Source organism: Bradyrhizobium forestalis (assembly GCF_002795245.1).
GTDB lineage: Bacteria > Pseudomonadota > Alphaproteobacteria > Rhizobiales > Xanthobacteraceae > Bradyrhizobium > Bradyrhizobium forestalis.
The window spans coordinates 1-57,671 of sequence record NZ_PGVG01000017.1 but is presented as its reverse complement, the minus strand read 5'-3'; the positions used below and the strand labels follow the sequence as shown (position 1 = coordinate 57,671).

Here is a 57,671-nt window from a genome sequence, read left to right as displayed (position 1 = left end):
TCGTTCCGTTCGGTTTCGGGGCCGTCTTCACCAACATCACGCGCAAGCAGTTCGACCAGACCAATCTCAAGGAGGTGCTGGCCGAGCATCTCTGTCTGTTCAAGGATGAAATGACGGAGGGCGCCGATCCCGAGGAATTCCGGACCGGATTGTGGCGCATGGTTCATCCGCGTCTCGGAGAGCCGCTGTCCATGCCGCAGTTCGACCGCCTGAGGGCGCTGCTCTTTCCGGAAATCCGCATACGACAGATTGCCCTGCCTCTGGACGAGCCGCCCCGGGCCGATCCTTCGGACCGGACGCTTGCGGTCATGGACCTGCATCAGGAGCAGTTCGCGCGCAGTCTGGGCGAGGGGCATCGAATCATTCGCGGCGTCGCCGGATCGGGCAAGACCCTGATCCTGGCCTTTCGCGCCGAGTATCTGGCACGTGCGGCGGCAAAGCCGGTGCTCATCCTGTGTTACGCCAACGGCATCGCCGGGCGGCTCGAGGATGCCATGCAGAGCAGGGGCGTGGAGGACCGCGTTCAGGTTCTCACCTTTCATTCCTGGTGTTACCGGATGCTGCGGACTTACGGAATTCCCGCCCCATCCGAGCGAGATTATCCAGACTACGCAGAGCGCCTGGCTGCGAGCGTTTCAGAGGTCGTGAAGGCGGTCGATCAAGGCCATATCCCGGCGGAGCAATACGACGCCGTCCTGATCGACGAGGCACACGACTTCGAGCCGCAATGGCTCGCGCTTGCGGCCAAGATGGTGAACCCGCGCACGAAGGCGCTGATGGTCGTCTACGACGATATCCAGGCCATCTATAAGGGGCGCGAGCGCCCGGTGTGGAGTCAACTCGGCATTGAAGCCAAGGGCAGAACGACCGTGTTGAAGGTCAACTATCGCAACACCGCCCAAATCGTTGCCTTCGCGAGACGCTTCGCCGCAGACGTCATTGGCGCTCCCGGCATCACGGCCGACGATGAGCACGCCATCCTGTTGCCCGAAGATGCGGGTCGGCAGGGACTGGAGCCGGCCGTGCGCCGGTGCGTGAGCATCGACGCAGAAGCTCACTGCGTCGCCGAGTGGTTTCTCGACCGGAAAAAAGCCGGATACGACTGGTCGCAGATGGCGTGTCTCTACCCCGAGCACTGGATCGGCGGGCGGGTCGCGCAGATCCTCGCCAGGCATGACGTGCCGGTCGACATCGCCAAAGACAATCGCAACAGAGTTTCGATCAAGCGGGTGGCCGTGCGGTTCTTGAGCATGCACAGTGCGAAAGGGCTGGAGTTTCCCTGCGTCGCCATTGCCGGCTTGGGCTCGCTCGGCCGCCACGGCGAGACGGTCGAGGAATGTGTCCGGCTGACCTATGTCGGGGTGACCCGGGCCACTCACGAGGCGCTCCTGACCTACTCGAGCGAGTCGGCATTGGTGCAGCGTTTGATCGCGTAGCATGACGCGGCGCAAGCCGCTTTCTTACGCCGTCGTGCCGTCGATCGCGCGGCGGATCGCCCGCTGCACGTCCGCATTCGACAGAAACAGGTCGTGGTTGATGATGCCCCAGCCCTCCTGGGAGGCATCGACCACGCGCACGCCGAGCTGTGCGATGACAGCCTTCTCGGCGGCGCCGACCCTGGTCATCCCGCCTGCGATCTGCCCCGACAGCGCGAGCGCGCGGTCGTTCGTCGCAGCGATCACGGTGATCTTGCCGGCCAGCGGGCCGATGCGCTGGACCGCCGAGGAAAACACGTCCATGTCAATGTCGGGCGCGGCAAACACCACCGCGCCGATCTTGCTCGTCACCGTGTCGCCGTAGCGCGCATAGAGCTGACGCAGGCTTTCGAGCGTCAGCATGGTTCCCATGCTGTGCGCAACGATGTGCACGCGGCCGCCGCCCGGTGCCGACACGAGCGCAGAGAGCACGCGCTCGAAATTGTCGCGAGACCACATCGCGCTGTCACGGTCATAGGCATAGTCGAACAGTCCGGCCTTGGAGGGCCAGGAGAACACCATGGTCCGGCCGCGGAACTTGATCCCATCGGAGAGATGGGCGGCATCCAGCACCGCCGTCTCGAATGTCTGCTTGAAGCCGTGCACATAGATCAGCACGTCTCCTCCGCCGGCCTGCGCAGCGAGATCGCCAGCATCGGCCGCCACCGGTTCGACCCGGTCAAGACGCCAATCGCCCAGTCCGACCGAGGCGAGAGAAAGACGGCTCTCGTCCGGGGCCACCAGCTTGGCCCGCGCGACCGTCATGCTCGTCGCGCGCTCCGGCCCAAACCAGGGCTTGGTGCGACCGCCGCCCACGGGCTTGCGCGTGGTGGTGACAAGCAATGTGGGGTCAACGGAGAGGGACGAGGCGTCGTAGCGCGCTCCGGTCGCACCCAAGCCGGCGCATCCGCCGAGCGCGAGGGCACTCCCTGCCGACACAAATCCGCCCAGGAGCGCACGGCGCGAAACGGAATGACTGGAGTCGCGTTGCAGAAGACGTCGGACGATCACACGGAACCCTTGGGAACTTTGCCCACCGTAAGCCTCCCCGCCCAGCTTCCTGAATGACAATGGGGGCGAGAAGACGGCGGAGGCAGCTTTGCGGTCGGTTCCAGGGTCATGGCGTCCGAACGAGCGCCGCATCAGCCCTTGATTTCGATCGAATTTAGCGCGCACCACTCGCGCAAGGCCTGCTCCGTCGCCTCATTCTCGAAGGCATGCCAGCGCTCGATCGCACCTCGTCGGGCAAGCAGGGCCTTGAACTTCCGATAGCCGCCGCGCTTGCTGAAGAAATACCGGACGTCATCGAAATCATCAGGCAGGAACTCGCGGGAAAAAGCGAGCACCAGCGGCTTGCCCAGGTCGAGCTCACGCTTGTCGGGAAGTGCGAGATATTTCTCCTCGTCGTCGATGTCGTCCGGCAACTCGTCGTTGAACTCAGCTACGTCCATAAAATCGGTTTGGTAGTAGATCTTCCCGGTTTGCCTGCAGACGAAGGCGCAGAATTCCCCCATGTCGCCGTTGGTATTGGCGAACTCGAAGGCTGTGATGATGTCTTCGAACTTTGCGGGCATTGGGTTTGGTCGCTCTATCATCGCGACTGCATCGCTCTCACACCGCCTCGTAGGACATGATCTTCTTGATCTGAGGTGCGAGTACGTCTTCGGCCGTTTCGAGGTCGAAGCGGGTCTGGATATTCATCCAGAACGCAGCGCCGGTCTTGAAGAATTTGCCGAGTCGCAGCGCAGTGTCGGCCGTGACGGGCTTTTCCTCACGCGCGATGCGCTCGATCCGGGTGCGTGGAACGTTCAGGGCGGCCGCGACCGCGTAGGGCGTCAGCTTGAGAGGAACGAGAAATTCTTCCCGCAGGATTTCGCCGGGATGAATCGGCGGAAGTTTCTTTGCCATTTGCGAACTCCTTTTGACCGGTCATGGGGCCGGGTCTGACTAGTGATAGTCCACGATCTCGACGTCTTCGGGGCCCGCATTGGTCCATCTGAACACGATTCGCCATTGATCGTTGATGCGGATCGAGTGCTTGCCCGCCAAAATCTCCTTTGAGAGCTTCAAGGCGGTTGCCGGGAGGTGATTTCAGCGCTTCGAGAAAGTCAGCGGCGTCCACCATGATGAGCTTTCGGCGTGCGACCTTTGCAATGTCCGCCGGAAAACCCTTCGGAATCGTGCGGCCCTGAAGGATCGGATCGGCAAACTTCCCCTTGAAGCTCTGGATCATGACCATACGTATCTTGTCGAGATACGTATTTCAAGGCTTTCGTATCTCGTTGAGATACCAAGGGCGTTGCCGCGCTCCGCCGAGGCTGGAAGGCCGGCCCTCAGGCGAACACCCTGTCAAGTCGCTATCTCGAAAATATTCCACTTTACCGAAATTCGGATTTGTCGTATGTGTCGCCCATCCCAGCCCACCAAAGGGGCGGTCGTACGTCGTTTCGAGCGCGGGCTGGGAGTTGCGGTGGACGCGGGCGGCGTTAAGGCGGAGCTTGCGCGTGCGGGGCGAGATGAACCTCGTGAGCATGGTGCGGGCCGCGGAGACGAACGGCGCCCATGTCCGGCGAAGCCTCTTGGCGAAGCCGGATGGCCTGCGTACGGCGAAACCGTGTGGTCCTGGCCGTCGTTGCTACGGTCAAGCCTTGGCGAAGGCGTCACTCGCGTCAACCGGCGCGGTGCCGTGCATTTCGCTGGGGTGACGGAGGCCAGAAGGAATTCGGCTCCGGGGAGAGCGCGGCATAGGCCGTCAAACCATCGCGCAGGGAAGGCCGGGTTTCGGCTGCCCTGTGTCTCCCCTGTGCATTGCGTGTGCATTCGTTCAGCGCGGGGGTCTTATGGGTGCCAGCTGGCGCCCGGTCTTCCTTGCGCCCTTTCTTTGGAAGGGGGGCGAAGCGGAGCATAGCTCGGGCAAATTCTGCCGCGAGGATGCGAGCGCGTGTCTGCGATCCCCCAAATGGCCTTCCGCTGAAGCATGATGCGTCGGCTTCCCTGGAGGTGGTCGTTGCTCCCGGAATCTGCCTTGATGCGATCTCAACTTGGTGGGGTGAAGATATGAGCGGTTTGGTGATCAGCGGCGGCCGGGTGGTGGATCCCGCGAGCGGGATGGACGCCGTTGGTGATGTGGCGGTGGTGGATGGCAAGATCGCCGCTGTCGGCACGGGCCTCGGCGGCGCCGAGCGGGTGATCGACGCCACAGGCCTCGTGGTGGCGCCCGGCTTCATCGACCTGCACGCGCATGGCCAATCGATCCCGGCCGACCGCATGCAGGCCTTCGACGGCGTCACGACGACGCTCGATCTCGAGGCCGGCGTGCTGCCGGTCGCATCCTGGTATGAGCGCCAGGCGCGGAAAGGCCGCGTGCTGAACTACGGCGCCGCCACCAACTGGGCCTTTGCCCGCATTGGCGCGATGACGGGCTCCAATGCCGAGAGCTCGCTCGAGGCGTTCGGCAACGCCATGCGCGACCGCCGCTGGATGGACAATGTCGCAACCGATGCGGAGGTATCAGGCATCCTCGAGCGTGTCGCCCGCGGCCTCGACGAAGGCGGCATCGGCATCGGCATCCTCAACGCCTACGCGCCGGGCGCCGGCGTGCAGGAGCTGACCGCCGTCTGCCAGCTCGCGGCGGCAAAGGACGTGCCGACCTTCACCCACGTCGCCTTCATGTCGCGGATCGACCCCGAAAGCGCGGCGGAAGCCTATATCCGCCTGATCGGCTATGCCGGCGCCACCGGCGCGCACATGCACATCTGCCATTTCAATTCGTCGAGCAAGACCGACGTCGAGCGCTGCCGCGTGCTGATCGAGAAGGCGCAGGCGCAGGGCCTGCCGATCACAGTCGAGGCTTACCCTTACGGCACCGGCTCGACCGTGCTCGCCGCCGCCTTCTTCAGCGATCCCGAGTTCGTCGAGCGCAACGGCACCGGCTATGATTCCGTGCAGCGCGTGACCGACGGCTACCGCTTCCACGACCGCGAGGAGCTGCTCAGGGCTCAGGCCGAAGAGCCGTCCTCGCTGGTGCTCTGGCATATCCTCGACACCGAGAACAATGCGCATCACCGCGATCTGCTCGACATGTCGGTGCTGTATCCCGGCGGCGCGATTGCCTCCGACGCGATGCCGTGGACGACGTCGGACGGCAAGACCTACACAGGCGATGCCTGGCCGCTGCCCGATGATGCCACCTCGCATCCGCGCTCGGCCGGCTGCTTCACGAAATTCATCCGCGAATGGGTGCGCGAGCGCAAGGCCGTGTCGCTGCTGGAAGGCGTGCGCAAATGCGCGCTGATCCCGGCGGAGATCCTCTCGCAGAGCACGCCCGCAATGCGGGCCAAGGGCAGGCTTGCGAAGGACGCGGATGCCGATATCGTCGTGTTCGATTACGAGAAGCTCAGCGACCGCGCGACCTTTACCGCGATGAATCGCCCATCGGAAGGCGTGCGGCACCTTGTCGTCAGCGGCCAGCCGCTGATCAGCGACGGCATTCTCGATGTGACGGCGCGGCCGGGAAGACCCGTGCGGCGCCCTGTCGTGGAGAGCTGAGCCATGCCGGTCCCGGTTCTCCTGGTGACGGGTTTCCTCGGGGCGGGCAAGACCACGGTCGTGAACCATCTGCTGGCGCATGCGGAGGGGCGGCGGATCGCTGCCGTGGTCAACGATTTCGGCGCCATCAACATCGATGCGGAGCTGATCGCGGGTGCGAGCGACGGCGTGGTCAGCCTTGCCAATGGCTGCATCTGCTGCTCGCTCGAAGGCGATCTGCTGCGCACGCTCTCGACGCTGCTGCGGCGTGATCCCAAGCCGGAGTACATCGTCATCGAGACCAGCGGCGTCGCCGATCCCGCCGACATCGTCCGCAATTTGATGGACCCCGTGATCCTGCGCGAGGCGCCGCTGGAGACCGTGCTCTGCGTGATGGATGCAACAGTGCCGCCCGCCGCCCTCGACGACGCGCTTCAGCGGTCGCAGTTGCGCGTCGCCGATATCGTCGCACTCAGCAAGCTGGATCTGGCTGACGAGGGCGCAGGCGTCCGGATGCGCGCGGCCATCCGCGCGCTGCGCGTTCCTGCGGTGGTGGTCGAGGCGAACCACGGCGAGATTCCGTCTGCGTTGCTGTTTCCCGCGACCGCCGACCGCGCGCCCGCCTTGCGTGAGCCGGGGCCGAAACGGCCATCAGAGGAGCGCTTCGAGACGCTGAGCTGGAGCTCGGATAAGCCGGTCTCGCTGCCCCGCTTGCAGCAGGCCATCAACCGACTGGCGCCGAAGCTCGCGCGCGCCAAAGGTCTGTTCGAGAGCATCGAGCAGCCCGGCCGCATGATGGTGTTTCAGTTCGCCGCCGGCCGCGCGACGCTAGTGCCGGGTGACACCCCGGCGCCGGGCGTGCCGCGATCACGCATCGTCTTCATCGCCGAACTCGGCGTTCTCTCGAAGGCGGAGCTCGACGGCATCATGGAGGCGTGCATTGCAGCGGCGTGAAGCCCGCGTGGCGTCTCAATCCTCCACGGGCAGTCCATCCCCATGGACATACCATTCCGCGCGCGATGTCCACTGCACGTGCCGGTCGGGTGTCGCATCCAGCTTCTCGTCGAATGCGCCGGCATGGATGATCGCTTCGCGTCCGCTGCGTGTGAGGTGCGGCATCGGGCTGCCGCAGATCTTGCAGAACGCGGTGGCAAAGCTTCGCGCATTGGGCAGATCGAAGCGTACGACGGACGTCTCTCCACGCAGCCATCGCAATGCTTGCGCCTTCACGATGACCTCGCAGGAATGCGCCGTCCCGGTCGCCTTGCGGCAGCGCGAGCAATGGCAGTTGAGGAAACGGTCGAATGGTCCCTCGGCCTCGAAGGCGATCTCGCCGCACAGGCAGCTGCCGCGGAATGCGGCCATGTCACTCCCCCTCCGGCTCGGCCGGGCTTTCGGCCGTCTCGTCCGCATGGATCGGGGGAGCACCGTGCGCGCCGCGCAGTCGAATCATCGTATCGATCACGTCGACGTCGATCTTCAGCATGTCGAGGTCGCGCGTCATCTCGCGCACCTCCTGGCCCTTGCGCGCCAGCTCCTCCGACACGTCGACCGCCATCCTGCGCTCGGTTACGCCGCCGGACGTGTTGACGAACAGCTTGGCGCGCATCCATTCCAGGCGCGCCCGCAGGGTGTCGCGCTCGAACTTCTTCTCGGTATAGCGGCGCCGTGCTTCCGCATAGGCGCCGACCAGCGCGGTCTCCGGCAGGCTCCACAATTGCTCGACCGACATCGTCATGCCGTTCAGGTCCCGGGTTCGGCTCGGCGGAAGCTTCCGCATCGGCCTATCAGACCCTTCCGGCTGGCAATTCTCAAGAGGGGACCGGCAGGTCCGGCAAACTCACGCGAATTGCGCGACGCCGTTCCCGACCGACCAGTTCTCCCTGGGCGCATCGAGCACGTTGACGAACACATCCTCGGGCCTGAGGCCCGGGTTTTGGCCGAGCAGCTCCGCGATCCGCCGGTACAGCGCCTTCTTCTGCTCAGGGGTGCGCGAGGCGAACACGGTGATCTGGATCAACACGGCATCCTCGCTCCGGTCGACGCCGTAGGCGTTGCCGCAGCGGAAGTTCGCGGGTGCAAGCTCGCTGATGGTCATGAACTCGTCGCCTTCAGGCACGTTCAGCGCCTCCCGCATGGCGCGGTAGAGGCCATCGAGAATCGCCTGGCGGTAGGCTTCCGGCTTTCCGGCGCGCATCGAGATATGAAGGAGAGGCATGAGCTGATCCCTTGGCATGGGGGCGCGATTAGCCGAGGCGTCACCCGCGCCGGCCGTTCGGCCCATTGACGAAACGGGCTATCAATCCCAAATGTTTTTGACGTAGCGTCAAGAAAACACATTCTTGACGTCGTGTCAAATACCCTTGGAGGGAGCAGAAATTGAGGCCGCGCGAGTTCGACCATGACGACGTCCTGCGCGTCGCGTTCGACCAGTTCTGGCGCAAGGGCGTGCGCGGCACCTCGCTGTCGGACATCGCGCGCGATGCCGGCGTCCAGCGCGGCAGCCTCTACAACGCCTTCGGCAGCAAGGAGGCGCTGTTCCTGCAAGCCTATGAGCGCTATGCGGCCGACTATCTCCTCGTCCTGCAAAAGGCGCTCGGTGCGGGCTCCTTGCGAAAACGCTTGAGCGCGTTCTTCGACCTGACCATCACCAATTTCCGTTCCGGCTCACCGCCCCGTGGCTGTCCGACCACGCGCGGGTTGATGGAGCTCGGCCCCGCGGAAGGCGACGGGTTGGACGAAGAAGCACGCCAGGCGTTCGCGAGCCTCATCTCGCGCATCACCGCGCTGGTTCAGGACACGTTGTCGGCAGGCGCGGAGCGCGGCGAGTTCAGCGGTAGCCCTGCGGCCGCAGCGCTGCACATCATCCCGGTGACACGCGGCCTCGCCGTGCTCGAACGGGCCTTCGGCGACGAGGCCCAGCTGCGCAAGATCGCAAGCCACACGATCGATCTCGTGCTCGGCAAGGGGACCCGATAGTTCTCAGCAGAACGCAAGCGCGTTGACGGCCCGCGTTGCCGCATCCTCCTGGTCGGAGCCGACGAACTGGCAAACGATGGACCCGAGCTCATCCGGCTGCTTGCGGCGTGCGACCGCCAGCAGGCGCATCAATTCGGCCTCGTCCTTGGAAAGGCGCCTGCAGGACGGCGGCATGAAGCACAGCTCGCAAGGCCGGCCGCAGCGCAGGATCCTGACAAGGGCCGCGGCCCGCGCCACCAGCAGCGGACTGTCGGCGATGCCGGGCGCCTCGTCGGCAAAGCGATAGGCCGCTTCCCAACAATCGGAGGCGCCGGTCGCATAGGCCGCTCCGATGAAGCGGAACAGCGACAGCGCGACGCGGCAGAAATCATCGTAGCTCTCGACGCTTCGTGGCGCCGCAAGCGCGGCCTGGCGCGGACAGAGCTGCGACTGGCCGGCGTCCGTGACTGCCACAGAATCGCATGCATCCTGCATCATGAATGTTCTCTTCAATGCAGCGTGGGGCTTCCGACCCGCCAGCTCTGCATCGCCATCATCCGGTCATGGTCGAAAGACCGCGCGTGCCGGTCGGGCAGGATCAGACCGGCCATGCGGAAGATCGTTGCAAGCCCCTGGACCGGCGCGAGCGCCCAATCGGCGCCGACCGGCGGCAGCCAGCGCTCGAACTGTTCGCGGGCGACATCGACGCGGTCCTGTTGTGCCGCGGCGATGGCGCGCAGAATTCCGTGCTCGCTGTCCGATATGCGTGGACAAGTCGGGCAGTGCACTTCGATGGCGGTATGGGCCGTGCAGGCGAAGATCTCGATGATGGATTCCAGCGAGGGCACGGCGTCGCCCACGCGGAAATGGTCGTACACTTGCTTGATATCGGCCGCGGTGGGTACGGCGCCTCCGCTGCGTGCCTTCGCCCTGAATCCCCAGATGAAGAGCCGCTCCGCCGCGCTCAGCGCAGGGAGGTCGAGGTGCCCGGTATGTGTCGAGTGATGCATTGAGCCTCTGACCTTTGGCTGCGCTCACGCCAGAGCTGGCGCGGATGATCTGCGCCGATCGTTCTGCCAGAGACCTCGCCAAGTCAACGCTCGGAGAGGCGATGTCGAGGTGTTCTAGATTGGAAGAATTCGTATCTCGGATGCAGTCAGTCTCGCTCTCCTCGACGCCGTACGCCGCGGAATTGCAGCAGGAGCTGAAGAAGGCCGACGACGACAAGCGCAAGGCAATGGCCGATGCCGCCGGCCCCGGGATGCCGCAGGGCTATCGCATATGACTCGTGGCGGCAGCCTGCGCGCACGCCTCGTCCTTCGAGACGGCGCTTACGCGCCTCCTCGGGATGAGGCTAATCGGCCTCAGTACCCGTTGAAACTGCTGCCGCACACTCCGCCCTCATCCTGAGGAGCCCGCCTAAAGCGGGCGTCTCGAAGGATGGCAGCAGAGAAAAGCTCTCAAATGCGATAGCCCTGCGGCATCCCGGGGGCGGACGGCTAGGCGTCACAGGTCGAGAGGGCTGGGCCTGTTCGGATGTCTCATGGCGCGCATAAGGGGCTTGCGTCGGAAGCAGCGGATTGTATCGTGCCGGACGATACTTCTGCTGGTTGTGTCGAATGATTGCTTGAGCTTGGCTGGAACGTGGCCTCCCAGGCCCTCGGTGACCGCCTGACCCGCGGCGCATTTGGGTCGATTTTGCCTTGCGGGACAGAGCCCAGCCAGCTCCTTATTGCGGAGTACGACGATGCCGAATGGCCCTGTCCCTGCTGTCATCGCGCTCGCCGGACGGCGGATCGATGCGCCCGATACCTACCCGCCCCGCTTCCCGCGCGATGCCATCACCAGCGTGCATCGGCGGATCGCTGCGCTGCTCAGGGATGAAAACGCGGTGGCGCTGGTCTGCTCGGCCGCCTGTGGCGCCGATCTCGTCGCTCTCGATGAGGCGGAGCAGTTCGGCCTGCGGGTCCGGATCATCTTGCCGTTTGCGGTGCAAAGCTTCCTCGAGTCCTCCGTCAATGACCGTCCAGGAAAGTGGCAGCCGATCTTCGATCGCATGATCGAAGCAGCCCAAAGGCGCGGCGATCTGATCGTGCTGGCTGGAAAGCCGGAGGACGGTGATGCTGCCTACGCAGCCGCAAACGCGGCGATCATCGAGCAGGCGGAAGCGCTGGCGAAGGATGCCGGGGCGCATCGGCGGGTCTCCGCGATCGTGTGGGACGGGACGGCCAGGGAAGGCAACGATTTAACCGCCCGGTTTCGGCAATCGGCGATCCAGGCGGGCTTCGAGGATCGTGTCGTTCTGACCTGTCCGGTTATCGACGAGGCCAAGGATTATCTCAGAGGAAGCAACCTCTCACCCGACCAGGTCCTGGCTCTGGTCAATCGGCTGAAGGAGGAGGACAGGTTCGGTTGGGCGCGCCAAGTCATCGGCAAGGTCCGGAAGACCCAGATCGACAGGGCCGAGCTCCGCGACAAATTTGCGCGGCAGCATGCGTTGTGCACCTATAAGGATTCCGACATGCCGGTCCTGGTGGCCCTCGACAGGGCCATGGAGATCCTCGGCGGGCATTTTGACCTCTCCACCACCCGGGATCAGGAGGTGCTTGGACTGGCCGGCGCGATTTTCAAGCGACGCTGGCAGGCGACCGGTCAGAAGGATCAGCTCGAGCGCTCATACCGCTTCTACCGGCGGGGCTTTGAGGTCGGACCCGAGATCGACAAGGGCTACACCGCGATCAACGCCGCATTCGTTCTGGACCAGCTGGCTGAGATCGAAGCGGCCAACGAGGCGCCATCGGTTGATGAGCGGCGAGCCGAGGCTCAGAAGATACGTGAGGCGATCGAGGCGCAGCTGGTGCCGATGCGGTCCAACAATCCTGACCTCGACAGGGAATGGTGGTATCTCGTCACGGTCGCCGAAGCGCTGTTCGGACTGCGAAAATATGACGACGCCAAGACCTGGCTGACGAGAGCAAAGAGCGTCCGCGGCACGCCGGATTGGGAATTTCGCAGCACGGCCACCCAACTCGCGACGCTTGCTCAGCTACAGCAAAAGGGTACGCCATCTCCTGACTCACCCGAGGTCCTGAAGGCATCCGCGGTCCTCGACGATTTCCTTGAATTGAAGGTGGCGAGCAAAAGCAATGCTGCCAAATCGCCGGCAGCGCGCGAGAGCGCCTTCATCGGCAAGGTCGGTCTGGCACTGTCCGGCGGCGGCTTTAGGGCATCGTTGTTCCACATTGGTGTGCTTGCAAGGATGGCCGAACTCGACGTGCTGCGCCGGGTTGAGGTGCTGTCTTGCGTCTCCGGCGGTTCGATCATTGGTGCCCATTATTACCTCGCGCTGCGCGAGATGATGATGACCACGAAGCTGGATGAGCTGGAGCCGGAGAAGATTCGCGAGAAATACGTCGAGCTCGTGAGGCAGGTCGCGACCGACTTTCTCGCAGGTGTGCAGACGAACATCCGGATGCGCGTATTTGCAAATCCGGCCGCGTTGCTGCGCTCCATTTTCAGCCGTGCCTATACGCGAACGGTTCGGTTGGGTGAGCTGTTCGAGAGCCAGCTCTTCGACAAGATCGGCGTCAAGACGGAGCAGCCCGGCACCCCCCTGCTCCTGAAAGAGCTGAGAATTATCCCCGCCGACGCCGAGGAGGGCTTCGATCCGAAGATCCACAATTGGCGCCGCGCCGCCAAGGTGCCGATGCTGATCCTCAACGCCACGACCTTGAACACCGGGCATGCCTGGCAATACACGGTGAGCTATATGGGCGAGTCTCCGTGGGCCATCGATCCCAACGCCGACGGCACCAACCGGCTGCGCAGGATGTACCACAACGAGGCGCCGCCGGCGCACCGGAATACGCCGCTGTCGCAGGCGGTGGTTGCATCCGCCTGCGTGCCGGGCCTGTTCGAGCCCATCAGGCTCGATGGCCTTTACCGGCTCGAGCAGCGCGGCAAGAAGGCGGAGCCACTCGTCCTGCGCCAGGTCGACGGCGGCGTACACGACAATCAGGGCATCGCGGGCCTGTTCGAGCAAGGCTGCAGCGTCGTTCTCGTGAGCGATGCTTCGGGACAAACAGACGTTGCGATTGATCCCGGTGGCGGAACCGTTGCGCCGCTCATGCGCAGCAATTCCGTGCTCATGGAGCGCGTTCGGCAGGAGCAATACACGCGCCTCGATACGCTGGAGAAGCGCGGCCTGCTCAAGGGGGCGATGTTCATCCACCTGAAGAAGGATCTCGACGTCGTGCCGCTCGACTGGATCGGATGCGAGGAACCGCACGAGCCGAGGGCCACCATAGGCGAGCCGCGCACCAGCTACAATATCCGCAAGGAGGTCCAGCAGCTCCTCGCCGGGATCCGCACCGACCTCGACAGCTTTTCCGACGTCGAGGCCTTTGCCCTGATGACCAGCGGCTATCGCATGACCGATCACTATCTTTCCAAGGTGCAGGTTCTGCCGCAGGCCACGCAGGCTCCGGGACATTGGAATTTCCTGGCCATCGAATCCATCATGAACGACGCGAGGACGTCCGATCCGAACTACCAGCGTCTGCTCGGCCTGCTTGGCAGCGGAGGTAAGCTCATGTTCCGGGTCTGGTCGCAGTCCCGCGTACTTCTCCTGTCGACTGGGCTGCTTGCGATGTTTGGGGTTGTCGCGGCGGGCATCTGGCTGTTCGGGCTGTTCACATCAGGCGCAAATGAGACGCCACTCACGATCGATCGTCGGACAATTCTCGGTGCCGTCATTGCGGTTGTGGTCATGGCGGTTTTGTTGGCCGTTCCGATCATTCGCGAACACGTAACCAGGATCGCGGTCGGTGTCTTGACGCTCGTGTTGTGCGTCCCGGCACGGCTCCATCTCTGGCTCGTCGACGGCTTTTTTCTGAAGCTGGGACGGCTAAGCCGGCTTGGTTTGAAAGCCGACGACACGCGATGAGGCTGTGAAGAGCCGAAGGAGCTGAGCCTCTCTGAAGCTGCCTCATCGTGCGCATCAAGGGGCTTGCACTAAAGGCGATGGATTGTATCATCGGAACGAATATTCCATTGGTTGCATCCGACTATTCTCTGATTTCGGCTTCCCCGCAAATCGACCGGGCGCGGACTATCGCCAAGGCAGCGTACCCTGCCGGCCGAACCTGTTTGAAATCATAACGATTAGTCGGAGCGTTTGTGGTCGTCGACAGGGACGAAGCAGATGTCTTACGTGTTCATTAGTCACGCGAGCCCCGACAAACCTCGAATAAAGCCTATCATCGTCGCCTTGCGTAAGGCTGGCCTGCAAGTGTGGCTCGACAATCCGGTCGCCGCGGGTTTTTCCGCCTCCGAGGTGGAGTCATTCCACCGGATCCGTGCCGGAGGGCGATGGGAAGATGAGATCGACGAAGCAAAGAAGCAGGCAGCGTGCATTCTGGTGTGCTGGTCGAGCCATGCGGTAACCGATGGCGTTGTCAGCGGCAAGGAGCGCATCACGTGGCTGGAGGAGGCCGGCTACGCGCGGGCAGAACAGAAACTGCTCGCTTGCACGATCGATGAGGTCAGTCCGACGGCTCTTCCCGGAACCCACTCGGCGCAGCAGATGCCGTGTCTCGACCCGGCCATGGGCGCCGAGCGTTGGAATGCGGCGATGACCACGGTCATCGCCGACATCGGAGCGATGATCGCGCGATACGAAGGCGAACGCGAGGCGGCCGCCAGCATTTCGATGTATATCGAAGGCCTGGAGTCCTTCTGCGGAAAGTCGACTTACACACTTGGCGACAGCTTGTCCTCCGATGCCAAACAACTTTATGTCGACATCGATGCGGGCCAGACGACCATTCAGGCGATGTCGTTGCGGGCGCGCGGCGACAAGTCGAGCGACTCGCCGCCAGTTGCGCTGGCGCGCGAGCTGCTAGCGGACGTCATCGACAAGGATGGTGCCGCTGTTCTATGTGGCGGAGCCGGGACGGGGAAGTCGACCCTCATTCGAAGGTTTGCTCTTCTGGCGTGGAGCGATCCGGCCGCAGTTGGGCTCTCGTGTCAACGCTTGCCGTTTCTGGTTCGATTGCGACACATCGCCGTGGCGAGTGGGGAAACGTTCGAGCAGAAGATAAGGAATGCGTTCATTTCGGCGCGTGACTTTACCCTTCTCAAGCCGATGCCTGACGACTTTCTCACGTCTTGGCCAAAAGCCGCGAAGGTCTCGGCGCTCCTTTTGTTTGATGGCCTCGATGAAGTTCCGAGTGCCGACCGAAGGCGGGTTCTGACGTTCCTGGAGCAACTCAGAAAGCAATTTCCCGCAGCTTCCATGGTCATTACGACAAGAGATGCGGATCTCTTGCGGAATACGATCTTCGCATCGGCGGACGCCTGCTCCTGTCTGACTCTTTATCAGCTCAGCCCGTCTCAGGCGGCCGACATCGCGAGGGCGCTGCTTAGCGAAGCGGAGCTTCAGCGATTTTTCCAGGAGCGCGATCGTGGGCGTTCGTTTGCTTTCGATACGGCGCTCGGGGTTCGGATGGCGGCGGCCATCATACGGCGGGATCGCAAGTTGCCGGATACGCGTGGAGAGCTCTATGAGCTCCTGATCCGCCAATCCTTCGGCGACGCCACTGAGGGGCCGATCGAGATTCCGGACGTGCTCGTCAACGACGAGGGCATCTTGCGTGTGCTTGGATCGATTGCCGCATCGCAATTCGATGTATCCATCCATTCGGCGCCAATTGTTTCAGAGGCCGTCGCCGACGCCCTCCAGGAATTGCGCAGCGACATGCCGCCGCCGCTGGCCCGTGGCGCCGCGAACGAGGTCTTGGGTTGGCTGAGAACGCGGGGCGGCGTCATGACGTCCGTCGAGCCGGTCGCGTGGTCTCACGAAACCTGCCGGGAGTTTCTCGCCGCGCGCTGGATCACGCAGCGCTTCAAGCCGGAGGATTCAGTGATCCTGGACCTGACCGCCAGGGCATGCCACGAGCCTCGGTTGCGCAGCGTCGTCCTGTTCGCCTTTTCGATCTGGGCGTCGTCCCCTCCTTATCGTGATGACCAGCAGCGATGCGATCTGGCCGAAACGCTTTCGTCGTTCTTTTGCAAGTCGCCGGAACCCACGGAGAAGCCGTCGCTGCTGCAGAGATTGTTTCGTATGAGGTCGGCGACCGAACGATCTCCAGAGCCGGCCATCAGCGCGGCGGCCACGCTGCTTCTGGCGGAGATCTTCGCCGAGCTGCGGCCCGGGTCAACTCAGGCGGTCAAATCGATCATCGACCGGCTGTCGCGGCTGCATAGCGACTTCATCGGCTATTTCGACGAGCCTCGCGGGCGCTGCGCGGGTGATGAAGGCGTGGTCCGCTGCTTGCGTCGCTGGGCCGACCATCCCCCGCTGATGGAAGCGTTGCAGCCCATTGCAGATCGATACGAGCGACTGTTTCGTCAGTTCGACTTGCCGAAATCGGGGGTCGTGCACTTCTTGCTCCTGGCAGGTCGCAGTAGCGTCGTTCTGGATCAGTTCATTGAGCCAGGGCGACTCCTGCCGCCCGCTGACCTCGCGGACGGCTTGCGCGGTTGCGTCGCCGCGGAGGGGCCGCACGGTCCGACCGCCCTAAAGCTCGCGCGCCGGCTGTTGTCAGGACAACATTCGCCACTGGAGCCGCTGCGCGCGAGGCCGGGCGCCAGATTCGTGTTCGGTTCGGAAGCGAAGTTTGAGAAAGATCATAGATGGATCGCGCCGGAGGGAAGAGGTGCGGAAGCGGATGACCGTTACAATGCGGCGCTCCAGGCGGTGACGACGTTGCTGGACGCTGGGTTCGAGGAGGAGGTCGCCGCCAGATTGGCCAGCGACGAGGTATCCGAGGATTTCTTTTCAGCCTGCATAGGCGGCAAGAAGACCAGGGGACTCGCCTTGCGGTACGCCGCAGACCCCTCGCTATCTGTCGGAAAGCGGGCCTTCGCGATCAGCGTGCTGCTGGCAGCGAAGATCGCGCCCCCGTTGAATACGGATGAAATTATCGAAGTGCTGGGGGATGCCGAGCGGGATCCGGCCCACACAAAATGGGCCAGCCGTGTGAAGTCGGCGTTCTGTGAAGAGAATCGCCTGTTCGATGACATGCATGCCTCTTGTACCCTGCTCGCCGCAGCCGAGCCAGCAAACGCGGGCGCTTGGTTTGATCTCGGTTGGTGTTCCCTTCAGCGGGATGTCTACGAGGAGTCTCTGGTCGCGTTGGAGAGGGCAGCGGCTGAAGGGCAAGACCCGCGCCAGGTCCACTATTTCAGGGGGCTGGCCCTCTATCATCTTGACCGTCCGGCAGAAGCAACCCTGGCGTTCGACGAAGCTGCGCTTGCCGGCAATGACGAATTGAGAATGTGGGAAGCGCGATTGAAAGCGAAGCACCTTGCGTCGTGGTATGCTGCGGTCGCGGCGGATGTAGACGTTCTGTACGAGAACGAAAGCCAGGACGAACTGTTCGTTCGTCATTGGCGGGCCATCAGCTATTGCATTGCTGGCAGGTATGCTGAAGCATTGCAGCTGTTCACTGTCTTGCGGGCGGAGCCGTACGAGCCGTTTCAAGCCGATTTCTACCACGTCATAGCGCTGATCGGAGCTGGTGACTATGAGAAGGCGGGGACGTTGATCGACAGCTCGGAGCGCTGGTCGGATCAGTGGAAGGATGTCCTTCGCTTCACGCTCGCCGCAGCAAGAGGTGATGCGAACGCAAGCCTCGTGAAATCCACTGATCTGCACATCGCGGAAACGTCGTCGAACGACGAGCTCGAGGCCGGGTTTTGGCTATGCGCCGCACTTGATGATGTCGAGGGCGCAAGCCGGTGCGTAGACCTGGCCGCGGCTCGTGGGGACGCTCGCATGCTCTCCACCATCCTGGCCGATCGTTCGACGATCTTTTCGGTCTTGACCAAGCCTTGGTGCGGGGATGTCGTTGAGCGAGCGCTGAAGGGGTTGAGCTATCCGGCGGAGCCATTGTCCGGCGCAGAAATCATCGCGCTGCGTACCGAAGTAAGCAAGTTCAAGAAGGTTCAACTGCTGAGCCCGGAGATCAAGGAGTTGCTTCATCTCCTGGAGAAATCAAAGGTCGATCAGGAGCAGGCGATGGAAGCACTGGTCCGCGGAGGCCTGGATCAGACTCGTCAACTACTGACGACAGGTACTTGTGACAATGCGACAATCGGGTCGTTGTGGCGGAATCTAGGGCAGCGGGAATTCTTGAGACTGATCCATTGTCTGGCCGTCGTGGTGACGCATTCCGATGCTTCCAAGAGACCGATCACGATGTCGGTAAGGAAGACGCTATTCCAACAGGGCATGATGTGTCGCCTCCGCTCCATAGAAACCCACGAAGAGGAACACAGCCTTGCCGAAGAGTTGATGGCCCAGCATGGAAAGGAGACGCCCACCGTTGTGATGATCCGATTAGGCAAAACGGATCACATGTTTGCCCTCTGCAACTTCAAATTCTCGAGTCAGGACCCATTTGATTTGAAGTACAGCGGACCCCTTCCGCTCTATATCTCCTATGGGGGAGGGTCACCTCTGCGCGAGCAAATACTCGATCCGTTCAAGGTCCAGGTGATGGTGTGCAACGACCTCGAGTTCATCAAGGCGATGAAGGAGGGGGTAAGGCCAGCGCTGCCTCTCGAATACCGCTATGTCGATCGGCTGCCAGAATTCTTCGGGCGCGAGGTCCAATATGGTTGAGCAGTTCGCGACCTCTTGAAGCACGCGCGTGCCTCGCCCAAGGCGTCCGGGGCGACCGCCGCTCGCGAGGCCGCCCGCGCAAGGATATTCCGGCTTACGGGAGCGGGTCTCGACGCAGGTCTGACTGGTCTTGACGACCGCTGCGAAAGTGAGGATGCAGGATGCTCGAACCTGATCCCGCGACTTGCACGCGGGCGTGGAGGCGGCCTGCATGTCGTTCAAGAAACTCCTGATTGCCAATCGCGGCGAGATCGCCATCCGCATCGCGCGCGCGGCGGCCGACGCCGGCAGCGCGACCGTTGCGATCCATCCCGCCGACGATGCGCTGTCGCTGCACGTGCGCGTTGCCGATGAAGCGGTCGAAATCCCCGGCCGTGGCGCCCGGGCTTATCTCGATATCGATGCGGTGGTGAACGCGGCGAAGGCGGCCGGCTGCGATGCCGTGCATCCCGGCTACGGCTTCCTCAGCGAGAACGCAGCGTTCGCGAAGGCCTGCGCTGACGGCGGCATCGTCTTCGTCGGGCCGAAGGCGACAGCGCTCGAACTGTTCGGCGACAAGGTCGCGGCCCGGCAACTGGCAAAGCGCTGCGGCGTGCCGATCATTGCCGGCACCAGCGGGCCGTCGAGCCTCGCGGAGATCACGGCGTTCTTCGCCTCGCTCGGCAGCAACGCGGCGATCGTGATCAAGGCGATGGCCGGCGGCGGCGGTCGCGGCATGCGCGTGGTCGAGAACGCGTCCGATCTCGCCGAGGCCTATGCGCGCTGCCAGTCGGAAGCCAAAGCCGCGTTCGGCTTCGACGGCGTCTATGCCGAGCGACTGATCCGGCAGGCGCGTCACATCGAGGTCCAGATCATCGGCGACCGCCATGGCGCGATCTCCCATCTCTGGGAGCGCGAATGCACCATCCAGCGCCGCCATCAGAAGCTGATCGAGGTGGCGCCGAGCCCCTCGCTGAGCGATCCCTTGCGCGGCCGCATCATTGAGGCGGCGAAGCAATTGGCGAGTGCGGCGTCTTACGACAATCTCGGCACGTTCGAGTTCCTGGTCGACGGCACTGCCGAGGACAGCTTTGCCTTCATTGAGGCCAATCCGCGGCTCCAGGTCGAGCACACCGTCACGGAAGAGGTGCTCGGCGTCGACCTCGTCCGCGCCCAGCTCGCGGTCGCTGCAGGCAGCACGCTGGCCTCGCTGGGTCTTGCGCAGGGTTCGATCCCGAAGCCGCGCGGCCATGCCATGCAGCTTCGCGTCAACATGGAGACGCTGGATGAGACGGGCGCGACCCATCCGACCGGCGGCGTGCTTGCCGTGTTCGAGCCGCCGTCGGGTCCAGGCGTCCGCGTCGATAGTTTTGGTTACGCCGGCTACAAGACCAGTGCGGCCTTCGATTCGCTGCTGGCCAAGGTGATCGTGCACACGCCGGGCGAAGCCTGGCACGACGTCGTCGCAAAAGCCTCGCGCGCCTTGCGCGAGTTCCGGATCGACGGCGTCGTCACCAACACCGCCTTCCTGCAGGCGGTGCTGGCGCATCCCGATTTCAGGACCAACCGCATCGCGACCGATTTCATCGACCGCAATATCGCAAAGCTCGTCGAGGCCGCCGATGGCGCGGCCAGGCCGCTCTACTTTGCCGCGACCGAGCACTCCGGTCACGGCGCGGAAGCGCATGCCGCGCAGATCGTGCCCGAAGGCGCGGTGATGGTCGCGGCGCCCCTGCAAGGGACCATCGTCACCATTCAGGTGAAGGAGGGCGAGATCGTGCGCCCGGGCCAGCAGCTCGCCGTGATCGAATCCATGAAGATGGAGCATCTGGTCATGGCCGAGCAGGGCGGCCGCGTCATGATGCTCGTCGCCGGCGACGGCGTCACGTTGATGCATGGCGAGCCGATCCTATATCTCGAGCCGCTCGACGTCGCCGCTGATAGCACGGCGGCGGAAGCCGATGTCGATCTCGACCACATTCGCTCTGATCTCGCCGAGCTGATCGCGCGCCAGGCCAATACGCTCGATGAGAATCGCCCGGCCTCGGTCGAGCGCCGGCGCAACACCAACCAGCGCACCGCGCGCGAGAATATCGCCCAGCTCGTCGACCAAGGCTCGTTCATGGAGTACGGCAGCCTTGCGATCGCGGCGCAGCGCCGCCGGCGCAAGCTCGACGACCTCATCAAGAATACACCGGCCGACGGTCTGGTCATGGGCGTCGCCACGGTGAATGCCGGGAAGTTCGGCCCCGAGGGCGGCCGCTGCATCGTCGTGGCCTATGACTACACCGTGCTCGCGGGCACGCAGGGCCACATGAATCACAAGAAGATCGACCGCATGCTGACGCTCGCGGAAGACTGGCGCGTGCCGCTGGTGTTCTATGCGGAGGGCGGCGGCGGCCGGCCCGGCGACACCGACCGGCTCGGCATGACCGGGCTCGACGGCCCGTCCTTCGTGCAGTTCGCAAGGCTCTCCGGCCTGGTGCCTGTCATCGGCGTCGTTTCCGGCTATTGCTTTGCGGGCAATGCCGCGATGCTCGGCTGTTGCGACGTCATCATCGCCACCAAGAACGCCTCGATCGGCATGGGCGGTCCCGCCATGATCGAGGGCGGCGGGCTCGGTGTCTACCACCCGGCCGAGGTCGGCCCTGTTACGTTCCAGGCGCCAAACGGCGTCATTGACATCCTGGTCGAGGACGAGGAGGAGGCGACGCGCGTCGCGCAGAAATACCTGTCTTATTTCCAAGGCGCGGTGACCGAGTGGGAAGCCGCCGACCAGCGCCTGCTCCGCCGCGCGATCCCCGAGAACCGCCTGCGCGTCTACGACATCCGTAGCGTGATTGACCTCGTCGCCGACAAGGACAGCGTGCTGGAGCTTCGACGCGACTACGGCGTCGGCATGATCACCGCGCTGATCCGCATCGAAGGCAAGCCGTTCGGCCTGATCGCCAACAATCCGCGCCATCTCGGCGGCGCCATCGATGCCGATGCCGGCGACAAGGCCGCGCGCTTCCTCCAGCTCTGCGACGCCTTCGATCTGCCGATCGTCTCGCTTTGCGACACGCCCGGCTTCATGGTCGGCCCGGAAGCTGAGAAGACCGCGATCGTGCGCCACGTCTCGCGCATGTTCGTGACAGGCGCGAGCCTCACCGTGCCGCTGTTCGGCATTGTGCTGCGCAAGGGCTATGGCTTGGGGGCGCAGTCGATGATCGGCGGCGGCTTCCACGCCTCGTTCTTCACCGCGGCCTGGCCGACGGGCGAGTTCGGCGGCATGGGCCTGGAGGGCTATGTCCGCCTCGGCTTCCGCAAGGAGATGGAGGCGATCACCGATCCCGAGGAGCGCGAGACCTACTACCGCAACAAGGTCGCCGAACTCTATGCCAACGGCAAGGCGGTCTCGATCGCATCGGTGTTCGAGATCGACAACGTCATCGACCCCGCCGAGACGCGGCGCTGGATCATGGCGGGTCTGCGGTCCGTGCCGAAGCCGCCCGCGAGGACGGCGAAGAAGCGGCCGTGTATCGACACGTGGTGAGGGCGGTGCAGCAAATCTAACTCCTTCCGTCATTCCGGGGCGATGCGAAGCATCGAACCCGGAATCTCGAGATTCTCAGGTGCGCAATTCCGCACCATAGTTCGGCTCTTCGAGCCGCCCCGGAATGACGACGGGGGGAGGTGTGCCACTCGGCTTTCCCGGTTCCCGATTGACATCCCCGCCTGCGGTGCCAGACTTTGCACAATAATACAGGGTGGAGACGTCCGCGATGGCCAGCCTTTCGGCCTCGAACCATGTCGCCCGTGTCTTGTCCGTCGCCAACCAGGTTGCAGACCGCTTGGCCGACGTCGATGCCTCTTCGCGGATCGCCAATTCCTGGCGGCGGTGCCTCGTCAATCACAAGCTCGATCCCGCCCGCCAGGGCCCGCCGCAGACCCTGACCGAAGCCGAAATCCGGCATGCCGCCGAACCGATGGAGGAGACGATCAGGCTCGCAATGCCCGAGCTCGACGATCTCGCCCGTGTGCTGCGCGACGCCGGCTATTGCGTCAATCTCGCGGATGCGAAGGCGACCATGCTGTTCAGCCGCCTGCCGGGCGAAGCCGACGCAAGGATGTTCCTGGACTGGAAGATCTACACCGGCTCGAACTTCGCCGAGACATTCGAGGGCACCAACGGGCTCGGCACCGCGCTGGCCGAGGAGAAGCCGATCCTGGTGCATCGCGACGAGCATTTTCGGGCGCAGTGGCACATGTTCTCCTGCGCCGTGGCGCCGCTGTTCGACCAGGCCGGGCGGCTCGCCGGTGCCATCAACATCACCTCCTGCCGCGAGGATCTCGAGCGCGCGGCGCATCAGCTTGCGCTCGCTGTGACGATGGAGGCGACGCGGCGGATGGAGGGCGCGATCTTCCGCGGCCATTTCCGCAACGCCTGGATCGCCACCGTGCCCGGGGACGGCGGCAGTGGCCTCATCGCCTATGACGACGATCGCCGCGTCGTCGGCGCCTGCCGGTCTGCCCGCGCACTGCTGGGCCTCACCGACGGCCTGATCGCATCTGGCATCGACCTGTCGCGCTACGTCAAGTTCGATCATCATGCCGCGCGTGGTACGGACGAGGTCGTCGAGCTGCGCCGTGCCGACGGCAGCGCTTTGGGCCATGGTCATGTCGCGCCGCCGCTGCGCGCGAGGGGACGCCCGCTTGCGCCGCGCCGCGATACCTCTGTCGATCGCTTCGACGCGCTGCATCGGCTCGCCGGCCGCGATCCCGGCCTGATCAAGAGCGTGAAGCGGCTCCGAAGCATCGGCGATCACAATCTGCCGGTGCTGCTGCATGGCGAGACCGGCGTCGGAAAGGACGTGTTCGCGCGCGCCATTCATGCGGCGAGCAACCGCGCGCGCAACAATTATGTTGCGCTGAATTGCGCGGCCATGCCCGAGAGTCTGATCGACGCCGAGCTGTTCGGCTACGAGGCTGGTGCCTTCACCGGTGCGCGGCGCGAGGGCTCGAAGGGCCTGATCGTGCAGGCCGACGGCGGCACGCTGTTCCTCGACGAGATCGGCGATATGCCGATTGGCTTGCAGACGCGCCTGTTGCGCGTCTTGGAAAACCGCGAGGTCTGGCCGCTCGGCGCGCTCAAGCCTGTCGCCGTCGACCTCCGCCTGATCAGCGCCACGCATCGCGATCTCGGCCGCATGGCGGAGCAGGGCGCCTTCCGCGCCGACCTCTATTTCCGCCTGCGCGGCATCGAGGTGCACCTGCCGGCCTTGCGCGAGCGCGCCGACCGCGGCGACATCATCCGCCAGATCGCGCGCGAGGAGGCGCCGAATTGTCGCCTGTCCGACGAGGCCTGTTCGCAGCTCGCGGCCTATCCGTTCCCCGGCAACATGCGCCAGCTCCGCCACGTGCTGCGGCTCGCCGGCTGCACGGCGGAAGACGGTGTCATCACCGACACAGACCTCGATCTGCCGCCATTCGGCGGAAGGGCCGCGGAGCCCGATCTCGAAGCGGCGGAGCGCGGGACGATCGTTGAGGCCCTGCGCAAGCATGGTGGCCGCGTCACCGAGGCAGCGCGCGCGCTGAAACTCAGCCGGGCCACGCTCTATCGCAAGATCAAGCAATTCAAGATCTCGTTCTAGCGAGCTCGCGGGCCTCTGCTGGAACCCGGACGCTGCCCGGCTCCTGATCGACTCTCGCAGATCGATTCCAGGGCGGCAATTGCGCCGCCGCGAACATACATTTCCGGCGGAGCAAGAGGAGCACACGCGATGGAGGAGATCGAAGTCTTCCTGGCTGTCGTCGAGGCCGGCAGCCAGACCGCCGCCGCTCGGCAACTAGGGCGGTCGCTGCAATCGGTGAACCGCGCGCTGGCCGCGTTGGAACAGAGCGTTGGTGTGGAACTGGTGCGGCGGACCACGCGGCAGTCAGTGGCGACCGAAGCGGGACTGGCGTTCTATCGCCGTGTCAAACCGGCCTTTGCGGAAATCACCGAAGCTCGGCTCGAGGCTGCAAACCGGCGCATCGAGCCGTCGGGACTGCTCAAGGTCGCAGCACCGGTCCTGTTCGGATCGACTCATGTGGTGCCCGTGATCGCCGAGTTCATGGCGCGTTTCCCGCAGATCGAAGTCGACGTCAACATGTCCGACCGGCCGGTCGATGTCGTCGGCGATGGCTTTGATCTCGCCGTGCGGATCAGGGAATTGCCGGACTCGTCGCTAAAGACCCGGCGGTTGGGCGAGCTGCGCACGGTTGTCTACGGCGCGCCCGACTATTTCGCCCGTCATGGCCACCCGCATCATCCGAGCGATCTCGCCGGGCATCAATGCATCCTGCGCAGGACCGGTCGCGGCGAAGTGGACACATGGCGCTTTCAGATCGACGGCGGTGCGGCGACCGTGCGGGTGAACGGCCGCTTTCACACCGACAACATGACGGCTGCGCATGCCGCCGCTCGTCACGGCCTCGGTGTCGGATACGGGCCGTTCTGGCAAATCCGCGATCTCGTCGATCAGGGCGCGCTCGAAATCGTGCTGGAGGCGTACGAGGCACCGCGAACGCCCGTGCGCGCCGTGTTTCCGCCAAGTGCGACACCGCCGGCCAAGACGCACCTGTTCGTTGACCTGCTGGCGGAGAGGTTGAAGCACGAGCGGCTTTGAGCTGACACGAGGGAACGCATTCTCTCGATTAGCGGGAATGTCTATCCCGCGATGCGCCGGTTGTCCTGGCGAGCAGTCGATCGCAACTTGAAGCGCAGGGGCCCATCCGCCCGGCGAGGCGTAGAGGACTGCAGCATGACTCCCAATCGACGGACACTCTTGCACGCGGGCGTCGGCGTCACGGCGACGCTGGCTTCGGCCACCCTGGCCGCACAATCGCCGGGCTCGCGCGACCCGCGACCGCCCAAGGCGTCGCTTGCGGCCGACGCGGAATCCCGCGCGGCTGCGGCGCAGGATTTTGGCCACATCATGCAGAGGCAGCCACGGGCCGTCTGCAAGCCCAGGTCGAGCGCCGAGATCGCCGATATCCTGCGCTGGGCAAGGGAACAGGGCATGAAGGTTGCAGCGCGCGGACAGGGACATGCCACCTACGGCCGGGCGATGGCCGAAGACGGCATCGTCGTGGACCTCGCCGCGCTCGCATCGATCCACCGGATCGAACCCGACCGTGTCGTGGTGGATGCCGGCGCGACCTGGCACGCGGTGCTGGAGGCAACGCTGGCCAAAGGGCTCGTGCCACCGGTGCTGACCAACTACCTCGGCCTGTCCGTTGGCGGCACGCTTACGGTCGGTGGAGTTGGCGGGGCGTCGTCCCGGCACGGGCTCCAGACCGACCAGGTTCTGGCGCTCGATATCGTCACGGGCGAAGGCGTGGAGCTGACCTGCTCTCCGACAGCGCATACCGACCTGTTCGACGCCGTTCGCGCCGGGCTGGCGCAATGCGCGATCATTACCCGAGCCACGCTTCGATTGATGCACGCGCCCGAACGTGTCAGGCGTTATCTGCTGTCCTATCCCGATCTTGCTTCACTGACCGCCGATCAGCGGCGCGCTCTCGACGAGGCGCGCTTCGACCAGTTACAGGGGGCTGTCGTGCCCGACGGCGCTGGCGGCTGGCGCTATCAACTGGAGGCTGGTGTCTTCTACGACAGCAGCGCACCTCCCGCCGACAAGGCTTTGCTCGCTGGGCTCTCCGACAAGCACGAGACTGTCTCCGACCTGACCTTTGGCGACGACGCCAACGCATTCGCCAGGCTCGAAAAGCTGCTGCGGTCGAACGGCCAATGGTTCAATCCGCATCCCTGGCTGCTGACCTATTTGCGCGGCAGCAACGCACTGGAGATCGCGAGCGATGTCATTGCCGGGTTGAACAGCGATGATCTCGGTCCGTTCGGGCGGGTCACTTATTATCCGATGTTCACGGACAGCTGCCGCACGCCCCTGCTTCGGCTGCCCGATGAACGCGTCGTGTTTCCGTTCAATCTCATCCGCATCCCATCCTCCGCGGACAAGGAGAATGCCGACCGGCAGGTCGCGCGCAATCGGGCTGTTTACGATCACATTCGCAGCGCCGGCGGCGTGCTGTACCCGGTCAGCGCGCTCGTGATGTCGTCGGAGGATTGGGCGGATCATTTCGGCCCGAGATGGCCGCTACTGCGCGAAGCCAGACGCCGTCATGATCCGGACGGTATCCTCACGCCTGGTTATGATCTGCTCTGAGTCAGGAAAAATCCGTCCAGCTCAGATGCCGCGCGTCGAGGTCGCCGAGCGCGACCGTCTCGCGGATCTCGTGAGGCGTGTGAAAATTGCCGCGCAGATAGACCAGCGGCGCGGCCGAGGCCGCATGCGACGCGCCACGGACCTCGCCGACGAAGATCGAATGTGTTGTCGTCTCGAACTCCTGCGCCAGCACGCAATCGAACGCGGCCACCGCATCCGTCAGCACCGGCGCGCCGGTTGCCCCGCGCGTCCACTGCCCGAAGGCAAAACGGTCGTCGCCGTTGATGCCCCTCTGGCCGCTGAAGGTCAGTGCAAGCAGCGCGTGATCCTCATGCAGGAAGTTGATCGCGAACGCGCCTTCTTCGCGGATGCGCGCATGGGCGCTGGCGTTGCGGTTGACGCAGACGATCAGCGAGGGCGGTGAGTCCGACAGCGAGCAGGCCGACGTTACCGTCAATCCCGTGCGCTTGCCGTGCTCGGCGCCCACCGTCACCAACGCGACCGCGCCGGCGCATTGGCGCATCGCCTGCTTGAAGTCCTTGGCGTCGACCGTCACGCGGAAATCTCCGAAATGAATGCGGGTACGGCACGATCGCGCCGCACCCGCAGGCGGTCAAGCCGCCTTCTTCGCGGAGCCGAGATGCGCAAGACGCGGCATCACCTCGTTCTTCAGCAGCGAGAGCGAGTGATGCCAGGCCTCCGCCTTGTGCTTGTAGTCGAAGCCGAACACCAGGAGCACGCCGAAGCCGCCGACCTCGTCGTAGATCTTCTCGATCTTCTCGGCGACGGTCGCGGGCGAGCCGACGATCCAGTTCCGCTTGGCGCAATATTCGACGGTCACGTCGCTGTCGGGCACATCAGGGGCGTGCTTCAGGTAGTCCTTGAAGCCGAAATGGCCGAGCAGCGGCAGGAAGTACTCGCTCATCATCCGGCCCATCATGTCGCCGGTCGAGAGCCTCCAGGCCTCTTCATCCGTGTCGGCGACGAACACCTCACGCACCAGCCGCCAATCCGCGCGGTTCGGCTTGCGTCCGGTCTTGGCGGCGCCGATTTCCACGGAGTCCCAGTGGCTGCCGACATAGGCCGGGTTGAGGTTGAGGCTCATCGGGATGAAGCCTCGCTCGCCGGCCAGCTTCAGCGTGTCCGAATTCTTGGAGAGCCCGGCGACACCGATCGGCGGATGCGGGGCCTGCAATGGCTTGATGTGGGGTTTCAGGAAGTCGAACATCGTGTCCGGCTTGGTCACCGTCCAGAATTTGCCCTTGTAGGTGAAGGGCGCGGGATCGGACCACAGCTTCAGGATGATCTCCAGCGCCTCGCGGGTCATGTCGCGGTTCTGGCCGCTCATGCCGTCGACGTTGAACATCGCCCAGTCGCTCGGCAGCCCCGAAGCCGCGACGCCGAAATTGAGCCGGCCCTCGGAGAGATGGTCAAGCATGGCGACGCGGTTGGCGAGCTCGGCCGGATGGTGATAGGGCAAGAGAAAGCCGCCCGGTCCGATGCGCAGGCGTTTGGTCTGCATCAAGGCCTGCGCGATCAAGAGGTCCGGCGTGGGATTGGGTTCCCAGGGCGCGGTGTGGTGCTCGCCGACCCAGGCTTCCTGATAGCCGAGCTCGTCGAGCCAGCGCATGACCTGCAGGTCCCAGTCGTTCCCTTCCTTCAGGCCGCACTCCGGCGGATGCGAAGGCATCGTGAAATAGCCGATCTCCATGGGTTTCCTCATCTGATGTTGACGCGTCTTGTCGCGCGTTGACGGAGTTGGGTGGCCAAGCTTCAGCAAGCGGTGTGCCAGCGCGGCAGGGCCTCAAATTGAAGAGAAAGGGCTGGTTTGCCCGCGCAATAGCCGGTATCTCGACGGGAGCCTGCAAGACATCGTCTCATTCGTCGCGAGACGGCGTCTTAGCCGTGAGACGAGGACGAGACCTGACATGACCGAACCCGCTTACGTCGCGGTGGACTGGGGCACCAGCAGCTTCCGGCTCTGGCTGATCGACCGCGCCGGTCAGGTGCTGACCGAGCGCCGCAGCGGCGAGGGCATGCTGGCCGCGGCGAAGGCCGGCTTCCCGGCGGTGCTGCGATCGCATCTTGCGGCGGTCGAAGCGCCGGATCATCTGCCGGTGCTCGTCTGCGGCATGGCCGGTGCCCGCGCCGGCTGGGTCGAGGCCGGCTATGTCGACACGCCGGCGCCGCTCTCCGCTGTTCTGAAACAGGCCGTGCGCGTGCCGGGCGAGGCGCGCGACATCCGCATCCTGCCCGGTATCGCGCAGCGCGACGCCAAGGCGCCGGACGTGATGCGCGGCGAGGAGACGCAATTGCTCGGCGCGCTCGGCCTCGATGCCGCCGGCGAGGCGCTGATCTGCATGCCCGGCACGCATTCGAAATGGGTTCGCGTGACGGACGGCACCGTCGAACGATTTTCCACATTCATGACCGGCGAGCTCTTCAGCGCTGTCTCGCGCGAGACGATCCTGTCGCTCGCGGTCGCCGGCGCAGACGACGCCGAGGATGTCGCGAGCTTCAAGGCGGCCGTGAAGGCCGCGTTCGAAGCCCCGGCCTTCGCCGCCAACCTTCTGTTCACCGTGCGGTCGCGGCAGCTTCTGTTCGGCGGCACGCCGGCTGCGGCGCGCGAGACGCTGTCGGGCACGTTGATCGGCGTCGAGCTGGCGGCAGGGCTCTCCGGCGCCATGCCGCAAGCGGGTGTCCAGCTGATTGCCTCGGGTCAGCTTGCGATGCTGTATCGGCTGGCTTTCGAGGCGCTGTCGGTGACCGCAAGGCTCGTCGATGCGGATGAAGCCGTCCGCCGCGGCCTGTCGATGGCGGCTGCCGCGATCTGGACGAAGTAGAAGGATTCTCGAGATGAGCGTTCCCTTTCCGCCCATGCAGCGCCCGCTGGTCGCGATCCTGCGCGGCGTCAAGCCCGAGGAGACCGCGGCGATCGTCGGCGTGTTGATCGAGGCCGGGATGACCGCGATCGAGATTCCCCTGAACTCGCCCGATCCCTTCCGCTCCATCGCGATGGCGGTGAAGCAGGCTCCATCAGGCGTGTTGATCGGCGCCGGCACGGTGCTGACCACGGCAGATGTCGATCGCCTCAACGACGTCGGCGGCAGGCTGATGGTCTCGCCCAATGTCGACACCGAGGTGCTGGCGCGCGCGCATCAGCACGGCATGGTGACCATGCCCGGCGTGTTCTCGCCGACCGAGGCGCTGCTCGCGGCGCGATCCGGCGCGTCGAGCCTGAAATTCTTTCCGGCGAGCGTGCTCGGCGCCTCCGGTATCGCCGCGATCCGCGCCGTGCTGCCATCAGGTGTGATGATCGCCGCTGTCGGCGGCGTCTCCGACCAGAACTTTGCGGAGTACATCAACGGTGGTGTGACCGCGTTCGGACTCGGCTCCAGCCTCTACAAGCCCGGCATGAGTGCAGCGGATGTCGCAGCTCGCGCAAAGGTGACAGTCGCGGCCTACGATCGGGCGATTGCGAAAAAGTGAGCCGGAACGGACAAGCCGGGATCGTGTCATGGCTTATTGTCCCTCGCCGTGCCGCGATGTCGGGTCCTGCATGCGGTGAACGGCCGTGGCGACGAGGTGCTGGATCTCGCGAAGACGAACCTGCTGCGGCGTTGAGGCGTGATGAGATGAGGCTTGATCGCTGCAACGACGGAAGTGCACTCCCTCTCCCGCTTGCGGGAGAGGGGCGGGGAGAGGGTGTTTCCGCAATGGGACAATCCCCTAGAGGAGAAAGCCCTCACCCGGCGCGCGGGACGATGCTTCGCATCGCCCGGACGCGCCGACCTCTCCCGCAAGCGGGAGAGGTGAACCAGCCGCAACAATCGATTCAACCGTAAGTCATTCCGCGCTAACCCCGCTTCGCCGAGGGCACGGGCAGCCGTTCATGACGGCGCTGGAAGCGTTGCCAGTGCAGCACGATGCCGATCAGCAACGCCGGCACAAAGCCGACCACGATTAGGAAATGCGGCAGCTGCTTCGGCGAGATGAAGGCGATGGCGATGTCCGAGATCAGCCAGAGAGCGGCGAAGATCGCCGCGAAATCCGTGCGCGGGCAGCGCAGATAGTAAAATACGGCGGTGATGACCACGGCGGGCCCGATCGCGACGGCGATCATGACCGCCGTCAGCTCCTTCGGCGTCAGCGCGTCGAGCATCATCGAGGCGAGCAGCCAGATCGCGGCAAACATGGCGACGATGTCGATCGGATGCCGCACGACGGTACCTCTCGTGGAAACCGCAATATCGTTGTAGGCGCGCGTATCGCCCGTCAAGCCCCAATGTGGTGAAGATCAGGCGCTCCGGGGCGCGCAGCAAGACCGGGCCGGCAGGTCGGCTGTTGACTCATACACCTGCGCTTGGCCGTGCGCCACCGGCCAGGACGCGCATATTTGCGATCGCACGCTTGATGGGTCGGCATTCCAGGATCTGGCGATCGAGCAGACGAAGACGTCTCTCGGCGCGCTCGAGCTCCGATTTGGGTGGCGGCATTTTGTTCGCGGAGATCCAAGTCGCGAGCGCTTCCGGTTCATCCAGAAGTCGCTTCACCCGCCGAGCCAAACCGGTCCGCTCGGCGATCAGTCCGCGAATGACGGTGTCGATGGACTCCTCGAGCAACGCAATCCTCGCCTCGTCGATCGCGGCATCGCGTTTCGGCGAGCGAGTGGAGAACTTGGCGGCCGCGCGCTCCGGATCGGTCGACATGGTCTCAAGGATGCTTGCACGACGGCGATCGCGGCGCGGTCACGAATCGGATCCCGACATGGCAGCCGTTTCTCCAGACCATCTCGGCGCGTCTGGAAACCTTTGCGTCCGGCGTGATCATGAGGAAGAACTCCTCCTTGCACAGGTGCGCCGTAACTTCGCCATCGACGTGAAGCTTGGCGCCGCTGTCTGAAATATCGTGCAGCTTCGCATTGATCGACCAAGTTCCGTCGAGCGCGACGAGGGTGGTGTCGTACCAATTCTTAAACGCGACGCGCTTCCTCCGGCGCTTTTCCTGCATGCTCATGTGCCGCACCGCTCGCTGAAAGGCGGGGGTCATCCTAATCGGGGCGGCTTAAGCGGTCGTGAAGGAAACCATCGGTTTTCGACACCTCCGGGAATTTACGGGCGTCGGTGTAGGCTCGTGGTCTTCGGTAGCGTACCGCCAGATGCGACCTAATCCTGCTCGAGGCTCGGCGTTGACCGCAGCATGAAGTGACCGAAAGCGGTGGCGATCGGCTTGTTCGCATCGTCCTGCCAGGCGCGCGCCTCGAAGGCGACGATGCGCCGGCCCTGCTTCACGATTGAGACGTTGGCAAACGTGTCGAGCGCGCGACCGGAGCGCAAGTAATTGACGGTGAGGCCGATCGGCTTGGGCGGCGCGGCAGCGCCAAGCTCGCGCGCCACGCCGACGATCGCGGTGGTCTCGAGGAAGGCGCCGGTCATGCCGCCGTGGATCGCGGGCAGGATCGGATTGCCGATGATCTGCGGTGAGAACGGCATCGTCAGTGTGCCGTCATCATTGACGCGGATACCGAGAGCGCGCGCGAACGGGCTGCGCGCAAAGGGCCCGTCCGGATACTCCGGCGCCTCCAGCGTCGGGATGCTGCGCGCATCCATCCGGCGGTCGGCGAGCATGTTGGTGCGGTTGGCCCCGATCATGAAGCAGGCGGTCGCGGTCGCGACCGGATCGTCCTCGGACTCCTGATAGGCGGTGGAGCGCACGAAGGCGATCGAGCGCGTGGTGCGATAGCAGACCGAATGGGCCTTGATGTCGAGACCCGGCGTTGCCGGCTTTTGGTAGTCGATGCGCAAGTCGAGGGTTGCAATCGCATGCGTGCCGTCGAGCGCGAGCTGCACCGCCATGCCGCAGCTCTCGTCCAGCATCGCGGTGACGACGCCGCCGTGCAGCACGCCAGTCTCAGTGTCGCCGACGAAGACGGGACGGTAGGGCAGGCTGGACCAGGCCTCGGCAGGTGCGAAGCGGTCGAGCTGGAGCCCGCTGATATGGCCGTAATCGGAGCGGCGGCCCTTGATGGCCTCGGCGAGTTCCTCGAACGGAAGCGTGGACGGTGGAGTGGACATGGCGATGTTCTAGACCACCGCCGGGCGCCGCGCAAAACCCGAATGGGCGTTGCGGGTCGGCCCCGGGGCGGTTTGGCCTCGACACGGCGGGCCGAAGCGACGATGGTGGGGCTTCGTTCGTTCGACTAAAGCGCGATGAGATTTGGATGAATCGTCATCGCGCTTTAGGTTGTTGTTTACGCATGATCTTTCCGGAAAACCGCTTCGCACTTTTCCGGATCATGCTTTAGCCGCAAGGAGTGCCCATGGCCGATCCCGAAACGCCCTCGACCGCCCAGGGGCCCGTCACCATTTCGACCTCCAGCGCCGAACGGGCGCCAATCGTCTATTTCGACGGCGCCTCCTGTTTCGGCCACCACAACGGCGCGATCCAGATCGAGCTCGCCGCGAACCTGCTGATGCCGGTCGGCGCTGCCGTCAGGGTCGACGTGGTCCAGACCGCGCACCTGCGCTGCAGCGTGGCCGCCGCTCTTGCGCTGCGCGAAGCGCTCGACAAAGCGCTCGCGATGTACAAGCAGGGCCAGCAGCAGCCGGCGACGGAGGAGATTCCGGTGGTGAAGAATTGATCGCGGTGACGCGATCGCAGGGGCCTTCATGGTTCGAGACGCGCCGTGACGCGGCGCTCCTCACCATGAGGGTCTAAGATATCGCCGCGAAATCAGACCTCATCCTGAGGGCCCGCCAAGGGCGGGCGTCTCGAAGGATGGCCGCATGAGATCCGTCGCCAGCTTCGTTGCGTCAGCACTCAGCCCACATGCACCTTCGGCTTCTTGCCGCCGTTCCATTTGCCGTCGAGCGCGCGCTCGATCTGGGCGGCGAGTTGCAGCAGGAGGCCGTCATTGGCCTGCTTGGCGATGGCCTGGATGCCGAGCGGCAGGCCGTGATCCTGGGTCGCCATCGGCATCGAAATCGCCGGCATGCCGCAGAGATTGGCGAGCGGCGTGAAGGCGAAGAAGCGCCACAGATTGTCGAACCAGTCGCGCACGTCGGGGTTGTCGGAGATGGTGAGATATTCCCTGGTGCCGACCTTCGGCGTCGGCAGCGCCGTGATCGGCGTCAGGATCACATCCCACTGCTCGAAGAAGCTGCCGAAGCCGCGCGAGGTCGTGTTGAACACGGCCTGCATCTTCGCCCGCTCGGCGAAGCTGGTGTGGCGCCCGGCTTCCCAGATGCGGATGTTCATGGGCTCGATCAGATCCTCCGGCGGCTTTTCCAGCCCGCGCGCAGCGAGCATGTTGGAGATCACCACCGCGAAGTTCGAGATGTAGCAGGTGGTCTGCGCCGCGAACGCGGCGGGGAGGTCGATCTCCGGCAGCGCGTAGTCGACGTGATGGCCGAGGCCCTCGAGGAAGCGTCCGGCCTTGTCCAGCTCGGCGGCAATCTCGGGCGTGGCGGTGTAGTCGCCCCATGTGTGGGACAGCGCGATGCGGAGCTTTGCCGGATCGCGCTTGATCATCTCGCAGTAAGGCTGCGCCGTGGTCCAGAACGGCATGAACTCGCCGGGCGCAGGTCCCCTCGCGTGATCGACGAAGGCGGCGGTGTCGCGCACCGAGCGCGACTGGCAGCCCTGGATCGAGACGAGGCCGGTGAGATCGGACATGTGCGGCGCCAGCGAGAACACGCCGCGCGAGACCTTCAGCCCGATATTGCCGTTGACGCCGGCGGGAATGCGGATCGAGCCGCCGCCGTCGGTTGCATGCGCGATCGGCACCACGCCGGCCGCGACCATCGCGGCGCTGCCGGCTGACGAGCCGCAGGTCGTGTAGTCGGTATTCCAGGGATTGCGGGTGACGTAGACGGCGGGATTGTCGGCCGAAGAGCACACGCCGAATTCCGGCGTCGTGGTGCGTCCGATCAAGTTCAGCCCAGCCTGGCGGAATTTACCGGTCAGGAACGTATCGGCGCTCGCGCGATTGCCGCGCATCAACAGCGAGCCCATTTCCTGGAGCCGGCCCTTCATGGTCGGCCCGAGGTCCTTCATCAGGAAGGGCAGGCCGGCGAAGGGGCCCGCGAGATTGGCGCCGTCCTTGGCGGGATCGGCGATCACGTCCTCGAACAGCTCGACCACGCCCGACAGCGCCGGATTGACCTTGGCGACGCCGGCCGCGGCCTGCCGCGCCAATTCCTTCGCCGTCAGCTCGCCCTTGCGGACGCGCCCCGCCAGCGCGACGCCATCGTGCTGCGCCCATTCATTCCAGCTCATCGGCAAAGTCATGACGTCAAATTCCTCTTGGATAGCGGCCTCTTTCCTTTCGCAAGGAACCGTCCGAATCAACTGAGCCAGCGCGAGGGGCAGGGTTGCGCGAGGCGGACAGGTCACGGGGCCCGGAAATACCGCTCGTATCAATCCGACAGCCGCGCGATCGTTGCAACCGGCCCGCCGCCGGCCGGCCCCTGATGCTCGGCGCCGCCGGAGACGTAGACCGCCCCGGTGCCGGCAAGGCCCGCGATCAGGCCGCCGACCGCAGCGCGGGCGTGGCGTGTCGAGCTGATGTCGGTGTCTTCGAGCATGGTGTGGCGGAAGCCGCGCACGCTGCCGTCAGGCGAGGCCTCTGCCTTGGCGAAGATGTTGACGAGCCCGCGGCCGTTCGTTGCCTGCGGCGCGAAACCGAGCCCGACGCTTTCGAGCGCTGCGATCACCGCGGCGGAGTCGATGGCGTCCCTCATCACGGCATGCCCGATTTCGAATTCGCTCACTGATGCCGCCGAATTGCCGAGCACGATGACGACATTGTGCATCAGCTCGATTCCGGACGAGGTCGAGGCGACCTTCGAGAACAGATCGTAGCGCCGCAGCACGTCCTCGTCGCGGACGTCAGGTGCGATCTCGCCGAGCGCGACCGCAACGCCGAGCGCGGAGGCACCGCGTGAATAGGCCATGGAGGCATAGGCGCTGGTCGTTGCCGTCTTGTTGCCGCGCGCGCTCGCGGCCTCGACGCGATCACTGGTGAGCAGCGGACACTTGATCTGCACGAAATGGATGTCCGCCGGATCGCTGATGCCGGCATCCGCCATCGCGGCTTTCACCGCCTTGGCCGTCTCCGTGATCTGCGCGGAGCGCCCAAGCTCTTCGGGCAGGAAGTCGCGCGTGTGCGCCATGCCGATGCTCAGGCGCTTGCCGGACAGGCCCGCCGGGCGCTCGGCCTCGCTGCGCGTGAACACCGTCAGATGCGGGCTGAGCACGCCCTCGGTGCCGCCGGACATCACGAAGGCGATGCGTTGCTCGACCTCCTCCGGGGACAGGCCGAGCCGCGGCGCCAGCGCAGCGCATAGTGCCGCCACGGCATATTCCCGCGTGAAATCGTTGACGCCGCCATTTCCCTCGGTCTTGCCGAGGATGGCGAGGATCGATTTGGGGTCGATCGCGCCGGAGCCGATCAGGGCCATGAGGCCGGAGACATCGCCGGGGCCGGTGGTGGCGATCTTGAAGACGCCGGCCGATGTTGTCCGCATGATGAGTCCTTGGAGTTCGGTGGCCCGGCAGATCAACAGGCGCGGAACACGGGGCTCGTGTCAAGCCATAAGCCTCTCAGGCGCACCGCCTATCGGGAAGCGCTCCATGGTTCGTATCTCCTGTGACAGGTGCCTCTCCATCCGGCTACAAGGTGTAGCGGTACCCGGTCGGCGAAACACGCGATGGCTGGGTCAATCAACTTCGGTAAAATATTCTTCTTTACCGAAATTCGGAATTGGCGTATGTGTTCGCCCATCCCGGCTCAGTCTTGAGGGGCGATCATGTGGTCGTCATTGTCGCGAGCCGGGCTTGCGGTGGACGCAGCAGCGTCGTGTGCGAGAGGTCAAGGGCAGGGCGGATGCTCTCCGTGAGCCCGAGGCTTCGTGCGGACGAGCGGCGCTGTCAGGTTCGTCTCGTCTGTAAGTTTCCGGCTCCGTCGACGGGGTCGGGAAAACTGCGGCGAAATGGCGGGCCGTGCGTACGGCAAAACCGTGTGGTCCTGGCCGTCGTTGCTACGGTCAAGCTCTTGGCGGATGCGGCAGTTGCGTCAACCGGCGCGAAGGCTGGTGAATTTCGCAAGGGCGAGGGAGGCCAGAAGGAACTCGGCTCCCGGGAGAGCGCGGCATAAGCCGTCCGACCATCGCGCAGGGAAGGCCGAGTGATGGCCACACCTGTATGCTGCTGTGCGGTTCTTCCTGCGCGTGCTTTCGCGCAGCGGACCGCGGGTGCGAGGTCAGCACCCGGTCTTCCCTGCGCCCTCTTGGATCGAGCGGGGCGAAAGACGAAGCAAAGCTCGGGCGAATGCGCCGCGAGGATGCGAGGGCGTGTCCGTAACAACCAACCCGCTGTCATCGCCCGGTTTAACCTGGCGATCCAGTACTCCGAGACGGTTGTGGTTCAATCGATAGGCCGCGGCGTACTGGATTCCCCGCCTGCGCGGGGAATGACAGTGATGCTTGGAGGGCGAGCCGTCGCCTCATATGCCGTCATTGCGAGCGCAGCGAAGCAATCCAGAGTCTTTCCGCGGCGGGATTCTGGATTGCTTCCGCCCTCGCCAGGGCCTCGGCGGACAAGTCGCTGCGCTCGCAATGACGATGTGGAAGCATCTGCGCCTACTCCGCTCTCGTGCCCCGGACGCAGCGCAGCGTCACCTCGACGGTGCGCTGCCGAGCCGGGGCCCATGTCGCCGCATTGTACCGTGTCGCCTGCTGGGTACCGGCTCGGCCCGCATCCCGACGAATGTGGCGAGATCGCATCGGTTCGACAAAAAATCCTCTGTCGACGGTTCTCCGCCGCACCTTGATGAATCAACCCCGCTTGGTCCATAAGCGACGTCCCGTGGCCGGTGGTTCGCCGCCGCGCCGCGTGCTTGGATAGAGGAATTCTCGCGTGGCCAACATCAACCAGAAAATTGCGCAGGAGCTTGGGGTTCGCGCCGAGCAGGTCGAGGCGGCGGTGACGCTGCTCGACGGCGGCGCTACGGTTCCCTTCATCGCCCGCTACCGCAAGGAAGCGACCGGTGCGCTCGACGACGCGCAATTGCGCACCCTGGAGGAGCGTCTGGTCTACCTGCGCGAGCTCGAAGACCGCCGCAAGGCCATCCTCGAATCGGTTCGCGAGCAGGGCAAGCTCGATGCCGCGCTGGAAGCCAGCATCATGGCCGCCGACAGCAAGGCCCGCCTCGAAGACATTTATCTGCCGTTCAAGCCGAAGCGCCGCACCAAGGCGGAGATCGCCAAGGAAGCCGGCCTCGAGCCGCTCGCCAATCAGTTGCTGGCGGAAACCACCAACGATCCCAAGGTCGTGGCCGAAAGCTTCGTCAACGCCGAGAAGGGCGTTGCGGACGCCGCCGCCGCGCTCGACGGCGCCCGCGCCATCCTGGTCGAACGCTTCGACGAGGACGCCGACCTGATCGGCGCGCTGCGCGAGGAGATGTGGACCAACGCGCGCATGGCCTCCAAGGTGCGCGACGGCAAGAAGACCGAGGGCGAGAAGTTCGCCGACTATTTCGATTTCTCCGAGCCGCTGACCAAGCTGCCGTCGCACCGCATCCTCGCGATGTTCCGTGGCGAGAAGGAAGAAATTCTCGACCTGCAAATTCAGCCCGAGGCCGAAGCGCCGCCACCGGGCGTGCCGAGCGCCTATGAACTCAAGATCATGAAGCGCTTCGGCATCGCCGACCTCAAGCGTCCCGGCGACCGCTGGCTGGTCGACACGGTGCGCTGGGCCTGGCGCACCAAGATCCAGGTGCATCTCAACATCGACCTGCGCATGCGGCTGTGGAACTCGGCCGAGACCGAGGCCGTGCGCGTGTTCGCCTCGAATCTGCGCGATCTCTTGCTGGCGGCGCCCGCCGGCACCCGCGTCACGATGGGGCTCGATCCGGGCTACCGCACCGGCGTGAAGGTTGCCGTCGTCGATGCGACCGGCAAGGTGGTCGACACGACCGCGATCTATCCGCACGAGCCGCAGCGGCAATGGAACGAGTCGCTGGCGACGCTGGGCCGGCTCGCGATGAAGCATCGCGTCGAGCTGATCGCGATCGGCAACGGCACTGCCTCGCGCGAGACCGACAAGCTCGCGACCGAGCTGGTCAAGGGTCTCGCCGAGCTGAAGATGAACAAGATCGTGGTGTCGGAAGCCGGTGCGTCGGTCTATTCGGCCTCGGCCTTTGCGTCGGAGGAGTTGCCCGGCCTCGACGTCACGCTGCGCGGGGCGGTCTCGATCGCGCGGCGCCTCCAGGATCCGCTCGCCGAGCTCGTCAAGATCGAGCCGAAGGCGATCGGCGTCGGCCAGTATCAGCACGACCTCGGCCAGGCCAAGCTCGCCAAATCGCTCGATGCCGTGGTCGAGGATTGCGTGAACGCCGTCGGTGTCGACGTCAACACGGCTTCCGCGCCGCTGCTTGCGCGCGTGTCGGGCGTCGGCTCGGGCCTCGCGCAGAGCATCGTGGCGCATCGCGACGCCAACGGCCCGTTCAAGTCGCGCAAGGCGCTCAAGGACGTGCCGCGGCTCGGGCCGAAGGCGTTCGAGCAGTGCGCGGGCTTCTTGCGCATTCTCGGCGGCGAGGATCCGCTCGATGCCTCCGGCGTGCATCCCGAAGCCTATCCGGTGGTGCGCCGGATTCTCGACGCGACCAAGAGCGACATCAAGGCGCTGATCGGTAACAGCGACGTCGTGCGCACGCTGAAGCCGAAGGATTTCGTCGACGAGACGTTTGGTTTGCCGACCGTCACCGACATCCTGCGCGAATTGGAAAAGCCCGGCCGCGACCCGCGCCCTGCGTTCAAGGCCGCGGTGTTCAAGGAAGGCGTCGAGGAGATCAAAGACCTCAAGAAGGGCATGATCCTTGAGGGCACCGTGACCAACGTCGCCGCCTTCGGTGCCTTCGTTGACATCGGCGTGCACCAGGATGGCCTCGTGCACATCTCGGCGATGTCCAAGACCTACATCAAGGATCCGCGCGAGGTGGTGAAGCCCGGCGACATCGTCAAGGTGAAGGTGCTGGACTTCGAGGTCGCCCGCAAGCGCATCTCGCTGACGCTGCGGCTCGACGACGAGGTCGGCGCCAAGAAGGACGCACCCGGCATGCAGCGCGACAACAATTCCCGCAACGCCAACCGCATGACGTCGTCCGCACCGCGCAAGCAGGAATCCTCCAGCGGCGGCGCGCTCGCCGAGGCGCTGCGCCGCGCAGCGGAGAAGAGCAACGGCAAGCGGGTGTGATGTCTTAACCTCTCCCCGTAAGAACGGGGCGAGGGAGCTAGAGCGGTGCATCCCTAACACCCGCGTCAGAATCTGGCGCATTTGTAAGTTGAAGCAGGCGGCCCGTTCTCATCATCTGATCCTCCTCGCGCGGCACGGAGATCGCCGCGCTGCAAGGAGGACGTTCCGATGAACAACAGGCTTCTCAAAGGCCTCACGGCGACCGTGATCGCAGCAATGATGGCGGTCGCGCCACCGGCGCTTGCGCGCGGCGGTGGCGGTCACGGCGGCTTTGGCGGTGGCGGGCATTTCGGCGGCGGCATGCACGCCGGCGGCTTCGGCGGCATGCGGGCCGGCGGCATGGGAGGCGCACGCTTCGCCCATGTCGGCGGTCCCGCCTTCGGCGGGACGCGGTTCGCGCACGCAGCGATTGGCCCGCGTTTCGCCGGCGCGGGCTGGCACGGCCACCACGGCTTCCATCATCACCACCATTTCCGTCGTTTCGCCGTCTTCGGCGCGCCCTATTTCTACGCCGGCTACAACGACGGCTGCTGGCGCAGGAGCTGGACGCCCTATGGGTGGCAATGGGTCAATGTGTGCGGAGACTATTGGTAGTCGCATCGCCGTACCGCACCATTGTCGCGATCGCCATCGGGCAGTTCCGCTCAGCCCCGGAACGGGATAGTCTGGTGGCGATCGTCGCGCGGAGTTTGTCATGACCGGAGGTCACCGCCGCATCCTGGTCGTCGAGGACGATCCGGAAACCGCAGGTCAACTCGTCGAGGAGCTGACTGTCTCGGGCTACGACGTCGACCTCGCAGCCAATGGCCGCGAAGCCCTCAGCCACGGCGCCGCGCGCGACTATGCCGTGATCACCATCGACCGCATGCTGCCCGATATCGACGGCATCAGCGTGATGCGTCAGTTGCGCGACGATGGCATCGCGTCACCGTTTCTGATCATCTCCGCACTCGGCGAAGTCGACGACCGCGTGCGCGGCTTGCGCGCCGGCGGCGACGACTACCTCGTCAAGCCGTTCTCCTTCACCGAATTGCTGGCGCGGCTCGAGGCGCTCGGTCGCCGCAGCGAGACCATCGCCAAGGAAACGCTGCTGCGCGTCGGCGATCTCGCCATCGACCTGATCGCGCGTAGCGCCTCCCGCCGCGGCCGCAAGATCCCGCTGCTGCCGCGGGAATTCCAGCTGCTCGAATATCTCGTCCGCAACGAGGGCCGCGTCGTCTCCCGCGCGATGCTGCTCCAGCATGTCTGGGACCTGCATTTCGATCCCTCCACCAACATCATCGACGTCTATGTGGGCCGGGTCCGCCGCAAGGTCGACGATGCCCAGGCCTATCCGCTGATCCACACCATTCGCGGCATCGGATATTGCCTCCGTGCTCCTGGCTAAGACTCTTCGCTCCTCGACCTTCCGCCTGGCGCTGATCGCGATCGCGGCATTCGGGCTGATCGTCGCGGCGATCATGGCCTATGTCTATTTCGGCACGCTCGCCTATGTGGAGCGCCGGCTCGGCACGGCAATCGATCATGACGGTTTCACCGGCATGATCGAGCTTGCGATGGCCGCCGTCGCCGCGCTGCTGCTGGTGCTCGCCGGGCTCGCGGCGGTGCTGGTGACGCGGCGCACGGTAGGGAGGATCGAGCAGATCAACGCCACCAGCCGCGCCATCATGCTCTCCGGCCTCGACCAGCGTATCCCCCTGCGCGGCAGCAATGACGAGTGGGATCGCGTCGCCGAAAACCTCAACCAGATGCTCGACCGCATCGAGACGCTGATGGGCGAGGTCAAGCAGGTCAGCGACAATGTCGCGCACGATCTGCGCACGCCGCTGACGCGGATGCGTGGTCGGCTGGAAAAGGCCTATCACACGCCGCGCAACAGCGAGGCCGATGCGGCGCTGATCGGGGACACCATCGCCGATCTCGACGCCGTGCTCGGCATGTTCGCCTCCATCACGCGGATCTCCGAGATCGAGACCCGCGCCCGCACCGGCGCCTTCCGCGCGCTTGATCTCGCCGAGATCGCCGGCGAGGTCGTCGAGCTCTACGATGCCGCCGCCGAGCAGGTTGCCACGCGGCTCAGCCTCGATGGCGACCGCGAGGTCGCGATCACTGGCGATCGCGACCTGCTGTTCGATGCCATCGCCAATCTCGTCGACAACGCGATCAAGCATGGCCGCAAGGGCGGGCAGGTGACTGTGAGCTGCCGCAGAGCCGATCGCGGTGCGGTGATCTCGATTGCCGACGACGGTCCGGGGATTCCCGCCGAGCAGCGCGATCATGTCTTCAAGCGCTTCTACCGGCTCGAGCAGAGCCGCTACACGCCGGGCAATGGTCTCGGCCTCAGCCTCGTCGCCGCGGTCGCGCGGCTTCATGGCGCCGAGATTGCGCTGAATGACAATGCGCCGGGCTTGAAGGTCGAGCTCAGCTTCCCGGCGACATCAGCGCCATGAGGCTCGGCGGTGTCAAAGCTCGATCACGCCGCGCCGTGCCGCATGCGCGACCGCATCGGTGCGTCCGGTGGCATCCAGCTTGTCGAGCAGCGAGCCGACATGGAATTTCACGGTGTGCACCGAGATGCCGAGTTGCCGGGCAATCATCTTGTTGGAAGCGCCCTCGGCCATCAGCGCCAGCACGTCGAGCTCGCGCTGCGTCAGCGCGATGTCCTCGGGCATGATGCGCGGATCGCGGGCGACAATCGTCGCCGCGGCGGTTTCGCCCGGCGCGGCAAGGCGAAGTCCGGCAACGTTGCCGAGCAGAGCGGCCAGGCGATTGGCGAGGGTGGGATCGTCGATCTCCAGCGACAATACGATCTCGGCCGTCTTGTCCTCGCTCACGTCTCCGGCCTCTCGCTGACCGTGACCTTGAAGCTGATCGGCTCGCCGCCGCGGCGCACGGCGACGTCGACCACCGCGCCGACGCTCGCAGGTCCCAGCGTTCGCGACAGCGCGCGCACGCCCGACAGTTTTTGGTCGTTGACCGCCACGATCACGTCGCCCTGGCGGATGCCGGCCGCGGCCGAAGGCCCGGCCTTGTCGACATTCATCACCATCGCGCCGATGCCGTCGTCGAGCCGCACCGGCTGGAGCCCGAGGCCGAGATAGCCGCGCGCGATGCGGCCGCGCGCCTCGAGCTGGGCGGCGACGCGCTCGATCGTCGCCGTCGGGATCACCAGCACGCGCTGCGGTCCGAGCACGGCCATTCCGAAGGCTTCACCCGATGCATCGAGCGCGAGGCCGCCCTGCTGGCTGCCGCGCAGGCGGACGTCGAGCTCGATCCGGGCGTCGATGTCGCCGCCGCGCAAGGAGCGCCAGCTCTTGCCGGACGCCGATACCATCCCGAGCGCCGCACTCGGTGTATCGCGGTTGGTGGCGACCACCACCGATAAGGCGCCGAGGGGCGGCACCGCCGCAGCCAGCTTCACCGGCGCGATGGCGGCATCGACGCGCAGCAGCGCGATATCGGTCGTATGGTCGCGGCCGACGATCGTGGCGGACGCGGTGCCGCCGTCGGCAAGGCCGATCTCGACCGCGCCTTCGTCGGCGAGGGCCTCATCCGCAGTGACGATCAGGCCGGGCTTCCAGGCAAAGCCGGTCGCGCGGGAGCGATGCGAATGCACGGAGACGACGGACGGCGCGGTGCGCGCCACCAAGTCCGCGAGCGCGGACGACAGTGAGGACAGGGGAGTTGGTTCGGTCATGGCAGGCTCCTGTAGCTGTCCTCAATCTGGGACGTCGCAGGCGTTCGCGAAACTGGCCGGGTGGCCAGGACATGGGGGACGGCCGGGCCTGCGCCGGGCCGCCCCCGACGAATATGTGATTGGGACCGCCTCACGGGAACGTGTAGCAATCCGGCAATTACGTCTCATAGCCTCTCAGCGAGCCTCGACCGATGACCATCGACCTCACCCGCCGCACCCTGCTGCAACTTGCCGGCGCGACCTCACTCGCGATGGCGGCCGCAGCCGCGGCACGTGCCGAGGGCACGCCGCAGGGCGGTGGCCCGACCTTTGCCAGCCGTACGCCGATGCGGGTCGGCATGGTCACGCTGCGGGTGAAGAATCTCGACAAGGTTGCGGACTATTACCGCGACGTGATCGGGCTCACCGTGATGGAGCGGTCGGCAGCCGCAGCAAAACTCGGCACATCAGGCCTCACGCTGCTGGTGCTGGAGGCCCGGCCCGATGCCGCAATCGAGCCGCGCAACGCCGCCGGCCTCTATCACACCGCCTTCCTGATGCCGACCCGCAAGGATCTCGCGCGCTGGCTGGTTCACGCCGCTTCGCACCGCGTGCCGCTGTCGGGCTTTGCCGATCACCTCGTCTCCGAATCCGTCTATCTCGACGACCCCGAAGGCAATGGCATCGAGGTCTACGCCGACCGCGATCCCTCGCAATGGCAATGGAGCGAGGGCAGCGTGAAGATGGCGACCGACGAGCTCAACATCCCCGATCTGCTGTCGCTCACGAATACGCGCGTGCCTGATTACGCCAAGGCGCCGGATGGATTGCGCATCGGCCACATGCATCTGCGCGTCGGCGATCTCGCGCAAGCCGAGAGCTTCTATCACGGCACGGTCGGCCTCGACCCGACCCGCAAGCGCAATGGTGCGGCGTTCCTGTCGTCGGGCCGCTATCATCACCATCTCGGGATGAATGTCTGGCAGAGCCAGGGCGCCGGCCAGCGCGACGAGTCGACGACCGGTCTCGCCTGGTTCTCGCTGGTGATGGCGAAGCCGGAGCTGCTCGCCGCCCAGGAGGAGCGCCTGCGCAAGGGCGGTGTGAAGGTCACGGCGCTTGCCGACGGCGTGGAGGCGGTCGATCCCTGGGGCACGCGGGTACGCCTGCTCAAGGTTTGATCGCCGGGGCGGGCATTGCTAATACCCGTGGGGTGCCAGCAGCTTTCCGGAAGCCTCCGATATGTCCGAATTCCACGGCGTCTTTCCCTATCTCGTCTCACCCGTCGATGCCGACGGCACGGTGCGGACCAACGTGCTCGCAAAGCTCTGCGACGATCTGATCGGCGCCGGCGTGCACGGGCTGACGCCACTCGGCTCGACCGGGGAATTCGCATATCTCAATGCCGCGCAGCGCACCGCGATCGTGCAGGCCACGATAGAGGTGGCAAAGGGCCGCGTGCCGGTCGTGGCCGGGGTCGCCTCCACCTCGACCGCGGATGCGGTGGCGCAGGCGAGAGCCTATCAGGCACTCGGCGCCGACGGCATCCTCGCGATCCTGGAAGCCTATTTCCCGCTCACTGATGTCCAGGTCGAATCCTATTTCCGCGCCATCGCGGATGCCGTGGACATTCCGGTCGTCATCTACACCAATCCGCAATTCCAGCGCTCCGATCTCACCCTCGATGTCATTGCGCGCCTCGCCGAACATCCGCGCATCGGCTACATCAAGGACGCCTCGACCAATACCGGCCGGCTGCTCTCGATCATGAACCGCTGCGGCGATGGCTTGCGCGTGTTCTCCGCCTCGGCCCATATTCCGGCCGCGGTGATGCTGATCGGTGGCCTCGGCTGGATGGCGGGCCCCGCCTGCATCATCCCGCGCCAGAGCGTTAAGCTCTACGACCTCTGCAAGGCCGGCCGCTGGGATGAGGCCATGGCGCTCCAGCGCAGGCTGTGGCGCATCAACGAGGCGTTCGCCCGCTTCAATCTCGCCGCCTGTATCAAGGCCGGGCTTTCGATCCAGGGCTACGACGTCGGCGATCCCGTCCCGCCGCAGGCCGCGCTGACGGCTGATGCGCGGAAGGTCGTGGAGGCGGCGCTGCGGGAGCTTGATTAGCGAGCGGTCATCCTCGACACGATCAGTGCCGTAGGGTGGGCAAAGCGTAGCGTGCCCACCATCCCGAATCGCGTCAGTTGAGCGATGGTGGGCACGGCGCAAGGGCGCCTTTGCCCACCCTACAGAATCTCGAATCTGCGTGACGGCATGCCGAAATCGTGGATATCCCGCCCAAAACCGCGGCTGGTACGCCCCTGATCGATCCGCTAAAAGGCTGCCCGCAGTTTCGAAAAGACCTTGAGGACCCCACGGAATGAACATTCTTCCCGGCAATTTGCGTTTCGGAGCGGGGCAACCCGTCAAGCGTTTGGAAGATCAACGGCTGCTCACCGGGAAGGGACAGTTCATCGACGACAAGCCGGAGGACGGCGCGCTGTGGTTGTACGTGCTACGCTCGCCGCACGCTCACGCGAAGGTCGTCTCGATCGACACCAGCGCCGCGGCCGCGATGCCCGGCGTTGCCGCGATCTACACCGGCGCGGACCTCGTCAAGGACGACATCGGCAGCATCCCGACGCTGAGCATCTTCAAGCGCCCCGACGGCAAGCCGATGACGGTGCCGCCGCGCCGGCTGCTCGCCCACGAGGTCGTGCGCTATGCCGGCGAGGCCGTGGCCGCGGTGGTGGCTTCATCGCGCGTGGAGGCGCAGACCGCGGCCGAGGCGATCGTGGTCGAATACGACGTGCAGCCCGCGGTGGTCGATCCCGTCGAGGCGGTGAAGCCCGGCGCGCCCGTGGTGTGGCCGGAGGCGCCCGACAACATCGTCGGCGCGATGAGCTATGGCGACGCCGCCAAGGTGGACGAAGCATTTGCCAAGGCGGCGCACACCGTCGAGCTCGATCTCGTCAGCCAGCGCCTGGTGCCGTCGGCGATGGAGCCGCGCTCAACCATCGCCGAGATCGACAAGAAGTCCGGACGTCTTCTCCTGCACGTGCAGTCGCAGACGCCGGCCTCGACCCGCGACGTGCTGGCCGAAGCCGTGCTCAAGCGTCCCAAGGACAGCGTCCGCGTGCTGGTCGGCGACATCGGCGGCGGCTTTGGCCAGAAGACCAATCTCTATCCGGAGGACGGCATCGTCGCCTATGCCGCGACCAAGCTGAACAAGAAAATCCGCTGGCGCGGTGACCGCACCGACGAGTTCGTCGGCGGCACCCATGGCCGCGATCTCACCTCGACGGCATCCTTTGCGCTCGACGAGAAGGGCAAGGTGCTGGCCTATCGGGTCAAGTCGGTCGGCTGCACCGGCGCGTACTCTTCGGGCGCTGCCAACATCATTCCGCTGGTGCTCGGACCGTTCGTGCAGACCGGCGTCTACGACCTGCCGCTGGTGCATTTCGAGGTGAAGTCGGTGATGACCCACACCGCGCCCGTCGGCGCCTATCGCGGCGCCGGCCGTCCCGAAGCCGTGTTCATTGTCGAGCGCCTGTTCGACGCGGCCGCGCGAAAAATCGGCATGGATCCGCGCGCGATCCGCAAAGCCAACTACATCAAGCCGGCGCAGCTGCCCTACACCAACGCGGCCGGCCAGGTCTACGATTCCGGCGCCTTCGCCCACATGCTCGATCGCGCGGTGAAGCTCGCCGACTGGGACGGCTTTGCCGCGCGCAAGAAGGCGGCGAAGAAGAAGGGCCTGCTCTACGGCCGCGGCCTCACCTCCTACATCGAATGGACTGGCGGCCGCGCCCACACCGAGAAGGTCAGCCTGCACGCGACCTCGCAAGGCCGCGTCGTGCTGCATTCCGGCACCATGGCCATGGGGCAGGGGCTGCAGACCACCTACACCCAGATGATCTCCGACACGCTCGGCATTCCCCTCGACAAGATCGACGTCATCCAGGGCGACACCGATCTTGCCATGGGTTTCGGCAGCGTCGGCTCGCGCTCGCTGTTCGTCGGCGGCACCGCGGTCGCGGTCTCTTCCAACGACCTGATCCAGAAGGCGCGCGAGAAGGCGGCCAACGTGCTTGAGACCTCGGTCGAGGACATCGAGTACCAGGGCGGCATGCTCACCGTGGTCGGCACCGACCGCCGCATCAGCCTGTTCGAGCTCGCCGAGAAGGAGAGCGGCGCCAGGCTCAGCGTCGATTCCGAAGGTGAGGTCGATGGTCCGAGCTGGCCCAACGGCACGCATATCTGCGAGGTCGAGATCGACCCCGAGACCGGCGTCTCCAAGGTCGTGCGCTACACCACGGTCGACGACGTCGGCGTCGCGGTGAACCCGATGCTGGTCACGGGGCAAATCCATGGCGGCGTCGCGCAAGGCATCGGCCAGGCGCTGTATGAGGGTGTCTCCTACGATGCCGACGGCCAGCTCCTCACCGCGACCTACCAGGATTACTGCATCCCGCGCGCCGACGATGTGCCGCCGATCGTGGTCACGCTGGATGACTCCGCGCCGTGCCGCACCAACCCGCTCGGCGCCAAGGGCTGCGGCGAATCCGGCGCCATCGGCGGCCCGCCCTGCGTCACCAACGGCGTGATGGACGCGCTCGCCGAGCTCGGCATTACTCGGCTGAACACGCCGCTGACGCCGCAGAAGATCTGGCAGGCGATAAAGGGGGCGAAGGCGAGTTAATCGTTCGCTCCAAGCTCCACTGTCGTCCCGGACAAGCGCGCCTCAAGCGCGCGCCGATCCGGGACCCATAATCACAGGAAGTGGTTGTGGTGCGAAGCTGGTAACTCCGAGTCCCCGGAACCACATCTGCCTGTGGTTATGGGTCCCGGATCTGCGCTGACGCTTGTCCGGGACGACAGCGGAGGGCGCTGTGATAGCCGAGCCTCAAATCCCCAGCATCATCTTCGCAATGATATCCCGCTGGATCTCCGAGGTGCCGCCGAAGATCGTATACGCCCGGCCGTTGAGATATTCCGGCATCACCGTCAGCATCTCCTCAGGGAGCGCCGGTTCGTGGTTGAGCTTGTAGAGCGGGCGCATCGGCTCGACGGTGAGGGCGTCATGGCCGATCACGTCGGCCCCGAGCCGCGTCACCGCTTGCCGGATCTCGCTGTTGCGCAGCTTCAGGATCGACGACACTGCGCCTGGATTTTGGCCGGTCTGCAGCGCCGAGAGCACGCGCAGCTCCGTCATCTCCAGCGCGTCGATGTCGACCTCCACCTCCGAGATCCGCGCTGCGATATCGGGGCTGTCGATCGCGCGGCCCGTCAGGTCGGACTCGGCGAGATCCGCGATCGCCTTCAAGCCCTCGCGCAGCTTGGCGGAGGCGATGCCGGAGCCGCGCTCGAACTCGAGCAGATATTTGCCGTAGGTCCAGCCCTTGCCTTCCTCGCCGACGCGGTTCGTGACGGGCACGCGGACGTCGTCGAAGAACACCTGGTTGACCTCGTGGTCGCCGCCGATGGTAAGGATGGGGCGCGTGGTGATGCCAGGCGTCTTCATGTCGATCAGGATGAAGCTGATGCCGTCCTGCTGTCGCGGCCCGTCGCTGGTGCGCACCAGCGCGAACATGCGGTTGGCGTGGTGCGCATGCGTGGTCCAGATCTTGGTGCCGTTGATGATGTAGTCGTCGCCGTCGCGCACCGCGCGCGTCTTCAGCGAGGAGAGGTCGGAGCCGGAGCCCGGCTCGGAATAGCCCTGGCACCAATAGTCCTCGCCGGAGAGAATGCGAGGCAGGTAAAAGTTCTTCTGCTCCGGTGAGCCGAAGCCGATGATGACGGGCCCGACCATCTTCACGCCCATGACATTCACATTGGGTACGCCGGCCCGCGCGCATTCGGTCTCGAAGATCCAGCGCTGCGCCGGCGTCCAATTGGGACCGCCATATTCGACCGGCCAGCCCGGCGCGCCCCAGCCCTGGCGGTGCAGCGCGCGCTGCCAGGCCATGCCGATATCGGGGTCGGAGAACACCGACGGCGTCAGCGCTGTCGCGCGCTTCATCTCCTCGGTGAGGTTCTTGGCAATGAATCCACGAACCTCGTCCTGGAAGGCACGTTCCTCGGCATTGAACGACAGGTCCATGAGACTCTCCCAGTGTCAGGCCGAGACGGCCGTGCGACCAAGTTGGGCGTGGCGGGCATAGTGATGGGCGCTGCCGCCGAACAGGGTGTCGAAGGCGACCAGCCGCTTGAAATAGGCGCCGACCTCGAGCTCCTCGGTGACGCCCATGCCGCCGTGGAGCTGGATCGACTGCTCGCCGACGAAGCGCGCGCATTTTCCGATCTTCGCCTTCGCGCCCGACGCAGCCCGGGCACGCTCGATCGGCGCAGCATCCACCTTCAACGCGGCGCGCAGCGCCATCGAGCGCGCCTCGTCGACCTGCATCGCCATGTCGGCGAGGCGGTGGCGGATCACCTGGTTGGCGGAGAGCGGCCGGCCGAATTGTTTGCGGATCTTGGTGTATTCGAGCGTGGTGTCGAGCAGCGTCTGCATGATGCCGACAGCCTCGGCGCCTAACGCGGCCATGGCCCGATCGACCGCCCATTCGATCGCGGGCCGGGCGTCGCTGCCGTCGCCGAGCAGGGCGTCTTCCGGCAGATGCGCGTCGAACAGCTCGATGTTGCAGGCACGTCCGCCGCCAAGACGCGGATAGTCGCTGATGACGAGGCCCGGCGTCGTCGCCTGCACGAGGAACAGGCCGATCCGCCCCGACGGCCCCCGATGATCGTGGATATGCGCGGAGACGATGATCTCGTCGGCGGCATGTCCGTCGAGCACGGCGATCTTGCTGCCGGCGAGGCGCCAGCCTTGCGCCGTCTTGTTGGCGCTGGTCGTGACCTTTGCAAGATCGAACCGGGCCGCGCGCTCGGAATGCGCAAAGGCAAGCTTCAGTGATCCGTCCGCTACCTTGGGCAGGCTCGCCTGCTTCTGCTCCGTGCTGCCGCATCTGGCGATCAGCGCGGCCCCGAGCACCACAGTTGCGACATAGGGCTCCGACACCAGCCCGCGGCCAAAAGCTTCCATCAAGATACCGAGATCGACCGCGCCGCCGCCGAGCCCGCCGAACTCCTCGGGCAGCGGCAACGCCAGCCAGCCGAGCTCGGCGAACTGTTTCCACACCGAAGGGCTGAAGCCGAGCGGGTCGTTCGCCGTCTTGCGGCGGTGATCGGCATCGTAGCTTTCGGTCACGAACCGTTCCGCGCTCTCGCGCAGCAATTTCTGCTCGTCACTGAGATTGAGATCCATCGCGTCTACTCCGCGGCTGCCGGCGGCTTGCGCACGGAGGGATGTAGGCCGGAGGGATCGACGATCATGCCGAACTCCTGGAGATTGTGCGCGTGGCAGAGCTGATGCAGCGCAAAGGCCTGGTCGATCGCCGCGGGCTGGCCCATCACGTCGACCGAGCGGTTGACCGCCTCCTTGGTCAATTTCAGCGCGAAGGACGGCTTTGTCGCGATCCGGCGCGCCAGCTCCAGCACGCGCGATGCCAGCTCCGCGCGCGGCACGACCTGATTGACCATGCCGAGCTGATGCGCCTCCTCGGCGCTCCAGCTGTCGGCAGTGAACAGGAACTCCTTGGCCTTGCGCGCACCCAACTCCCAGGGATGCACGAACCATTCGACACCGCAGACGCCCATGGTGACGACGGGATCGCAGAACTGCGCATCGTCGCTGGCGACGATGAGGTCGCAGGCCCAGGCCAGCATGAGACCGCCGGCGATGCACTTGCCGTGCACCTCGGCGATGGTTGGCTTGGCGAGGTTGCGCCAGCGCCGCGTGATCTGGAGATATATTTCCTGCTCGCGCGCGAAGCGGCCATGGGCGTTGGGCTCCGCAAAGCCACCCCAATTTCCGATCGGCGGAAAATCGACCCCTGCGGTATTCTTGCCGCCGGGACGCAGGTCGTGGCCGGAGGAGAAGTGCGGCCCGTTGCCGGCGAGGATGATCACCTTGACCGCGTCGTCCTGCACCGCCGCATCAAAAGCGGCGTTGAGGTCGTAGGTCATCTGCAGGTTCTGTGCGTTGCGCGCCTCGGGCCGGTTCATTACGACACGGACGATCGCCGGCTCCGGCCGCTCCACGAGGATGGTCTCGAACGAGGACATCGCGTTCCTCCCTGGCGTTTCCGCTTTTGTTTTGCCGGAGTTGACTATGCCGGCCAGCGATAGGCAAGAGGCTTGCGTCAGTCGGCTGCTTTTCTCGGGCGCGCAATCTGATAGTTTGCGCCGGATTCCATCGGGAGAAATTTGATGCGCAAGATCCTGACCGTGCTGGCCGCCCTGGCCTCGCTGAGCCTGACCAATTGCGGCTACAACGCGATCCAGAGCGAGGACGAGCAGATCAAGGCCAACTGGTCCGAGGTCGTGAACCAGTATCAGCGCCGCGCCGATCTCGTGCCCAATCTCGTCAACTCGGTGAAGGGCTTTGCGCAGCAGGAGAAGGACGTGCTGCTCGGCGTCACCAACGCCCGCGCCAAGGTCGGCAGCATCCAGGCGACGCCCGAGGTGCTGAACGACCCTGCTGCGTTCCAGAAGTTCCAGGCCGCCCAAAGCGAGCTCTCCAGCGCGCTGTCGCGCCTCCTGGTCGTCACCGAGAACTATCCGCAGCTCAAGTCGGACGCCCTGTTCAAGGATCTGATGTCGCAGTTAGAGGGCACCGAGAACCGCATCACGGTGGCGCGTAACCGTTACATCAAGGCGGTGCAGGAGTATAACGTCACCATCCGTTCCTTCCCGAGCAACCTCACTGCGATGGCATTCGGCTACAAGGAGAAGCCGAACTTCTCGGTCGAGAACGAGAAGGCGATCTCGACCGCGCCGAAGGTGGACTTCAACCCGGCGCCAGCGCCGTCGAAGTAAGCGCTCGCCGTTTTGCGAATGAGCTTCACCCCACCCACCACTGTCATTCCCCGCGAAAGCGGGGAATCCAGTACGCCGCAGCCTCTCCGTGTCCCACCGGCGTCTCTGGAATACTGGATCGCCCGGTCAAGCCGGGCGATGACAGCGAGGGTGTGGCGAACACTAGTGGTATTCGCGCTCCTCCTCGCCTTCGTCTTCCCCACCTCAGCCGACGTTGCCGTCCCCCAGCTCACCGGCCGCGTGGTCGATCAGACCGGCACGCTCTCCAGCGCCGACATCGCCGCGCTGTCGCAAAAGCTGCGCGATTTCGAGAACCGCAAGGGCAGCCAGATTGCCGTCCTGATCGTGCCGACCACGCAGCCGGAGACGATCGAGCAATTCTCGATCCGCGTCGCGGAGGCCTGGAAGATCGGCCGCAAGAAGGTCGACGACGGCGCGATCCTCGTCGTCGCCAAGAACGACCGGCATTTGCGCATCGAGGTCGGCTATGGCCTCGAAGGCGCGCTCACCGACGTGACCTCGCGGCGCATCATCGACGAGGACATCACCCCCGAGTTCAGGAGCGGCGACTTCGCCGCGGGCATCCGCGCAGGCGTCGACCGCATGATGCGGGTGATCGATGGCGAGCCGCTGCCCTCACCCTCGCGCAGCGCAAACTTCGCCCACAATTTGGACGATCTCGCGCCGGTTTTTGCCGTGGCGCTGTTTGCCTCGATTGGCGTCGGCGGGTTCTTCCGCGCGATCCTGGGGCGGCTGCTCGGATCATTGGTGACCGGGGGCATCATCGCGGCGGTGACCTGGTTCATCCTCGGCTCCGCCGCGCTCGCCGCAGCCGTCGGAATCCTCGGCTTCATCATCGGGTTCATCGCCGATCTGTTTTCGGCGATGGGGCCAGGCACGCGATCGTCGCGCGGCGGCTCGTGGTCGAGCGGCTCCTCGGGCGGCTGGAGTAGCGGATCGTCGAGCGACAGCGGCAGCTTCAGCGGCGGCGGAGGCAGTTTCGGTGGCGGCGGCGCCTCGGGGAGCTGGTAGCGGTCATGAGCATCAAGCGCATTGCCCGACATCTCGTGCAGCATCATTGGCGAGCGAAGCGGATTTTTCCGCAAGCCGTGCTCGACCGTATCGAGCAGGCGATCAAGCGCGGCGAGGCCGCCCATTCCGGCCAGCTCCGCTTCGTCGTCGAGGGCGCGCTCGACGGCCGCCCGCTGTTTCGCAACCAGCCGGCGCGCGAGCGTGCGCTCGACGTGTTCTCGCAGTTGCGCATCTGGGACACCGCGCACAACAACGGCGTCCTCATCTATCTCCTGCTCGCCGACCGCGACGTCGAGATCGTCGCCGATCGCGGCATCGATGCGAAGGTCGGCGCCGAGGGCTGGGAGACCATCTGCCGCGCGATGGAGGCCGAGTTCAGATCGGGCCGGTTCGAGCGTGGCGTGATCGGCGGCATCGAGGCGGTGTCGCGCGAGCTGGCGCGGCATTTCCCGCCGCGGGGCCCGCATGCCAACGAGCTGCCGGATGCGCCGGTAGTGATGTGACGGATAGTGATGTGGACGGGGTAGACGCTGCGGAGGCATTCCGGATTGCGTCGCTTCGCTCGCAATGACGCGTGGATGTGCTGTGCATCCAACTCCCTCACCGTCACCCTGAGGCGCTCGCCTCTTCGGCGAGCCTCGAAGGGCGACGGCCCGGCTGCAGCAGCGCGGCCGTTCATGCTTCGAGGCTCCCGGTGCGGTGCTACGCACCGCGCCGCTCGCACCTCAGCATGGCGGGTCGACGGTTGCGTCGTGTTTCACGCATTCCGCCGCCGTTCATCTTGCCCCGATTACAAATTGTTGCACCCCGCCACGCCGGTTCCACTTTCCGGGCCCAATTCGGCCCCGGATAACTTCCTAAAATTTCGGTAAGCGGGTCCCAAGGTAAGGATTTCGCAAGCAATGAAAGTTACCAAAAGGTCAATCCAGACTGGAGTATTTGAGCCGTGAGCGAACCAATGCCCGAGCAGGCTGCCCAGGATTCCGGTGCTGTTGACGCCGCAGCGCCGCAGGCCGTCGAGGCTGCCGCCGGTATCGACGCCCCCTCGATCGCCCCCGACCACGAGGCGCCGCCCAAGCCTGATCCGGTCAAGCCTGATCCGGTCAAGGCGGAAGCCCCAAAGGTGGAGCCGCCGCGGATCGAAGTGCCGAAGTTCGAACAAAGGACCGAGGATAAGGCTGAAGCCAAGCCCGAGCCGAAGCTCGGCAAGCTCATCGTCATGCCGCCTGCCGACCGCGCCTGGGAGCACGAGGGCTTCGCCCCGCATGTGAAGGCGGACGAGCCGCGCGAAACCGGCAGCAAGCGTCGCCTCTCGGCGATGGCCGCGGTGGTGGCGATTGCCGCTTGCGTCGGCGCGATCAGCGGCGCGCTTGCGACGGCCGGCATGATGCGTTTCGCCGCCCCGGCCCAGGCGCCGGTGCAGGTCGCCGATACCAGCGCCCTGGATGCCTCGGTCGCGCGGATCGATGCCGACCTCGTCGCCCTCAAGGCCAATGTCGAGCACAGCGCGAAGACCGGCGTCGGCCAAGTCAACCGGACCAACGACCGCCTGGATAAGCTCGAGAAGGCGCAGGCCGAGCCGATGGCCAAGCTGGCAAAACTGTCGGAGACCGTCGACAAGCTCCGCGCCACGCCGCCCGCCGCCACCGCGCAGGCCGCAGCAGCGCCCGCAAAGGAGACCACCGGCTCGATCGCGCCGACCCGGGTCGCGACCGCCGCTGCCGCACCGGCTCCCGTTCCCACCGCCCCCAAGACCGAGGTCGGCCGTCTGCCGACGATCGAGGGCTGGAGGCTGCGCAACGCCGCCAATGGCGGTGCGCTGATCGAGGGCCGCGACGGCCTCTACGAGGTCTATCCTGGCGACCCCATTCCCGGGGTGGGTCGTGTCGATGCGATCCGCCGCCAGGACGGCCGCTGGGTGGTCGTCACCAGCAAGGGCCTGATCGTCGCGCGCTGAGCGTTCGATATCCGACTGTCACAGAGGCGCTTCACCACCATGTGAGGCGCCTTTTTGCTTGAATAGGCGTCGCTGCGCGGTGTTACTGGAGACATGGGCCGCGCCTCGCGAATTCTGGTTGCTGTCGCCGCATTGCTGGGCGGTGTCGTCTCGCTCTTCGCAGCGGAGAACACTGCCCTCACGCGCGGCACCGCGATCACCGATCCCGATCTCCTGCGCAAGCTCGACCAGAACAATACGCTGACGATCTCGCGCCTGCTATCGCCGAAGCGGAACGCGGACGTCCCGCTCACGACCGAGCTGATGTTCGTGTCGCTGCCGCAGCTGAAGGAGATCTTGCCGGCGATCGATGCGGAGCTCGAGCGCTACATCGCGTGGTACAAGGCGACATATCCGGGCGAGACCATCGGCGTCGGCGAGGGTTTTGACGCGCAATTGTTCGATCGGGCCAATCTGAAATCACGCGACACGCGTTTCGTGCTGGCCGGCATCGTCAATCGCATGGACCGCGCCTATGTCTCGGAAGAGTCCTGCGGCGAGATCCGGCTGATCTACCGTCTCACGCGTTTCGACAGCGGGCCGAATGGCGGCAACACCGCAACGCGCCTGCCGATGACGCTCAACCTCGTGATGCAGGCGCGCGATCCACGCCAGACGGATGCGAGCGGAAAACCGGTCACCTGCGCCGAGATCGCCCGGCGCTGGCTCGACAATGGCGACTGGCAAGACTTGATCGGCAGCCGCCTCCCGCCTTATGACGCCATGCTCGACCGCATCGAGACCAACATCCAGGTCTCGGTCGCGCCGAAATCGGCGCTGCACGATTTCCGCTCCGACTATCTGCTCAAGGTGTTCAAGTACGACGCTGCCACGAAAACGTTCGAGGAATCGACGCTGGAGAACCAGATCGACCGCGACCGGATTCTTGCCGACGACGCGCTGCGGCTCGACTTCAAGGCCTGGCTGCTCGCGCCGGATCATCTGCGCGAGTTCGATCGGGGCACCGTGCTGATCCCGGAGAAATTCCTGGCCAAGGCCGCGGTGGTGCCGACCCCCGCCGGCCTCGATGCCTCGGCGTTGCAGCCGGAGTTCGGCATGCTGCAAGGAGAGGGAACAGGGGAGGGAAAAGGCGAACCCGTCTTCACCGATCGCGACGTGGTCGGCGCGCTGAAGCGGGCGGCGGCACGCGGCGTCGACATGCAGAACGTCCGCTCGGTCGCCGGCTTCCAGCGCCGCCTCAACGACCTCACCTGCGCCGGCTGCCATCAGACCCGCGGTATCGGCGGCTTCCATTTCCCGGGCGTCGATTGGCTTGCGGACAAGCCGTCGAATTCCACCATCGTGCCGGCCTCGCCGCATTTCTTCGGCGACCAGCTCCGCCGCCGCGACATCCTGACCGCGTTCGCGGCAGGAAAAAACCCTGATTTCTCACGCGGATTTGCCAGCCGGCCGCAGACCCGCGGCAGAAGCGAGCTCGCCGGCACCGAATATCAGGACGGCTGGGGTGCGCATTGTTCCCTGCAAGACGCGGGATCGGGAACGCGAGATGAGAGTTTTACGTCATGGAGCTGTGCTAACGGTCTCACCTGTCAGGCAGCCGCGGCCTCGCGCCGCATCGGCATGTGCTTCATCAAGACGCGTTAAACCATCAAGCGATTTCGGATGATTCATGGCGGATACGAGTCAAGCGAACAAGGAGCGCAATCGCGAGATCGCGCGCAATGAGGAAGCCAAGCAGATCACCGGCAGCATCCGCGTCAGCATCTGGGCCGTCGCGTTGGCTGTCATCATCGGCGGGATCCTGTTCACACTCGGCTGGCTGTCGTTGCGGTAAGGCCGCTTTCTTTCGTCATGCCCGGGCTTGTCCCGGGCATCCACGTTCTCGTCCCGGTGCTCAAGATCGTGGATGGCCGGGACAAACCCACGGCTGTCCGGTTCATTGGAAGTATAGTCCAAGGTTCAACTGATTTTGGTTGATTGGGACGGATTGCCGTAGTTCGAGCAAGTTGTTGATCGGCCGTCTGTGCATGAGATTTGTGCGGACGAG

At 65.1% G+C, this 57,671-nt stretch carries 48 protein-coding genes and 1 pseudogene (1 of these 49 running past the window's edge); 27 read left to right on the top strand and 22 right to left on the bottom strand.

Annotated elements, in window-relative coordinates; translation table 11 throughout:
- A protein-coding gene (locus tag CVM73_RS20690; protein ID WP_100233719.1) for a UvrD-helicase domain-containing protein crosses the window boundary here: on the top strand, positions 1-1,436 show its 3' portion. Its footprint begins 382 nt before the window's first position; the window shows 1,436 of its 1,818 coding nt (coding positions 383-1,818); its start codon lies beyond the left edge, outside the window; the stop codon is at positions 1,434-1,436.
- A gap of 24 nt (positions 1,437-1,460) precedes the next feature.
- Here the strand turns inward: CVM73_RS20690 and CVM73_RS20685 are convergent, their stop codons facing one another.
- The 4 genes and pseudogenes from CVM73_RS20685 to CVM73_RS20670 form a co-directional block, all read right to left on the bottom strand.
- A complete protein-coding gene (locus tag CVM73_RS20685) occupies positions 1,461-2,486 on the bottom strand; it encodes an alpha/beta hydrolase (RefSeq protein WP_100233718.1) in 1,026 nt (341 codons plus the stop codon).
- A 131-nt stretch (positions 2,487-2,617) separates the two neighbouring features.
- The gene (locus CVM73_RS20680) at positions 2,618-3,049 is read right to left on the bottom strand and encodes a hypothetical protein (protein WP_100233717.1); all 432 of its coding nucleotides are present in this window, start codon (positions 3,047-3,049) and stop codon (positions 2,618-2,620) included.
- A 37-nt stretch (positions 3,050-3,086) separates the two neighbouring features.
- Positions 3,087-3,383 carry a HigA family addiction module antitoxin gene (locus tag CVM73_RS20675; RefSeq protein WP_100233716.1) on the bottom strand — a complete coding sequence of 99 codons (297 nt, stop codon included), beginning with the start codon at positions 3,381-3,383 and terminating at the stop codon, positions 3,087-3,089.
- Positions 3,384-3,422: 39 nt separating this feature from the next.
- Positions 3,423-3,708 (bottom strand): annotated as a pseudogene (locus CVM73_RS20670) (type II toxin-antitoxin system RelE/ParE family toxin).
- 824 nt (positions 3,709-4,532) lie between these two features.
- Between CVM73_RS20670 and CVM73_RS20660 the strand changes: the two are divergent.
- Together CVM73_RS20660 and CVM73_RS20655 are read left to right on the top strand one after the other, a co-directional pair.
- Positions 4,533-6,023 carry an amidohydrolase family protein gene (locus CVM73_RS20660; RefSeq protein ID WP_167406953.1) on the top strand — a complete coding sequence of 497 codons (1,491 nt, stop codon included), beginning with the start codon at positions 4,533-4,535 and terminating at the stop codon, positions 6,021-6,023.
- Between the two features lie 3 nt (positions 6,024-6,026).
- Positions 6,027-6,956 (top strand): CobW family GTP-binding protein, encoded by a 930-nt coding sequence (locus CVM73_RS20655; protein ID WP_100233714.1) that lies wholly within the window; start codon positions 6,027-6,029, stop codon positions 6,954-6,956.
- Positions 6,957-6,971: 15 nt separating this feature from the next.
- Here the strand turns inward: CVM73_RS20655 and CVM73_RS20650 are convergent, their stop codons facing one another.
- From CVM73_RS20650 to CVM73_RS20640, 3 genes are read right to left on the bottom strand one after another with little or no spacing between them, the layout of a single operon-like run.
- Positions 6,972-7,367 (bottom strand): GFA family protein, encoded by a 396-nt coding sequence (locus CVM73_RS20650; protein ID WP_100233713.1) that lies wholly within the window; start codon positions 7,365-7,367, stop codon positions 6,972-6,974.
- A gap of 1 nt (position 7,368) precedes the next feature.
- Positions 7,369-7,782, bottom strand: coding sequence for a hypothetical protein (locus tag CVM73_RS20645; RefSeq protein WP_245452383.1), 414 nt, complete (start codon positions 7,780-7,782; stop codon positions 7,369-7,371).
- Positions 7,783-7,842: 60 nt separating this feature from the next.
- Entirely contained in the window at positions 7,843-8,220 is a 378-nt protein-coding gene (locus CVM73_RS20640) for a tautomerase family protein (RefSeq protein ID WP_100233712.1), read from the bottom strand.
- 161 nt (positions 8,221-8,381) lie between these two features.
- Between CVM73_RS20640 and CVM73_RS20635 the strand changes: the two genes are divergently transcribed.
- The gene (locus tag CVM73_RS20635; RefSeq protein ID WP_100233711.1) at positions 8,382-8,981 is read left to right on the top strand and encodes a TetR/AcrR family transcriptional regulator; all 600 of its coding nucleotides are present in this window, start codon (positions 8,382-8,384) and stop codon (positions 8,979-8,981) included.
- A gap of 3 nt (positions 8,982-8,984) precedes the next feature.
- On the opposite strand, the gene CVM73_RS20630 is transcribed toward CVM73_RS20635, so the two are convergent.
- Together CVM73_RS20630 and CVM73_RS20625 are read right to left on the bottom strand one after the other, a co-directional pair.
- Positions 8,985-9,458 (bottom strand): hypothetical protein, encoded by a 474-nt coding sequence (locus CVM73_RS20630; RefSeq protein ID WP_100233710.1) that lies wholly within the window; start codon positions 9,456-9,458, stop codon positions 8,985-8,987.
- A gap of 11 nt (positions 9,459-9,469) precedes the next feature.
- Positions 9,470-9,970, bottom strand: coding sequence for a hypothetical protein (locus CVM73_RS20625; RefSeq protein WP_100233709.1), 501 nt, complete (start codon positions 9,968-9,970; stop codon positions 9,470-9,472).
- Between the two features lie 140 nt (positions 9,971-10,110).
- Between CVM73_RS20625 and CVM73_RS41505 the strand changes: the two genes are divergently transcribed.
- From CVM73_RS41505 to CVM73_RS20595, 7 genes are all read left to right on the top strand, one after another.
- Positions 10,111-10,245 carry a hypothetical protein gene (locus tag CVM73_RS41505; RefSeq protein ID WP_283809933.1) on the top strand — a complete coding sequence of 45 codons (135 nt, stop codon included), beginning with the start codon at positions 10,111-10,113 and terminating at the stop codon, positions 10,243-10,245.
- A 462-nt stretch (positions 10,246-10,707) separates the two neighbouring features.
- Positions 10,708-13,905: a patatin-like phospholipase family protein gene (locus CVM73_RS20620; RefSeq protein ID WP_100233708.1), complete on the top strand. Its 3,198-nt coding sequence runs from the start codon at positions 10,708-10,710 to the stop codon at positions 13,903-13,905.
- Between the two features lie 258 nt (positions 13,906-14,163).
- Entirely contained in the window at positions 14,164-18,648 is a 4,485-nt protein-coding gene (locus CVM73_RS20615) for a TIR domain-containing protein (protein WP_100233707.1), read from the top strand.
- A 211-nt stretch (positions 18,649-18,859) separates the two neighbouring features.
- Positions 18,860-22,162: an acetyl-CoA carboxylase family protein gene (locus tag CVM73_RS20610; RefSeq protein WP_100233706.1), complete on the top strand. Its 3,303-nt coding sequence runs from the start codon at positions 18,860-18,862 to the stop codon at positions 22,160-22,162.
- Positions 22,163-22,391: 229 nt separating this feature from the next.
- Complete coding sequence (locus CVM73_RS20605; protein WP_167406952.1) at positions 22,392-24,260, top strand: sigma-54-dependent Fis family transcriptional regulator; 1,869 nt, start codon at positions 22,392-22,394, stop codon at positions 24,258-24,260.
- Positions 24,261-24,389: 129 nt separating this feature from the next.
- Positions 24,390-25,277 (top strand): LysR family transcriptional regulator, encoded by an 888-nt coding sequence (locus tag CVM73_RS20600; protein ID WP_100233704.1) that lies wholly within the window; start codon positions 24,390-24,392, stop codon positions 25,275-25,277.
- Positions 25,278-25,328: 51 nt separating this feature from the next.
- The gene (locus CVM73_RS20595; RefSeq protein ID WP_100233703.1) at positions 25,329-26,837 is read left to right on the top strand and encodes an FAD-binding protein; all 1,509 of its coding nucleotides are present in this window, start codon (positions 25,329-25,331) and stop codon (positions 26,835-26,837) included.
- A 1-nt stretch (position 26,838) separates the two neighbouring features.
- Here CVM73_RS20595 and CVM73_RS20590 read toward each other — a convergent pair whose 3' ends face one another.
- Together CVM73_RS20590 and CVM73_RS20585 are read right to left on the bottom strand one after the other, a co-directional pair.
- A complete protein-coding gene (locus CVM73_RS20590) occupies positions 26,839-27,393 on the bottom strand; it encodes a flavin reductase family protein (RefSeq protein ID WP_100233702.1) in 555 nt (184 codons plus the stop codon).
- Positions 27,394-27,450: 57 nt separating this feature from the next.
- Positions 27,451-28,548: an LLM class flavin-dependent oxidoreductase gene (locus CVM73_RS20585; protein WP_100233701.1), complete on the bottom strand. Its 1,098-nt coding sequence runs from the start codon at positions 28,546-28,548 to the stop codon at positions 27,451-27,453.
- Positions 28,549-28,765: 217 nt separating this feature from the next.
- Between CVM73_RS20585 and CVM73_RS20580 the strand changes: the two genes are divergently transcribed.
- The gene (locus tag CVM73_RS20580) at positions 28,766-29,680 is read left to right on the top strand and encodes a 2-dehydro-3-deoxygalactonokinase (RefSeq protein ID WP_100233700.1); all 915 of its coding nucleotides are present in this window, start codon (positions 28,766-28,768) and stop codon (positions 29,678-29,680) included.
- 13 nt (positions 29,681-29,693) lie between these two features.
- Positions 29,694-30,326 carry a 2-dehydro-3-deoxy-6-phosphogalactonate aldolase gene (locus tag CVM73_RS20575; RefSeq protein ID WP_100233699.1) on the top strand — a complete coding sequence of 211 codons (633 nt, stop codon included), beginning with the start codon at positions 29,694-29,696 and terminating at the stop codon, positions 30,324-30,326.
- A gap of 367 nt (positions 30,327-30,693) precedes the next feature.
- Here CVM73_RS20575 and CVM73_RS20570 read toward each other — a convergent pair whose 3' ends face one another.
- From CVM73_RS20570 to CVM73_RS20555, 4 genes are all read right to left on the bottom strand, one after another.
- Complete coding sequence (locus tag CVM73_RS20570) at positions 30,694-31,059, bottom strand: hypothetical protein (protein WP_167406951.1); 366 nt, start codon at positions 31,057-31,059, stop codon at positions 30,694-30,696.
- A 127-nt stretch (positions 31,060-31,186) separates the two neighbouring features.
- Positions 31,187-31,546, bottom strand: a complete 360-nt coding sequence (locus CVM73_RS20565; RefSeq protein WP_100233698.1) for a hypothetical protein — start codon at positions 31,544-31,546, stop codon at positions 31,187-31,189.
- A gap of 4 nt (positions 31,547-31,550) precedes the next feature.
- Positions 31,551-31,853 (bottom strand): PilZ domain-containing protein, encoded by a 303-nt coding sequence (locus CVM73_RS20560; RefSeq protein ID WP_158237595.1) that lies wholly within the window; start codon positions 31,851-31,853, stop codon positions 31,551-31,553.
- Between the two features lie 149 nt (positions 31,854-32,002).
- On the bottom strand, positions 32,003-32,911 hold the full coding sequence (locus CVM73_RS20555) for a PaaI family thioesterase (RefSeq protein WP_100233696.1): 909 nt from the start codon (positions 32,909-32,911) through the stop codon (positions 32,003-32,005).
- Between the two features lie 245 nt (positions 32,912-33,156).
- Between CVM73_RS20555 and CVM73_RS40410 the strand changes: the two genes are divergently transcribed.
- Entirely contained in the window at positions 33,157-33,477 is a 321-nt protein-coding gene (locus CVM73_RS40410) for a hypothetical protein (RefSeq protein WP_167406950.1), read from the top strand.
- A gap of 179 nt (positions 33,478-33,656) precedes the next feature.
- Here the strand turns inward: CVM73_RS40410 and CVM73_RS20545 are convergent, their stop codons facing one another.
- Positions 33,657-35,126 (bottom strand): amidase, encoded by a 1,470-nt coding sequence (locus CVM73_RS20545; RefSeq protein ID WP_167406949.1) that lies wholly within the window; start codon positions 35,124-35,126, stop codon positions 33,657-33,659.
- Between the two features lie 128 nt (positions 35,127-35,254).
- A complete protein-coding gene (atzD, locus tag CVM73_RS20540) occupies positions 35,255-36,364 on the bottom strand; it encodes a cyanuric acid amidohydrolase (protein WP_100233804.1) in 1,110 nt (369 codons plus the stop codon).
- Between the two features lie 1,390 nt (positions 36,365-37,754).
- On the opposite strand from atzD, the gene CVM73_RS20525 reads away from it, so the two are divergent.
- The 4 genes from CVM73_RS20525 to CVM73_RS20510 all read left to right on the top strand — a co-directional run bounded on the left by CVM73_RS20525 (position 37,755) and on the right by CVM73_RS20510 (position 42,541).
- Positions 37,755-40,091, top strand: a complete 2,337-nt coding sequence (locus tag CVM73_RS20525; RefSeq protein WP_100233693.1) for a Tex family protein — start codon at positions 37,755-37,757, stop codon at positions 40,089-40,091.
- 168 nt (positions 40,092-40,259) lie between these two features.
- A complete protein-coding gene (locus CVM73_RS20520) occupies positions 40,260-40,685 on the top strand; it encodes a hypothetical protein (protein WP_100233692.1) in 426 nt (141 codons plus the stop codon).
- Between the two features lie 100 nt (positions 40,686-40,785).
- Complete coding sequence (locus CVM73_RS20515; RefSeq protein ID WP_100233691.1) at positions 40,786-41,478, top strand: response regulator transcription factor; 693 nt, start codon at positions 40,786-40,788, stop codon at positions 41,476-41,478.
- Entirely contained in the window at positions 41,465-42,541 is a 1,077-nt protein-coding gene (locus tag CVM73_RS20510; protein WP_100233690.1) for a sensor histidine kinase, read from the top strand. Before CVM73_RS20515 ends, CVM73_RS20510 begins: the two co-directional genes overlap by 14 nt.
- A 12-nt stretch (positions 42,542-42,553) precedes the next feature.
- Here the strand turns inward: CVM73_RS20510 and CVM73_RS20505 are convergent, their stop codons facing one another.
- Entirely contained in the window at positions 42,554-42,925 is a 372-nt protein-coding gene (locus CVM73_RS20505; protein ID WP_100233689.1) for a response regulator transcription factor, read from the bottom strand.
- Positions 42,922-43,788 carry a S1C family serine protease gene (locus tag CVM73_RS20500; RefSeq protein ID WP_100233688.1) on the bottom strand — a complete coding sequence of 289 codons (867 nt, stop codon included), beginning with the start codon at positions 43,786-43,788 and terminating at the stop codon, positions 42,922-42,924. The genes CVM73_RS20505 and CVM73_RS20500 overlap by 4 nt, the downstream gene beginning before the upstream one ends.
- 191 nt (positions 43,789-43,979) lie before the next feature.
- On the opposite strand from CVM73_RS20500, the gene CVM73_RS20495 reads away from it, so the two are divergent.
- From CVM73_RS20495 to CVM73_RS20485, 3 genes are all read left to right on the top strand, one after another.
- Complete coding sequence (locus CVM73_RS20495; protein WP_100233687.1) at positions 43,980-44,945, top strand: VOC family protein; 966 nt, start codon at positions 43,980-43,982, stop codon at positions 44,943-44,945.
- A gap of 61 nt (positions 44,946-45,006) precedes the next feature.
- Complete coding sequence (locus CVM73_RS20490; RefSeq protein WP_100233686.1) at positions 45,007-45,882, top strand: dihydrodipicolinate synthase family protein; 876 nt, start codon at positions 45,007-45,009, stop codon at positions 45,880-45,882.
- 253 nt (positions 45,883-46,135) lie between these two features.
- Positions 46,136-48,457, top strand: a complete 2,322-nt coding sequence (locus CVM73_RS20485) for a xanthine dehydrogenase family protein molybdopterin-binding subunit (RefSeq protein WP_100233685.1) — start codon at positions 46,136-46,138, stop codon at positions 48,455-48,457.
- Positions 48,458-48,661: 204 nt separating this feature from the next.
- On the opposite strand, the gene CVM73_RS20480 is transcribed toward CVM73_RS20485, so the two are convergent.
- From CVM73_RS20480 to CVM73_RS20470, 3 genes are read right to left on the bottom strand one after another with little or no spacing between them, the layout of a single operon-like run.
- The gene (locus tag CVM73_RS20480; RefSeq protein WP_100233684.1) at positions 48,662-49,858 is read right to left on the bottom strand and encodes an acyl-CoA dehydrogenase family protein; all 1,197 of its coding nucleotides are present in this window, start codon (positions 49,856-49,858) and stop codon (positions 48,662-48,664) included.
- A gap of 15 nt (positions 49,859-49,873) precedes the next feature.
- A complete protein-coding gene (locus CVM73_RS20475; RefSeq protein WP_100233683.1) occupies positions 49,874-51,022 on the bottom strand; it encodes an acyl-CoA dehydrogenase family protein in 1,149 nt (382 codons plus the stop codon).
- A 5-nt stretch (positions 51,023-51,027) separates the two neighbouring features.
- A complete protein-coding gene (locus CVM73_RS20470; RefSeq protein ID WP_100233682.1) occupies positions 51,028-51,882 on the bottom strand; it encodes an enoyl-CoA hydratase in 855 nt (284 codons plus the stop codon).
- A 144-nt stretch (positions 51,883-52,026) separates the two neighbouring features.
- On the opposite strand from CVM73_RS20470, the gene CVM73_RS20465 reads away from it, so the two are divergent.
- The 6 genes from CVM73_RS20465 to CVM73_RS40405 all read left to right on the top strand — a co-directional run bounded on the left by CVM73_RS20465 (position 52,027) and on the right by CVM73_RS40405 (position 57,458).
- Positions 52,027-52,635, top strand: a complete 609-nt coding sequence (locus tag CVM73_RS20465; RefSeq protein WP_100233681.1) for a LemA family protein — start codon at positions 52,027-52,029, stop codon at positions 52,633-52,635.
- A gap of 138 nt (positions 52,636-52,773) precedes the next feature.
- Positions 52,774-53,667 carry a TPM domain-containing protein gene (locus CVM73_RS20455; RefSeq protein WP_167406948.1) on the top strand — a complete coding sequence of 298 codons (894 nt, stop codon included), beginning with the start codon at positions 52,774-52,776 and terminating at the stop codon, positions 53,665-53,667.
- A gap of 5 nt (positions 53,668-53,672) precedes the next feature.
- A complete protein-coding gene (locus tag CVM73_RS20450) occupies positions 53,673-54,170 on the top strand; it encodes a TPM domain-containing protein (RefSeq protein WP_100233679.1) in 498 nt (165 codons plus the stop codon).
- A gap of 455 nt (positions 54,171-54,625) precedes the next feature.
- Positions 54,626-55,624 carry a hypothetical protein gene (locus tag CVM73_RS20445; RefSeq protein WP_167406958.1) on the top strand — a complete coding sequence of 333 codons (999 nt, stop codon included), beginning with the start codon at positions 54,626-54,628 and terminating at the stop codon, positions 55,622-55,624.
- Between the two features lie 93 nt (positions 55,625-55,717).
- Positions 55,718-57,268, top strand: a complete 1,551-nt coding sequence (locus tag CVM73_RS20440; protein ID WP_100233677.1) for a hypothetical protein — start codon at positions 55,718-55,720, stop codon at positions 57,266-57,268.
- A gap of 25 nt (positions 57,269-57,293) precedes the next feature.
- Positions 57,294-57,458 carry a hypothetical protein gene (locus CVM73_RS40405; protein WP_167406947.1) on the top strand — a complete coding sequence of 55 codons (165 nt, stop codon included), beginning with the start codon at positions 57,294-57,296 and terminating at the stop codon, positions 57,456-57,458.
- The last annotated feature ends 213 nt before the right edge of the window (positions 57,459-57,671 follow it).

Bases quoted from the DNA above. Each gene is read 5' to 3' on its own strand.
- CVM73_RS20600 (WP_100233704.1), top strand. From the start codon at position 24,390: ATGGAGGAGATCGAAGTCTTCCTGGCTGTCGTCGAGGCCGGCAGCCAG.
- atzD (WP_100233804.1), bottom strand. From the start codon at position 36,364: ATGCGGACAACATCGGCCGGCGTCTTCAAGATCGCCACCACCGGCCCC.
- CVM73_RS20650 (WP_100233713.1), bottom strand. From the start codon at position 7,367: ATGGCCGCATTCCGCGGCAGCTGCCTGTGCGGCGAGATCGCCTTCGAG.
- CVM73_RS20660 (WP_167406953.1), top strand. From the start codon at position 4,533: ATGAGCGGTTTGGTGATCAGCGGCGGCCGGGTGGTGGATCCCGCGAGC.
- CVM73_RS40410 (WP_167406950.1), top strand. From the start codon at position 33,157: ATGGCCGATCCCGAAACGCCCTCGACCGCCCAGGGGCCCGTCACCATT.
- CVM73_RS20630 (WP_100233710.1), bottom strand. From the start codon at position 9,458: ATGATGCAGGATGCATGCGATTCTGTGGCAGTCACGGACGCCGGCCAG.
- CVM73_RS20450 (WP_100233679.1), top strand. From the start codon at position 53,673: ATGAGCATCAAGCGCATTGCCCGACATCTCGTGCAGCATCATTGGCGA.
- CVM73_RS20615 (WP_100233707.1), top strand. From the start codon at position 14,164: ATGTCTTACGTGTTCATTAGTCACGCGAGCCCCGACAAACCTCGAATA.
- CVM73_RS20655 (WP_100233714.1), top strand. From the start codon at position 6,027: ATGCCGGTCCCGGTTCTCCTGGTGACGGGTTTCCTCGGGGCGGGCAAG.
- CVM73_RS41505 (WP_283809933.1), top strand. From the start codon at position 10,111: ATGCAGTCAGTCTCGCTCTCCTCGACGCCGTACGCCGCGGAATTGCAG.
- CVM73_RS20620 (WP_100233708.1), top strand. From the start codon at position 10,708: ATGCCGAATGGCCCTGTCCCTGCTGTCATCGCGCTCGCCGGACGGCGG.
- CVM73_RS20595 (WP_100233703.1), top strand. From the start codon at position 25,329: ATGCGCCGGTTGTCCTGGCGAGCAGTCGATCGCAACTTGAAGCGCAGG.
- CVM73_RS20500 (WP_100233688.1), bottom strand. From the start codon at position 43,788: ATGACCGAACCAACTCCCCTGTCCTCACTGTCGTCCGCGCTCGCGGAC.
- CVM73_RS20580 (WP_100233700.1), top strand. From the start codon at position 28,766: ATGACCGAACCCGCTTACGTCGCGGTGGACTGGGGCACCAGCAGCTTC.
- CVM73_RS20455 (WP_167406948.1), top strand. From the start codon at position 52,774: ATGACAGCGAGGGTGTGGCGAACACTAGTGGTATTCGCGCTCCTCCTC.
- CVM73_RS20520 (WP_100233692.1), top strand. From the start codon at position 40,260: ATGAACAACAGGCTTCTCAAAGGCCTCACGGCGACCGTGATCGCAGCA.
- CVM73_RS20565 (WP_100233698.1), bottom strand. From the start codon at position 31,546: ATGTCGACCGATCCGGAGCGCGCGGCCGCCAAGTTCTCCACTCGCTCG.
- CVM73_RS20585 (WP_100233701.1), bottom strand. From the start codon at position 28,548: ATGGAGATCGGCTATTTCACGATGCCTTCGCATCCGCCGGAGTGCGGC.
- CVM73_RS20440 (WP_100233677.1), top strand. From the start codon at position 55,718: ATGGGCCGCGCCTCGCGAATTCTGGTTGCTGTCGCCGCATTGCTGGGC.
- CVM73_RS20480 (WP_100233684.1), bottom strand. From the start codon at position 49,858: ATGGACCTGTCGTTCAATGCCGAGGAACGTGCCTTCCAGGACGAGGTT.
- CVM73_RS20605 (WP_167406952.1), top strand. From the start codon at position 22,392: ATGGCCAGCCTTTCGGCCTCGAACCATGTCGCCCGTGTCTTGTCCGTC.
- CVM73_RS20640 (WP_100233712.1), bottom strand. From the start codon at position 8,220: ATGCCTCTCCTTCATATCTCGATGCGCGCCGGAAAGCCGGAAGCCTAC.
- CVM73_RS20515 (WP_100233691.1), top strand. From the start codon at position 40,786: ATGACCGGAGGTCACCGCCGCATCCTGGTCGTCGAGGACGATCCGGAA.
- CVM73_RS20545 (WP_167406949.1), bottom strand. From the start codon at position 35,126: ATGACTTTGCCGATGAGCTGGAATGAATGGGCGCAGCACGATGGCGTC.
- CVM73_RS20610 (WP_100233706.1), top strand. From the start codon at position 18,860: ATGTCGTTCAAGAAACTCCTGATTGCCAATCGCGGCGAGATCGCCATC.
- CVM73_RS20485 (WP_100233685.1), top strand. From the start codon at position 46,136: ATGAACATTCTTCCCGGCAATTTGCGTTTCGGAGCGGGGCAACCCGTC.
- CVM73_RS20680 (WP_100233717.1), bottom strand. From the start codon at position 3,049: ATGCCCGCAAAGTTCGAAGACATCATCACAGCCTTCGAGTTCGCCAAT.
- CVM73_RS20490 (WP_100233686.1), top strand. From the start codon at position 45,007: ATGTCCGAATTCCACGGCGTCTTTCCCTATCTCGTCTCACCCGTCGAT.
- CVM73_RS20555 (WP_100233696.1), bottom strand. From the start codon at position 32,911: ATGTCCACTCCACCGTCCACGCTTCCGTTCGAGGAACTCGCCGAGGCC.
- CVM73_RS20575 (WP_100233699.1), top strand. From the start codon at position 29,694: ATGAGCGTTCCCTTTCCGCCCATGCAGCGCCCGCTGGTCGCGATCCTG.
- CVM73_RS20475 (WP_100233683.1), bottom strand. From the start codon at position 51,022: ATGGATCTCAATCTCAGTGACGAGCAGAAATTGCTGCGCGAGAGCGCG.
- CVM73_RS20645 (WP_245452383.1), bottom strand. From the start codon at position 7,782: ATGCGGAAGCTTCCGCCGAGCCGAACCCGGGACCTGAACGGCATGACG.
- CVM73_RS20560 (WP_158237595.1), bottom strand. From the start codon at position 31,853: ATGAGCATGCAGGAAAAGCGCCGGAGGAAGCGCGTCGCGTTTAAGAAT.
- CVM73_RS20470 (WP_100233682.1), bottom strand. From the start codon at position 51,882: ATGTCCTCGTTCGAGACCATCCTCGTGGAGCGGCCGGAGCCGGCGATC.
- CVM73_RS20675 (WP_100233716.1), bottom strand. From the start codon at position 3,383: ATGGCAAAGAAACTTCCGCCGATTCATCCCGGCGAAATCCTGCGGGAA.
- CVM73_RS20445 (WP_167406958.1), top strand. From the start codon at position 54,626: ATGCCCGAGCAGGCTGCCCAGGATTCCGGTGCTGTTGACGCCGCAGCG.
- CVM73_RS40405 (WP_167406947.1), top strand. From the start codon at position 57,294: ATGGCGGATACGAGTCAAGCGAACAAGGAGCGCAATCGCGAGATCGCG.
- CVM73_RS20495 (WP_100233687.1), top strand. From the start codon at position 43,980: ATGACCATCGACCTCACCCGCCGCACCCTGCTGCAACTTGCCGGCGCG.
- CVM73_RS20625 (WP_100233709.1), bottom strand. From the start codon at position 9,970: ATGCATCACTCGACACATACCGGGCACCTCGACCTCCCTGCGCTGAGC.
- CVM73_RS20465 (WP_100233681.1), top strand. From the start codon at position 52,027: ATGCGCAAGATCCTGACCGTGCTGGCCGCCCTGGCCTCGCTGAGCCTG.